The sequence below is a fragment of the Serratia sp. CY52157 genome (genome assembly GCF_052168495.1).
Taxonomy (GTDB): Bacteria; Pseudomonadota; Gammaproteobacteria; order Enterobacterales; family Enterobacteriaceae; genus Serratia; species Serratia ureilytica.
Map to the genome: position 1 here is coordinate 114915 of NZ_JBJNMO010000005.1, position 56688 is coordinate 171602.

49 protein-coding genes, 1 tRNA gene and 1 riboswitch (2 of these 51 running past the window's edge) are annotated in these 56688 nt (G+C 61.0%); of the genes, 19 read left to right on the forward strand and 31 right to left on the reverse strand.

Features of this window, described 5'->3' with window-relative positions; translation table 11 throughout:
- Positions 1-494 carry the 3' portion of a transglycosylase SLT domain-containing protein gene (locus ACJ8IP_RS17165; RefSeq protein WP_033644624.1) on the forward strand. The gene continues 112 nt to the left of window position 1, outside the view, so the window shows 494 of its 606 coding nt (coding positions 113-606); its start codon lies beyond the left edge, outside the window; it ends in the stop codon at positions 492-494.
- A gap of 62 nt (positions 495-556) precedes the next feature.
- On the opposite strand, the gene ACJ8IP_RS17170 is transcribed toward ACJ8IP_RS17165, so the two are convergent.
- Together ACJ8IP_RS17170 and ACJ8IP_RS17175 are read right to left on the reverse strand one after the other, a co-directional pair.
- Positions 557-2725, reverse strand: coding sequence for a YgiQ family radical SAM protein (locus ACJ8IP_RS17170; RefSeq protein ID WP_033651302.1), 2169 nt, complete (start codon positions 2723-2725; stop codon positions 557-559).
- Positions 2726-2805: 80 nt separating this feature from the next.
- A complete protein-coding gene (locus ACJ8IP_RS17175) occupies positions 2806-3540 on the reverse strand; it encodes a GntR family transcriptional regulator (protein ID WP_033644622.1) in 735 nt (244 codons plus the stop codon).
- 659 nt (positions 3541-4199) lie between these two features.
- Here ACJ8IP_RS17175 and ACJ8IP_RS17180 point away from each other — a divergent pair.
- On the forward strand, positions 4200-5597 hold the full coding sequence (locus tag ACJ8IP_RS17180; protein ID WP_042785387.1) for a purine-cytosine permease family protein: 1398 nt from the start codon (positions 4200-4202) through the stop codon (positions 5595-5597).
- Positions 5594-6526, forward strand: a complete 933-nt coding sequence (locus ACJ8IP_RS17185) for a PfkB family carbohydrate kinase (RefSeq protein WP_042785388.1) — start codon at positions 5594-5596, stop codon at positions 6524-6526. The genes ACJ8IP_RS17180 and ACJ8IP_RS17185 overlap by 4 nt, the downstream gene beginning before the upstream one ends.
- A gap of 34 nt (positions 6527-6560) precedes the next feature.
- Here ACJ8IP_RS17185 and ACJ8IP_RS17190 read toward each other — a convergent pair whose 3' ends face one another.
- Together ACJ8IP_RS17190 and xapA are read right to left on the reverse strand one after the other, a co-directional pair.
- Positions 6561-7811 carry a nucleoside permease gene (locus ACJ8IP_RS17190; protein WP_033651349.1) on the reverse strand — a complete coding sequence of 417 codons (1251 nt, stop codon included), beginning with the start codon at positions 7809-7811 and terminating at the stop codon, positions 6561-6563.
- A gap of 81 nt (positions 7812-7892) precedes the next feature.
- On the reverse strand, positions 7893-8714 hold the full coding sequence (gene xapA, locus ACJ8IP_RS17195) for a xanthosine phosphorylase (RefSeq protein WP_033651299.1): 822 nt from the start codon (positions 8712-8714) through the stop codon (positions 7893-7895).
- Between the two features lie 136 nt (positions 8715-8850).
- Between xapA and ACJ8IP_RS17200 the strand changes: the two genes are divergently transcribed.
- Positions 8851-9762 (forward strand): LysR family transcriptional regulator, encoded by a 912-nt coding sequence (locus tag ACJ8IP_RS17200; protein WP_164106448.1) that lies wholly within the window; start codon positions 8851-8853, stop codon positions 9760-9762.
- A 17-nt stretch (positions 9763-9779) separates the two neighbouring features.
- Here the strand turns inward: ACJ8IP_RS17200 and ftsP are convergent, their stop codons facing one another.
- The 3 genes from ftsP to parC all read right to left on the reverse strand — a co-directional run bounded on the left by ftsP (position 9780) and on the right by parC (position 14582).
- Positions 9780-11195, reverse strand: a complete 1416-nt coding sequence (gene ftsP / locus ACJ8IP_RS17205) for a cell division protein FtsP (protein WP_033644615.1) — start codon at positions 11193-11195, stop codon at positions 9780-9782.
- A gap of 132 nt (positions 11196-11327) precedes the next feature.
- A complete protein-coding gene (locus ACJ8IP_RS17210; protein WP_004937266.1) occupies positions 11328-12062 on the reverse strand; it encodes a 1-acylglycerol-3-phosphate O-acyltransferase in 735 nt (244 codons plus the stop codon).
- Positions 12063-12308: 246 nt separating this feature from the next.
- Complete coding sequence (parC, locus tag ACJ8IP_RS17215; RefSeq protein ID WP_004937261.1) at positions 12309-14582, reverse strand: DNA topoisomerase IV subunit A; 2274 nt, start codon at positions 14580-14582, stop codon at positions 12309-12311.
- A gap of 325 nt (positions 14583-14907) precedes the next feature.
- Between parC and ACJ8IP_RS17220 the strand changes: the two genes are divergently transcribed.
- The gene (locus tag ACJ8IP_RS17220; RefSeq protein WP_042785391.1) at positions 14908-15489 is read left to right on the forward strand and encodes an NAD(P)H-dependent oxidoreductase; all 582 of its coding nucleotides are present in this window, start codon (positions 14908-14910) and stop codon (positions 15487-15489) included.
- 33 nt (positions 15490-15522) lie between these two features.
- A complete protein-coding gene (locus ACJ8IP_RS17225; protein WP_033644613.1) occupies positions 15523-15831 on the forward strand; it encodes a putative quinol monooxygenase in 309 nt (102 codons plus the stop codon).
- Between the two features lie 8 nt (positions 15832-15839).
- On the opposite strand, the gene ACJ8IP_RS17230 is transcribed toward ACJ8IP_RS17225, so the two are convergent.
- The 6 genes from ACJ8IP_RS17230 to nudF all read right to left on the reverse strand — a co-directional run bounded on the left by ACJ8IP_RS17230 (position 15840) and on the right by nudF (position 21257).
- Positions 15840-16736, reverse strand: a complete 897-nt coding sequence (locus ACJ8IP_RS17230; protein ID WP_047026465.1) for a LysR substrate-binding domain-containing protein — start codon at positions 16734-16736, stop codon at positions 15840-15842.
- An 82-nt stretch (positions 16737-16818) separates the two neighbouring features.
- On the reverse strand, positions 16819-18714 hold the full coding sequence (gene parE, locus ACJ8IP_RS17235; RefSeq protein WP_025304305.1) for a DNA topoisomerase IV subunit B: 1896 nt from the start codon (positions 18712-18714) through the stop codon (positions 16819-16821).
- Between the two features lie 46 nt (positions 18715-18760).
- The gene (gene yqiA, locus ACJ8IP_RS17240; RefSeq protein ID WP_004937252.1) at positions 18761-19345 is read right to left on the reverse strand and encodes an esterase YqiA; all 585 of its coding nucleotides are present in this window, start codon (positions 19343-19345) and stop codon (positions 18761-18763) included.
- Complete coding sequence (gene cpdA, locus ACJ8IP_RS17245) at positions 19345-20172, reverse strand: 3',5'-cyclic-AMP phosphodiesterase (RefSeq protein ID WP_004937250.1); 828 nt, start codon at positions 20170-20172, stop codon at positions 19345-19347. Before cpdA ends, yqiA begins: the two co-directional genes overlap by 1 nt.
- A 27-nt stretch (positions 20173-20199) precedes the next feature.
- Positions 20200-20625: a DUF1249 family protein gene (locus tag ACJ8IP_RS17250; RefSeq protein WP_004937244.1), complete on the reverse strand. Its 426-nt coding sequence runs from the start codon at positions 20623-20625 to the stop codon at positions 20200-20202.
- On the reverse strand, positions 20625-21257 hold the full coding sequence (gene nudF, locus ACJ8IP_RS17255; RefSeq protein ID WP_004937242.1) for an ADP-ribose diphosphatase: 633 nt from the start codon (positions 21255-21257) through the stop codon (positions 20625-20627). Before nudF ends, ACJ8IP_RS17250 begins: the two co-directional genes overlap by 1 nt.
- A 347-nt stretch (positions 21258-21604) precedes the next feature.
- Here nudF and hasF point away from each other — a divergent pair, with 347 nt between their 5' ends.
- Positions 21605-23122, forward strand: coding sequence for a multidrug efflux transporter outer membrane subunit HasF (hasF, locus tag ACJ8IP_RS17260; RefSeq protein WP_033644608.1), 1518 nt, complete (start codon positions 21605-21607; stop codon positions 23120-23122).
- Between the two features lie 150 nt (positions 23123-23272).
- The gene (gene dhaR / locus ACJ8IP_RS17265) at positions 23273-25222 is read left to right on the forward strand and encodes a dihydroxyacetone kinase operon transcriptional regulator DhaR (protein WP_164106454.1); all 1950 of its coding nucleotides are present in this window, start codon (positions 23273-23275) and stop codon (positions 25220-25222) included.
- Here the strand turns inward: dhaR and dhaM are convergent.
- The 4 genes from dhaM to ACJ8IP_RS17285 are packed head-to-tail and all read right to left on the reverse strand — an operon-like array spanning position 25219 to position 29524.
- Positions 25219-26649, reverse strand: a complete 1431-nt coding sequence (gene dhaM / locus ACJ8IP_RS17270; RefSeq protein ID WP_164106456.1) for a dihydroxyacetone kinase phosphoryl donor subunit DhaM — start codon at positions 26647-26649, stop codon at positions 25219-25221. The two genes, dhaR and dhaM, sit on opposite strands and share 4 nt — an antisense overlap.
- An 11-nt stretch (positions 26650-26660) precedes the next feature.
- A complete protein-coding gene (gene dhaL, locus ACJ8IP_RS17275) occupies positions 26661-27293 on the reverse strand; it encodes a dihydroxyacetone kinase subunit DhaL (RefSeq protein WP_033644604.1) in 633 nt (210 codons plus the stop codon).
- Positions 27294-27302: 9 nt separating this feature from the next.
- Positions 27303-28373 (reverse strand): dihydroxyacetone kinase subunit DhaK, encoded by a 1071-nt coding sequence (gene dhaK / locus ACJ8IP_RS17280; protein WP_042785397.1) that lies wholly within the window; start codon positions 28371-28373, stop codon positions 27303-27305.
- A 50-nt stretch (positions 28374-28423) separates the two neighbouring features.
- On the reverse strand, positions 28424-29524 hold the full coding sequence (locus tag ACJ8IP_RS17285; protein ID WP_147880636.1) for a glycerol dehydrogenase: 1101 nt from the start codon (positions 29522-29524) through the stop codon (positions 28424-28426).
- A gap of 353 nt (positions 29525-29877) precedes the next feature.
- Between ACJ8IP_RS17285 and ACJ8IP_RS17290 the strand changes: the two genes are divergently transcribed.
- Both ACJ8IP_RS17290 and ACJ8IP_RS17295 read left to right on the forward strand, forming a co-directional pair.
- Entirely contained in the window at positions 29878-30540 is a 663-nt protein-coding gene (locus ACJ8IP_RS17290; protein WP_004937226.1) for a DUF1190 family protein, read from the forward strand.
- A gap of 3 nt (positions 30541-30543) precedes the next feature.
- On the forward strand, positions 30544-31704 hold the full coding sequence (locus ACJ8IP_RS17295) for a glutathionylspermidine synthase family protein (RefSeq protein ID WP_164106458.1): 1161 nt from the start codon (positions 30544-30546) through the stop codon (positions 31702-31704).
- A 47-nt stretch (positions 31705-31751) separates the two neighbouring features.
- Here the strand turns inward: ACJ8IP_RS17295 and ygiD are convergent, their stop codons facing one another.
- The gene (gene ygiD / locus ACJ8IP_RS17300; RefSeq protein WP_033644599.1) at positions 31752-32534 is read right to left on the reverse strand and encodes a 4,5-DOPA dioxygenase extradiol; all 783 of its coding nucleotides are present in this window, start codon (positions 32532-32534) and stop codon (positions 31752-31754) included.
- A gap of 325 nt (positions 32535-32859) precedes the next feature.
- On the opposite strand from ygiD, the gene ACJ8IP_RS17305 reads away from it, so the two are divergent.
- A complete protein-coding gene (locus tag ACJ8IP_RS17305; protein ID WP_442524459.1) occupies positions 32860-34392 on the forward strand; it encodes an alkaline phosphatase in 1533 nt (510 codons plus the stop codon).
- 52 nt (positions 34393-34444) lie between these two features.
- On the opposite strand, the gene ribB is transcribed toward ACJ8IP_RS17305, so the two are convergent.
- The gene (gene ribB, locus ACJ8IP_RS17310) at positions 34445-35098 is read right to left on the reverse strand and encodes a 3,4-dihydroxy-2-butanone-4-phosphate synthase (RefSeq protein WP_033636071.1); all 654 of its coding nucleotides are present in this window, start codon (positions 35096-35098) and stop codon (positions 34445-34447) included.
- Positions 35099-35207: 109 nt separating this feature from the next.
- A riboswitch (FMN riboswitch) is annotated at positions 35208-35368 on the reverse strand.
- A 147-nt stretch (positions 35369-35515) separates the two neighbouring features.
- On the opposite strand from ribB, the gene ubiK reads away from it, so the two are divergent.
- Positions 35516-35791 carry a ubiquinone biosynthesis accessory factor UbiK gene (ubiK, locus tag ACJ8IP_RS17315; protein WP_004937216.1) on the forward strand — a complete coding sequence of 92 codons (276 nt, stop codon included), beginning with the start codon at positions 35516-35518 and terminating at the stop codon, positions 35789-35791.
- Positions 35792-35842: 51 nt separating this feature from the next.
- Here the strand turns inward: ubiK and hldE are convergent, their stop codons facing one another.
- From hldE to ACJ8IP_RS17330, 3 genes are all read right to left on the reverse strand, one after another.
- On the reverse strand, positions 35843-37273 hold the full coding sequence (gene hldE, locus ACJ8IP_RS17320; protein ID WP_033644597.1) for a bifunctional D-glycero-beta-D-manno-heptose-7-phosphate kinase/D-glycero-beta-D-manno-heptose 1-phosphate adenylyltransferase HldE: 1431 nt from the start codon (positions 37271-37273) through the stop codon (positions 35843-35845).
- 77 nt (positions 37274-37350) lie between these two features.
- Entirely contained in the window at positions 37351-40188 is a 2838-nt protein-coding gene (gene glnE / locus ACJ8IP_RS17325; RefSeq protein ID WP_164106461.1) for a bifunctional [glutamate--ammonia ligase]-adenylyl-L-tyrosine phosphorylase/[glutamate--ammonia-ligase] adenylyltransferase, read from the reverse strand.
- Positions 40189-40233: 45 nt separating this feature from the next.
- Positions 40234-41541: a CYTH domain-containing protein gene (locus ACJ8IP_RS17330; protein ID WP_072626963.1), complete on the reverse strand. Its 1308-nt coding sequence runs from the start codon at positions 41539-41541 to the stop codon at positions 40234-40236.
- Between the two features lie 277 nt (positions 41542-41818).
- Between ACJ8IP_RS17330 and ACJ8IP_RS17335 the strand changes: the two genes are divergently transcribed.
- On the forward strand, positions 41819-42439 hold the full coding sequence (locus tag ACJ8IP_RS17335; protein ID WP_033644594.1) for a TIGR04211 family SH3 domain-containing protein: 621 nt from the start codon (positions 41819-41821) through the stop codon (positions 42437-42439).
- Between the two features lie 122 nt (positions 42440-42561).
- Positions 42562-43806 carry a multifunctional CCA addition/repair protein gene (locus ACJ8IP_RS17340; RefSeq protein ID WP_033644593.1) on the forward strand — a complete coding sequence of 415 codons (1245 nt, stop codon included), beginning with the start codon at positions 42562-42564 and terminating at the stop codon, positions 43804-43806.
- A 40-nt stretch (positions 43807-43846) separates the two neighbouring features.
- On the opposite strand, the gene bacA is transcribed toward ACJ8IP_RS17340, so the two are convergent.
- Together bacA and folB are read right to left on the reverse strand one after the other, a co-directional pair.
- Entirely contained in the window at positions 43847-44671 is an 825-nt protein-coding gene (gene bacA / locus ACJ8IP_RS17345) for an undecaprenyl-diphosphate phosphatase (RefSeq protein WP_033644592.1), read from the reverse strand.
- Positions 44672-44803: 132 nt separating this feature from the next.
- Positions 44804-45163 (reverse strand): bifunctional dihydroneopterin aldolase/7,8-dihydroneopterin epimerase, encoded by a 360-nt coding sequence (folB, locus tag ACJ8IP_RS17350; RefSeq protein ID WP_015379095.1) that lies wholly within the window; start codon positions 45161-45163, stop codon positions 44804-44806.
- 107 nt (positions 45164-45270) lie between these two features.
- Between folB and plsY the strand changes: the two genes are divergently transcribed.
- Positions 45271-45915, forward strand: coding sequence for a glycerol-3-phosphate 1-O-acyltransferase PlsY (plsY, locus tag ACJ8IP_RS17355; RefSeq protein ID WP_047026476.1), 645 nt, complete (start codon positions 45271-45273; stop codon positions 45913-45915).
- Between the two features lie 30 nt (positions 45916-45945).
- Here plsY and tsaD read toward each other — a convergent pair whose 3' ends face one another.
- Positions 45946-46959, reverse strand: coding sequence for a tRNA (adenosine(37)-N6)-threonylcarbamoyltransferase complex transferase subunit TsaD (tsaD, locus tag ACJ8IP_RS17360; protein ID WP_004937199.1), 1014 nt, complete (start codon positions 46957-46959; stop codon positions 45946-45948).
- Positions 46960-47284: 325 nt separating this feature from the next.
- Between tsaD and rpsU the strand changes: the two genes are divergently transcribed.
- The 3 genes from rpsU to rpoD all read left to right on the forward strand — a co-directional run bounded on the left by rpsU (position 47285) and on the right by rpoD (position 51384).
- Complete coding sequence (gene rpsU, locus ACJ8IP_RS17365; protein ID WP_001144069.1) at positions 47285-47500, forward strand: 30S ribosomal protein S21; 216 nt, start codon at positions 47285-47287, stop codon at positions 47498-47500.
- Between the two features lie 136 nt (positions 47501-47636).
- Positions 47637-49385 (forward strand): DNA primase, encoded by a 1749-nt coding sequence (dnaG, locus tag ACJ8IP_RS17370; protein ID WP_164106463.1) that lies wholly within the window; start codon positions 47637-47639, stop codon positions 49383-49385.
- Positions 49386-49542: 157 nt separating this feature from the next.
- Entirely contained in the window at positions 49543-51384 is a 1842-nt protein-coding gene (rpoD, locus tag ACJ8IP_RS17375) for an RNA polymerase sigma factor RpoD (RefSeq protein ID WP_025304326.1), read from the forward strand.
- Positions 51385-51439: 55 nt separating this feature from the next.
- Here the strand turns inward: rpoD and ACJ8IP_RS17380 are convergent, their stop codons facing one another.
- On the reverse strand, positions 51440-51907 hold the full coding sequence (locus ACJ8IP_RS17380) for a nuclear transport factor 2 family protein (protein WP_042785405.1): 468 nt from the start codon (positions 51905-51907) through the stop codon (positions 51440-51442).
- A gap of 16 nt (positions 51908-51923) precedes the next feature.
- Entirely contained in the window at positions 51924-52412 is a 489-nt protein-coding gene (gene mug / locus ACJ8IP_RS17385; RefSeq protein ID WP_033644588.1) for a G/U mismatch-specific DNA glycosylase, read from the reverse strand.
- 146 nt (positions 52413-52558) lie between these two features.
- Between mug and ACJ8IP_RS17390 the strand changes: the two genes are divergently transcribed.
- A tRNA-Ile gene (locus ACJ8IP_RS17390) sits at positions 52559-52634 on the forward strand.
- Between the two features lie 201 nt (positions 52635-52835).
- Here ACJ8IP_RS17390 and ACJ8IP_RS17395 read toward each other — a convergent pair.
- The 4 genes from ACJ8IP_RS17395 to ACJ8IP_RS17410 form a co-directional block, all read right to left on the reverse strand.
- The gene (locus ACJ8IP_RS17395) at positions 52836-53066 is read right to left on the reverse strand and encodes a DNA-binding transcriptional regulator (protein ID WP_033644586.1); all 231 of its coding nucleotides are present in this window, start codon (positions 53064-53066) and stop codon (positions 52836-52838) included.
- An 83-nt stretch (positions 53067-53149) separates the two neighbouring features.
- A complete protein-coding gene (locus tag ACJ8IP_RS17400) occupies positions 53150-54310 on the reverse strand; it encodes a phage late control D family protein (protein ID WP_442524460.1) in 1161 nt (386 codons plus the stop codon).
- The gene (locus ACJ8IP_RS17405) at positions 54307-54792 is read right to left on the reverse strand and encodes a phage tail protein (RefSeq protein WP_015379102.1); all 486 of its coding nucleotides are present in this window, start codon (positions 54790-54792) and stop codon (positions 54307-54309) included. Before ACJ8IP_RS17405 ends, ACJ8IP_RS17400 begins: the two co-directional genes overlap by 4 nt.
- A gap of 4 nt (positions 54793-54796) precedes the next feature.
- A protein-coding gene (locus ACJ8IP_RS17410; RefSeq protein ID WP_442524461.1) for a phage tail tape measure protein crosses the window boundary here: on the reverse strand, positions 54797-56688 show its 3' portion. The gene runs 955 nt beyond the window's last position; the window shows 1892 of its 2847 coding nt (coding positions 956-2847); its start codon lies beyond the right edge, outside the window; it ends in the stop codon at positions 54797-54799.

Here is a 56688-nt window from a genome sequence, read left to right on the forward strand (position 1 = left end):
ATAGCGCCATTCAAGACGCCGCCAGCGAATACGGCGTGGACGCCAAGCTGATCACCGCCATGATCCAGGTGGAGTCCGGCTTCAACCCTTCCGCAGTGAGCAGATCCAATGCGATCGGTCTGATGCAGCTGAAAGCCGATACCGCCGGCTGCGACGCCTACCGCTACAAAGGCAAACGCGGCTGTCCGGACGACGATGACCTGCGGGATCCCGACACCAATATCGATCTCGGCGCCGCCTATCTGGCCACCTTGCAAAAACAACAGCTTAAAGGGATCGCCAATCCCGTCACGCTGCGCTACGCCACCATCATCGCCTACGTCAACGGCACCGGGGCCCTGCTGCGCACCTTCTCCAGCAACCGCCAGCAGGCGATCGCGATGATTAACAACCTGTCGCCGGAAGCCTTTAACTGGCACGTGCGCAAATACCATCCCGCCCCGCAGGCGCCGCGCCATTTGATGAAAGTGGAAGCCGCTTACGAACGGTTGTAATTAGCCAAAGTAAAAAGGAGAACCCGAGGGTTCTCCTTTTTGTTTGCGCGCGGGCCTCGTCGTTACGGCTTGGCCTTGCGAATCGGTTTGCGCGGTGGCCGGTTGGACGGCGTGCGCTGCCGATTGATGTCGGTATGCTTGGTCAACGCCGGTCGGGTGTGGCGCTGCAGCCGTTTCGCTTCGCGCTGCTCGTCGATGCTCGGCGCCGGCACCAGACACTCGCGGCGGCTGCCGATCAGGTGCTTCAGCCCCATCTCTTCCAGCGCGGTGCGGATCAGCGCCCAGTTGGCCGGATCGTGGTAACGCAGCAGCGCCTTATGCAGGCGACGCTGGCGCTCGCCGCGCGGCACCACCACGTCTTCACTCTTGTACCCCACCTTGCTCAGCGGGTTTTTGCCGCTGTAATACATGGTGGTGGAGTTGGCCATCGGCGAAGGATAGAAGTTCTGCACCTGATCGAGGCGGAAACGGTTCTTCTTCAGCCACAGCGCCAGGTTCACCATGTCTTCATCGCGGGTGCCCGGGTGCGAAGAGATGAAGTACGGGATCAGGTACTGCTCTTTGCCCGCCTGCTTCGAATAGTGATCAAACAGCTGTTTGAAGCGATCGTAGCTGCCCATGCCCGGTTTCATCATTTTCGACAGCGGGCCTTCTTCGGTGTGCTCCGGCGCGATCTTCAGGTAGCCGCCGACGTGGTGGGTCGCCAGTTCCTTGATATAGCGCGGATCTTCCACCGCCAGATCGTAACGTACCCCGGAGGCGATCAGGATCTTCTTGATGCCCTCCAGCGAACGCGCGCGGCGGTAAAGCTTGATGGTCGGCTCGTGGTTGGTATCCATATAAGTGCAGATCTCCGGATACACGCACGAGGCGCGGCGGCAGGTCTGCTCGGCGCGCGGGTTGGTGCAGCGCAGCATGTACATGTTGGCGGTCGGGCCGCCCAGATCGGAGATCACGCCGGTAAAGCCCGGCACTTTGTCGCGGATCTCTTCGATTTCGCGAACGATCGAATCTTCCGAACGGCTCTGGATGATGCGCCCTTCGTGCTCGGTGATCGAACAGAACGAACAGCCGCCGTAGCAACCGCGCATGATGTTCACCGAGAAGCGGATCATGTCGTAGGCAGGAATGCGCTCCTGACCGTAGGACGGGTGCGGCACGCGCTGGTAAGGCAGGGCGAAGACGCTGTCCATCTCCGGCGTGGTCAGCGGGATCGCCGGCGGGTTGATCCACACGTAGCGATCGCCGTGTTTTTGCATCAGCGCGCGGGCGCAGCCGGGGTTGGTTTCATGGTGCAAAATGCGCGAGGTGTGCGCATACAGCACCTTGTCGCCCTTCACTTTCTCGAAGGACGGCAGCAGCACGTAGGTCTTCTCCCACGGCTTCGGTTTGGCGGCGCGCACCGTGACAGGCTTGGCTTCCGGCTCCTTCGGTTTGGCGCCGTCGGCGCACGGCAGATCCTCGCCGTACGGGTTCGGGATAGGTTCGATGCGGCCCGGCTTGTCGAGGCGGGTGGAATCCACGCCGCTCCAGCCCGGCAGCGCTTCTTTACGCATCACCGCGGTATTGCGAATATCGTGGATATCGCCGATCTTCTCGCCGGCGGCCAGACGGTGCGCCACTTCCACCAGCGGGCGTTCGCCGTTGCCGTAGATCAGCATGTCGGCTTTGGAGTCCACCAGCACCGAGCGGCGCACGGTATCCGACCAATAGTCGTAGTGGGCGATGCGACGCAGGCTGGCTTCAATGCCGCCCAGCACGATCGGCACGTCTTTATAGGCTTCTTTGCAGCGCTGGCTGTAGACCAGGGTGGCGCGATCCGGGCGCTTGCCACCGACGTTGCCGGCGGTGTAGGCGTCGTCGTGGCGCAGTTTGCGATCGGCGGTATAGCGGTTGATCATCGAATCCATGTTGCCGGCGGTGATGCCGAAGAACAGATTCGGTTTCCCCAACCGCATGAAGTCTTCTTTGTTGCTCCAATCCGGCTGCGCGATGATGCCGACGCGGAAGCCCTGCGCTTCCAGCATGCGGCCGATGATCGCCATGCCGAAGCTCGGGTGATCGACATAGGCGTCGCCGCTGATGATGATCACGTCGCAGCTGTCCCAACCCAGTTGATCCATCTCTGCTCGCGACATCGGTAAAAACGGCGCGGTGCCATAACATTCCGCCCAATAAGGCTTATAAGAAAACAGTTCACGATCGGGTTGGATCAGGCTGGTGGTGCTCATTCTGCTGCTCTTTTTACAGGTTAATTAATCGCCGGGCGGCGATTATACGCACTAGTGGCAAAAAGAGCATGGTTATTTCGCTAACCATTCACCTCGAATTCATAAACGTCGCTGCGGCACAAGATATCGCTGAACTCCAGCGCCTCGCCCCGGGCGTTGCGGCTGGTTTGGATGATGTGCAACAACGGCGCGCCGCACGGTACGTTGAGCAGCTCGGCGACCTCGCCGCTGCAGGACACCGCCTTCAACAAAAAGTGTTTATCTTCAGGCACGATGCCGCGCGATTGCCATAACGCATACAGCGAATGCTCCAGCTGCGCCGGTTCAGGCAGGAAGCGCAGCGGAATATAGGTGGTTTCCAGCGAGACCGGGCTGCCGTTCAGCAAGCGTAAACGCCGCAGTTTGACCACCTCATCCCCTTCCGCGATCCCCAGCGCCGCCGCGGCCTTGGCCGGCGCGCCGACCCGTGCGCGCAGCAGCCATCGGTTGCTGACGCTGCTGCCGTGACGCAGCGCCTGAGCGGTAAAACCGCTGTCCTTATCGAGGGAATAGCCGATACGCATCGCCACGCGGGTGCCAACGCCCTGCTGCCGCGAAATCAGCCCCTTCTCCTCCAGCAGTTTCATCGCCTTGCTGACGGTGACGCGCGACAGCGCCAAACCTTCCGCCATGTGCCGCTCCGGCGGCAGAAATGCCTCCGCCGCCAGCACCTGCTGCCTGATCGCGGTTTCTATCGCCGTCGCCAGCTGAATATAGCGCGGCGCCGCCGCCCCCTGCGCCAGATGTTCACGCAGCCAGGCCATAAAATCCGTCATTCGCCCGCCCTCTTGTTCCGCCCTATGCCCAAACTTCGCTTTCTCCTATCGCCGATCCGGCGATAAAGCCTCTCACCATAACTAAAATATTGCTAATGTTTTCAGAGGGACATCACAATTTTTATTCAATGGACTTTCATTGGATCTAGATCGCGCGTAATCTGTGCTTATTGATGTTGAAACATCAATGGCACCAACACCAGGGATCCACCTTTAAAACAACTAAAAATCCGCTGCCGACCAGACAGGACGCACCTGATGGTCAGGCAGCGGGCATACGCTGTCCGCATCCCGTTCGCTGAAGCGGATGGGCGACCCTTTGGGATGAATTGCCCGCTTCTCGCCGTACCCGATGGGTCACGTTGCCCAAGACGCCACTACAAATGACAAATAATAAGCAACGGTGCTAATGGATAGCTTGCTCACGGCTCATCATCCCCTCGCGCGATCCCCCTTGCGCCGGGTGAAACGGACTGATGCCTGCAAATAAAAACGTTCTCTCTCTTCCAAACTCCGCTGCAGACCCACTCTTTGTCTACACTCATTGGCGCCGTGCGGTCGGCAAGCCTCATCCGAGGCGGCGGCCGCAGCGCCAACAAAATCGCTTTTCAGTTAACTGCGGCGGCCCTCAAGGCCCTGCGCAACAGGGATCAATTGCTATGACCGATATCAATCGCAATGAAGCATGGAAGGTAGAGAGCACCGGTATCGACCGGGTGCCGGATGCGGAACAGACCGGGCGGCCCATCGAGCTGTTTTGGATCTGGTCTGCAGCCAATATCGGCATTCTCGGCGTGGTGTATGGCGCCATCATCGTCGGCTTCGGCTTATCCTTCCTGCAATCGGTGCTCGCCGCCTTGTTCGGCGTCGCCAGCTTCGTGCTGGTTGGCCTCACCAGCTTCGCCGGCAAGCGCGGGCGCACCTCTACGCTGACGCTGTCGCGAGTGATTTTCGGACTGAAGGGCAACGTGGCGCCTACCCTGTTCAGTTGGATCAATCTGATGGGCTGGGAAGCGGTCAACGTGATCACCGGCACCCTGACGCTGGCGGCGCTGTTCGAGGCCTTCGGGCTGGGGGCCAGCCATCTGCTGACCGCGCTCAGCCTGTTGCTGTTCGCCGGGCTCACTATCGTCGTCAGCCTGCTGGGGCAGAATACCGTAGTCTGGATGCAAAGCTGGTTCAGCCGCATCTTCGGCACCATGACGCTGATCGTGGTGCTCTATATCCTGTTCAACACCGAGTGGAGCCAGGTGCTGGCGCTGCCTTCCGGCAGCTGGCTGACCGGCTTCCTGCCGGCGGTCTCGGTGATCGCCGCCGGTACCGGCATCAGTTGGGCGATCGCCGGCGCCGATTACAGCCGCTATCAAAGCCCGAATTCGTCGAGCAAAAGCATTTTCGCCGCGGTGATGGGCGGCGCCTGTTTGCCGCTGATGCTGCTGATGCTGGCCGGCATTCTGCTTTCCGTGCAGCTGCCCGATCTGGCCAACGCCGCCAATCCCATCGCGCTGATAGGCTCAGTGCTGCCCGCCTGGATGGCGATCCCTTATCTGCTGGCCGCCACCGCCGGCATCGTCACCATCGCGGTGCTCAGCCTGTATTCCGCCAGCCTTAACCTGCTGACCATCGGCGTGCAGGTCAAACAGTGGTTGGCGGTATCGATCGACGCCGTGGTGGTGCTGGGTATCGCCCTGTATGTGCTGTTCATCTCCGGCGATTTTATGGGGCCGTTCATCTCCTTCCTGGTGTTCTGCGGGGTGTTCCTGGCGGCCTGGGAGGCGATTTTCCTGCTCGATTACCTGTGCCTGCGCCGCCGCCACGGGTATGATGGCAACGCTTTGTACGGTCTGCATGGCCAGAACCGCGGCGTGCGCAAAGCCCCGCTGTTCTGCTGGTTCCTCGGCGCCCTGTGCGGCCTGCTGGTCACCAAAACCGGTTTTATCGACGGCCCGCTGGCTAAAGGCTTGTTTGCCGACTCCAGCCTGGGGCTGTTTGTGTCGTTTGCGGTTAGTCTGATCGCTTACGGTCTGTACCTGACCCAACGCAGAGAACATCAATGAATGAGTGGGAAGCTGTAACGCCTGTCCTGGTGATAGGGGGCGCGGTCGGCGATCTGGTGATGACGCTGCCGCGCCTGCCGACCAGCGGCGAAGATATCGAAGCCCAGCCGCAGGCGCGGCAAATCGGCGGTTGCGCGTTCAACGTGGCGCGCGCGCTGACGCGCCTTGAAGTGCCGGTGATCAACGGTATGCCGGTCGGCAACGGCGAATGGGGCGCGGCGATCGAAGCCGCCATGGGCGAACTGGGGCTGGAGGTGCTGTTGCGCCACGGCCAGATGGACAATGGCTGGTGCCTGGCGCTGGTGGAGCCGAACGGCGAACGCACCTTCATCACGGTTTCCGGTTGCGAAAGCCAATGGAATAAAGCGCAGCTGGCCACGCTGCCGCTGACGGAACACACCCTGATCTACGCCAGCGGCTACGAGCTGGCGGGCGAAAACGGCGAAGCGCTGCGTGAGTGGCTGACGCGCATGCCGTTCGACCAACCGCGTCTGATCGATCCCGGCCCGCGCATCGCCCAGCTCAGCGAAGATTTCTTCGCCATGCTCAGCGACAGCCACACCCTGCTGACGCTCAACCGCGACGAAGTGGCCGCGCTGTGCGGCGCCGGCGACGCCGTGGATGCCGCGCAGCGCTATGCCGCCGCCCGTAACCTGACGCTGATCTGCCGCCTGGATCGCGACGGCGCCTGGATCTGCGACGGCCGCACGCCGCCGCTGCACGTTCCCGCCTATCCGGTGGACGTCATCGATACCATCGGCGCGGGCGATGCCCACTGCGCCGGTTTGCTGGCGGGGCTGTCCGCCGGCTGGCCGCTGCCGCGGGCGGTCGATCTGGCCAACCGGGTCGCCGCCTGCGTGGCGGCCAGCCTCGGCGCCGCCAATCCGCCGGACCGGCATCAACTGCAACAACGCTTCCCGCAGGCCTGACGTTTCAGGGCGCCACCATCCAGCGCCCTAAGCCTTACTGCGCCGCCGCCGCACTCTCCTGCGGCGAGTGGCGATAGTTGAAGCTCAACGCGAACACAATCCCCAGCACCAGCGTATACAGCGCAAACACCAGCCAGATGCTCTGCCAGTCTTTCACGCCGTCATGGCTGAAGAAATCCACCACTTCGCCGCTGGCGAGCGCCCCCACATAGGCGCCCAGACCGTTGACCATGGTCATGAATAGCCCCTGCGCGCTGGCGCGGATGCGGTGATCGGCCTCCTTCTCGACGAAAATGGCGCCGGAAATATTAAAGAAGTCGAACGCGCAACCGTAAACGATCATCGACAACAGCAGCAGCACGAAACCAAAACCGACCGGCGTGCCGTAGGCCAAGAACAGGAAACGCAGCGTCCAGGCCGCCATACTGATCAGCATCACCTGCTTGATGCCGTAACGGCGCAGGAAAAAGGGAATGGTGAGGATAAAGAACACTTCAGAGATCTGCGACAGCGACAGCAGCACCGCCGGATACCGGACGCTGAGGCTGTCCTGATATAGCGGATTGAGCGACAGATCGTGCAGGAACGGGTTGCCGAAGGTGTTGGTTATCTGCAGCGCCGCGCCGAGCAACATGGCGAACAGGAAAAACAGCGCCATGCGCCGCTGGCGAAACAGCACCAGCGCATCCAGCCCCAGCACGCTCACCCAGCGCTTCGACTCGGCCGCGCGGTTGGTCGGGCAGCGCGGCAGCGTCAGCGAATAGGCGGACAGCAGCAGCGACGCCGCAGAAGCCAGATACAGCTGCAGATTACTGAGCTCGATTTGGCTGAAACCGACCAGCCACATTGCCAGAATGAATCCCACGGTGCCGTACACCCGCACCGGCGGAAAGTCCTTTACCGTGTCAAAGCCGTGCTTCTCCAGGCAAAAATAGGAAATGGCGTTGGAGAGCGCGATGGTCGGCATATAGACCATGGCGTTGAACAGCATTACCCAGAACATCAGCATCGGTTGCTCAACCTGCGCCGCACAGTACAGCGCCAGCGCCCCGAGCAGGTGGCAAAGCGCATACAGGTAGTTGGCCCTCATCCAACGGTCGGCGATGATGCCCGCCAGGCCCGGCATGATCAGCGCCGCGATCCCCTTGGCGCTGTAAACCATTCCCACCTGCATGCCGCTGAAATGCAGCGTGTTGATCATATAGGAGCCCAGCGTCACCAGCCAGGCGCCCCAGATAAAGAACTGCAGGAAAATCATCACCTTCAATCGTGTTTTTATCGCCATCGCCATCACCTTGTTATTATGCTTTCAACGATGATTGGTGCGGCGGGCCCCCTGCAGCCCGCCGCCGGTTTGCTTACGGTGTCACAGCGTTTTGAACAGCTCGCGGATAAGGCGCATGAAATCGTCCGCCGCCAGCGCCGCGCAGCTGAGCGTTTGTTCGTGAGAAAGAGGCGTATCCGACAGCCCTTCGGCGTAGTTGGTCATCGCGGACACCACCAGCACCTTGAGGCCGCAGTGGCGCGCCGTCAGGACTTCCGGCACGATCGACATGCCCACGACGTCGCAGCCGAGGGTCTGCATCATGCGGATCTCCGCCGGCGTTTCGAAGTTCGGCCCGGTGTAAGCGGCGAACACCCCTTCCGCCAGCGGGATGCCCGCGCTTTCGGCCACCGCCGCCAATTGGGCGCGCAGATCGCGATCGTAGGCGTTCGCCAGGCTGAAGAAGCGCGGCCCGAAGCGCTCGTCGTTGGCGCCGACCAGCGGCGATTCCGGCATGAAATTGATATGATCGGTAATGGCCACCAGGCTGCCCGGCGCTACCGAGCGGCGCAGCGAACCGGCGGCGTTGGTCGCCAACAGAAATTCGCAGCCCAGCAGTTTGAAGGTGCGCACTGCGGTGGTCATCACCTGCATGCCGCGCCCTTCATAGAAGTGGCCGCGCCCTTTCATGCACAAGACCGGCACGCCCTCCAGCTTGCCGGCGACCAGTTGCCCGGCGTGGCCGGCGACGCCGCTCACCGGGAAGCCCGGCAGCGCCGCGTAATCGAGGGTGACGGTTTCGGTCATCACCTCCGCCAGAGCGCCGAGACCGGAGCCGAGAATCAAGGCCGCTTTCGGCTGAAAACCCGGCAGACGTGCGCGGACAACATCGGCGCAGATAAAAGCATCTTCTTGATTAAACATCGTATTCTCTCTTTAAGCGGGGGACAATAAGCCCCATAGTAGAGAGCGAGGCGCAGCCGAGACCAATACATTCTTGGCGGCCGATTTATTCCATTTATCTATAAGTTGAGCTGCGTCACAGGAGGCGATACCCCGGATGAACCCGCCCCATGCCCTGCCCGATCCCGGTCGGATTAACTTCCGCCTGCTGCACTATTTCCGCGTGGTGGCGGAAGAGATGAATTTCACTCAGGCGGCGCGGCGGTTGAATATGTCACAGCCGCCGCTCAGCAAGCACATCAAAGAGCTGGAGAGCCAGCTCGGCGTGGTGCTGTTCAAACGCACCACCCGCTCCATGACGCTGACGCCGGCCGGCCGCACGCTGCTGCGCAACGTCGAGCGGCTGCTGGATCAGGCCGACAGCGCGCTGCATCAGGTGCAACAAATGGGGCGCGGCGAAGGCGGCCACATGGTGGTCGGCATGGTCGGCACCTCGGCCTGGGGCGGCTTGATTGCGGCGCTGCGGCGGTTCAGCGAGCAGAGCGTCGGCGCTACCTGGTCGTTGAATGAGCTGACGCCCAGCCAGCAAATCGCCGCGCTGCAAAAGCGGCATATCGATATCGGGGTATGGCGAGAGGCGCAGCAGCAGACGCTGCCGGGATTGAGCTGCCAACGGCTGGCGCGCGAAAGCATCGCCGTGGTGCTGCCGCTCGATCATCCGCTGGCGCAGCAGGAAAACATTCCGCTGGCGGCGCTGCAAAACGACAGCTTCATCGTGCTGCCGCCGCATGAGGCCAGCCTGGGGCTGTACCTGCACAATCTGTGTCTGCAGCAGGGATTTTTGCCGGACGTCGCTTATCAGGTCAATGAACCGCAAACCCTGCTGGCGCTGGTGGCGGAAGGCTGCGGCATTACCCTGCTGCCGGACAGCTACGGCCGCATCCCGTGGCCCAGCGTGCGGTTTTGCTCGCTGCAGCAGGCGCCCCCGGCGGATCTGTATGCGGTATACCGTACCGACAGCATCACGCCGGTGGTGCAGGCTTTTTTGGCGATGCTGCGGGCGCCCTAAGCGGCCCGCAGAGCGGGTTACATCGTCGGCTGCACCATCAGCTGGCCGGCGGTGCCGCGATCGGCCATCTCCAGCGTCTGGCTGTAATACAGGAACGGGAAGTGTTCGGAGGTGGATTGGTTGAAATACACCAGCAGCTCGACGTCGCCATCGACCCAGACGGTATCCTTCCAGCCGCGATCTTCCGCCATCGGCTGCGCGCCGTTGACGCGTTTAATCAGGAACTGCACGCCCTGAATATGGAACGACTGCGGCGTATCCGCATGAATGTTCCAGCGTTCCCAGGTGCCTTGCTGCGCCTGTACGTCGATGCGGTTCATGTCCCAAATTGCGCCGTTGATGCCGACGCCGCCGTCGCCCAGGCGGAAATCGCGGGTGCGGCTGGCGCTGCCGTCCAACAGCTGATCCGCCAGCAGGCGCATCGGCAGGTTGTCGGTCACCAGCGGCAGCAGGCCGGTCGGGCGCAGCGTCAGCACCTGGGTGGACACCAGAATGCTCGACGGCTCGAACAGGCCGCGCAGGCGATCCATGATGCCCGCCGCTTCACCGGCGGTGATGGTCACCTCGTCGCCCTTCGACATGTCGATCAGCACTTCCCGGCGCTCGCCCGGCGCCAGCGACAGCTGCTGCACCGCAACCGGCGCAGGCAGGAAGCCCTGATCGCTGGCGATCACGTTGAACGGCCGCCCGTCGCTGAGCTGCAGGGTATAACGCCGCGCGTTGGAGGCGTTGAGCAAACGCAAACGCACCCAGCCGCGCGACACGTCGACATACGGGTTTTGCACGCCGTTGACCAACAGCGTATCGCCGACGAAGCCGCCCTGCGACGGCGCATCGTATTGCGGCGTGCCGAAGTTATCGAAGCGTTTGTCCTGAATGATCAGCGGGAAATCGTCGACGCCGTAGTGGTTGGGCAGCGGCAGCGCTTTGCTGACGGCATCCTCCACCAGCCACAGCCCGGCCAGCCCGTTGTACACGTGCGGCGCCATGCGGTTTGGCGTGTTGGCGTGGTACCAGCAGGTAGCCGCCGCCTGACGAATGGGCAGCACCGGCGACCAGTCAACGTTGGGCGACATCATACGCGGCGCGCCGCCCATCAGCGTGCCCGGCACCTGCAGACCGCTGATGGTCATCGCCACCGGCTCCTGCAGGCGGTTGCTGTAGATCAGTTTGACGTCGTCGCCGCTGTAAACCCGCACCGTCGGCCCCAGGTACATGCCGTTGATGCCCCACACCGCCGCTTTGCGGTTATCCATAAACGCCCAGTGGGCGCGCTGCAAGGTCAGGAACAGCGGCTGACCGCGGCGAGACTCCAGCAGCGGGGGAATGGGTAATGGGGTCTGCGTTCCGCTCGCCTCAGCCCTCAGCGGCACGGCGCCCGCGCACAGCGCCAGGCCCGATGCCTGTAAAAACTGACGTCGACTGAGTGACATATTTTCTCCATGAAAAGCAATAACTAAACCGTGTGCAAAACCCAAACGCCCGCCAATCAAGATTAGCAGGCGCTCAGGCGTTAACGGCGCTGAACGCCAATTAAAAAACTCTTCTTTGAAGCCGGTAGACTCTTATTTTTTGGCGGCGTTGCGCTGGGCGACTTCGGCGTCCAATTCGGCGATTTTCGCCTCCATCAGCTCGCGGCAATGGGCCGCCAGCTCGCGCACGTTTTCTTTGCCGTATTTGCTGGTATCCACCGGCGCCAACATCTCGACGATCACATGGCCGTTATTCCAGCGATTAAGATTTATATTACCGCTGGTGGTGGATACGCAGATAGGCACAATCGGCACGCCGGCGGCGATGGCCGCGTGGAACGCGCCGGTTTTAAACGGCATCAGCCCACGGCCGCGGCTGCGGGTCCCTTCCGGGAACATCCAGATCGAAATGTCTTTCTTCTTGAACTGCTCCGCCACCTGGGCGATGGTGCCGTGCGCCTTGGCGCGATTATCACGATCTATCAGCAGATTACCGGTCAGCCAATACAGCGGGCCGAAAAACGGGATCCACACCAGACTTTTTTTACCGACCGTCACGGTGCGCGGCTGCACGATATTAGAGGCCGTCACCATGTCGTAGTTATTTTGGTGGTTGGCGATATAGATGCAGTTGCCGTTGTTGGCCGCATCGGCCGGCACGCGGGTTTCAACCTTGATGCCGAACAGCGTCGACAGACGGCCGAAAAGATGGCCGAAGGTCGCCACATGGCGAGGATTACGCGGACTGAACAAGCAATAAACCGAACCGAAAATACACACCAGAATACAGAAAAGAGTGGCGAGAACGGCACGCAAAATCAATAACATAACAACCTCATTAGCACACTGCCAACGCAGTTTACTTCGCTGCGCAGATTCCTTTACTCATTATTTGCCGACTAGGCGGAAAGCACGCCTATGTCGCCTGCATTTCTCGCTATTTTCCCGCCAGGCGGCAGTACGCACAATAATTTTATGCGCAGAAATGTTAACTATTTGGAAAATAAACGCCAGCAAAAATAAATAAGGCGGCCACAGCATGCTGCGACCGCCCGTTAACGCGGGTGCCAACGCTTACTCTTCGCTGTCGCCACCCGACGCCCGCACCGGCGCATCCACTTCGACGCGATCGATGCGCTGCAGGCCGCGCGGCAGTTGGGTGCCCTTGCGGCCGCGTTCCGCACGGAACTTCTGCAGATCTTCCGGACGCAGCGTCAGCTTGCGTTTGCCGACGTGCAGCGTGACGGACGCCTGCGGCGGCAGCACGAACAGCCAGGCCAGCTTGTCTTCACCGGCGGCGGCCTGCGCCGCCGGAATGGAGACGATCTTGTTGCCCTTGCCCTTCGACAGCTGCGGCAGATCGGCGACCGGGAACATCAGCATGCGCCCGGCGGCGGTGATCGACAGCAGCATATCGTCTGCGCCGTGGATCTCCATCGGCGGCAGCGCTCTGGCGTTGTCCGGCAGCGTGATCATCACCTTGCCGGCGCGGTTGCGCGCCACCAGATCGTTAAAGGTGCAGACGAAACCGTAACCGGCGTCGGACGCCATCAGCAGCTTCTGATCGTCGGCCGCCATCAGCACCTGCTCGATGGTGGCGCCCGGCGGCGGCGTCAGCTTGCCGGTCAGCGGCTCGCCCTGCCCGCGCGCCGAAGGCAGCGTCATCGGATCGAGCGCATAGCTGCGCCCGGTAGAGTCGATAAACACCACCGGCTGATTGCTCTTGCCGCGCGCCGCGCCGCGGAAGCTGTCGCCGGCCTTGTAGCTCAACCCGGTCGGATCGATGTCATGGCCCTTGGCGCTGCGCACCCAGCCCATTTCCGACAGCACGATGGTCACCGGCTCGGACGGCACGAAGTCGTGCTCGCTCATCGCCTTGGCTTCCGCGCGCTCGGTCAGCGGCGAACGGCGATCGTCGCCGTAGGTCTGCGCATCGGCCTGGATCTCTTTCTTAATCAGCGTATTCAGCTTGCGTTCGGACGCCAGCAGCGCCTGCAGCTGATCGCGCTCTTTCGCCAGTTCGTCCTGCTCGCCGCGGATCTTGACCTCTTCCAGCTTGGCCAGGTGACGCAGTTTCAGCTCGAGGATCGCTTCCGCCTGGGTATCGGAGATGCCGAAACGCTGCATCAGCACCGGCTTCGGCTCATCCTCGCTGCGGATGATGTGGATCACCTCGTCGATGTTGAGGAACGCCACCAGCAAACCTTCGAGGATATGCAGGCGCTTGAGCACCTTCTCGAGGCGGTAGTTCAGGCGGCGACGCACCGTATCGCGACGGTAGGCCAGCCATTCGGTGAGGATCTCCACCAGCCCTTTCACCTGCGGGCGGTTGTCCAGACCGATCATGTTCATGTTGATGCGGTAGCTGCGCTCCAGATCGGTGGTGGCGAACAGGTGATTCATCACCTGCTCCAGATCGATGCGGTTGGAACGTGGCACGATCACCAGACGCGTCGGGTTCTCGTGATCGGATTCGTCGCGCAGGTCTTCGACCATCGGCAGCTTCTTGGCGCGCATCTGGCTGGCTATCTGCTCCAGCACCTTGGCGCCGGAAACCTGATGCGGCAAGGCGGTGATCACCGCGCTGCCATCCTCTTTCTTCCACACGGCGCGCATGCGCACCGAGCCGCGGCCGCTCTGGTAAATTTTGCGAATTTCATCGCGCGGGGTGATGATCTCGGCTTCGGTCGGGAAGTCCGGCCCCTGCACGAACTCGAGCAGGTCATCGAGCGAAGCGCCCGGCTTGTCGAGCAGCGCCACCGCGGCGGCGGCGACTTCGCGCACGTTGTGCGGCGGAATGTCGGTCGCCATGCCGACCGCGATGCCGGTGGTGCCGTTCAGCAGGATGTTCGGCAGGCGCGCCGGCAACATCTTCGGCTCTTGCAGCGTGCCGTCAAAGTTCGGGATCCAGTCGACCGTGCCCTGGCCCAGTTCGGCCAGCAAGACCTCGGCGTATTTGGACAGGCGCGATTCGGTATAACGCATCGCCGCGAACGACTTGGGATCGTCCGGCGCACCCCAGTTCCCCTGGCCGTCCACCAGCGGATAGCGATACGAGAACGGCTGCGCCATCAGCACCATGGCTTCATAACACGCGCTGTCGCCGTGCGGGTGATATTTACCCAGCACGTCGCCCACGGTGCGGGCGGACTTCTTGAATTTGGCGCTGTTGGTCAGCCCCAGTTCAGACATGGCGTAGATGATGCGGCGTTGTACCGGCTTCAAACCGTCGCCAATGTACGGCAACGCCCGATCCATGATGACGTACATGGAATAGTTCAGATAGGCGTTTTCAGTGAATGTGTGCAGCGGTAAACGCTCTACACCGTCATGAGTCAGATCACTCATTACTCAATTATCCTCAGACCGTGGCTTGGCAATCCCTTGGACGACAAAAGGCATCGCTTGTCGATTCTGCCCGCGATAGTAACCCATCTGCAGGGTGGCTGTCACAGTTGGCGCAAGGATCGCCGGCGGCGGCCGGTTGCGCGCTGCGGTTTATGCAAAATTTCGCTGTCTGGCGGCCCGTTTATTGACTGGCAGTCAACACTGTTGTGCGCTGGATCGCATTTTTACTTGCCTGCCTAACGATTACACTCGTCGCCAGCGAGCTGGTTTCCGCCTTTTCGGCGGGAAGCATGCCATATCTTAACTCTGACGGGAGCCGCGAAAGATGAGCAATATCCTGATTATCAACGCTAAAAAACAATTCGGCCATTCTAACGGCGAACTCAACCAAACCCTGAGCGACGTGGCGGAAAGCTTCCTGCGCGATCTGCAGCACGATGTGCAGGTCACCGTGGTCGACGACGGTTATGACATCGAAGCAGAGGTAAAGAAATACCTGTGGGCCGACGCGGTCATCTACCAGATGCCGGGCTGGTGGATGGGCGAACCCTGGATCCTGAAAAAATACATCGATGAAGTGTTCACCGCCGGTCACGGCAGCCTGTATGCCAGCGACGGCCGCTCTCGTTCTGACGAAAGCAAAAAATATGGCTCCGGCGGCCTGATCCAGGGCAAAAAATACCTGCTGAGCCTGACCTGGAACGCCCCGCTGGAGGCCTTCACCGATCCCGATCAGTTCTTCCACGGCGTCGGCGTCGACGGCGTTTACCTGCACTTCCACAAGGCCAACCAGTTCCTGGGAATGGAAGCGCTGCCGACCTTTATCTGCAATGACGTGATAAAACAACCGGATATCGAAGCGGACATCGCACGTTATCGCGAGCATCTGGCGAAAATTTTTGCTTAACTGACGCAGAACATACTCATCAACGAGGTAAGCATGATCACCGTAATCGCAGAAATCAAAGTGAAACCCGGCCACCGCGCCACCGTACTGCAAGCCATTGAAAAGCTGGTGCCGCTGGTGCTGGCGGAAGAGGGTTGCGGCGAATACACGCCGATGGTCGACAGCAATACCCAGGCGCCGTGGCAGAAGCGGTCGCCGGATTCGGTGTTCATGCTGGAGAAATGGGAAAGCATGGCGCATCTGGAAAAACATCTGGCCATTGAGCACATGCTCAAACACCGCGACACCCTCAAAGACAGCGTGCTGGACACCGAGATCTACATCCTGGAAAACGCCCTGTAAGCTCCGCCTTATAACGTCTGCGCGTCGATGTGCGCGCTGACGTAGTCAAGAAAACAGGTGATGCGCGCCGCCAATTGCGTATTGCGGTAATACACCGCATTAATCGGCTGGCGCACGTCCAGCGTCTCCTGCTCCAGCAACGTCACCAACTTGCCCGCTTCCCGATCGCGTCGGGTCATAAAGTCTGCCAGCTGTACGATCCCCTCGCCCCGCAGCGCCAATTGCCGCAGCGTTTCACCGCTGGACGCCGAGATCGTCGGCGTGATGGTGAAATGCGGCGCCTGGCGATAGCGCAACGGCCATTGGTTCAGCGATTCCGGTTGGGTAAAACCGAGCAGACAATGCCGGTGCAACGCCTCCACGCTCTGCGGCGTGCCGTGCTTCTGCAGATAAGCCGGGCTGGCGAGGATGCGCAACCGGCTGGCGCCCAGCGCGCGCGCATGAATGGTCGAATCGCGCAACGCGCCGATGCGAATGGCGATATCCGTACGTTTTTCCAGCAGATCGATGATCAGATTGTCGGTGTTCAGCTCGAGCGAAATTTGCGGATAACGTTCCCTGAACCCTGCCACCAGCGGCACGATGACGTGCTCCATAAAAGGCGCAGCCGCATTGATCCGCAGTCGCCCGGCCGGCATCTGCCGGCGCACCGCCATTTGTTCTTCGGCATTTTCCACCGAGTTGATGATCGTACGCGCATGGCTCAGGAAGCTTTGCCCCTCTTCGGTCAGCTCCAGGCGACGCGTAGTGCGGCGCATCAGGGTGGTATCGAGCTTATTCTCCAGGCGGCTGAGCGCGCGGCTGATGCCGGAAGTCGTCTGGCCGAGCTGATCGGCGGCGGCGGTGATGGAACCGCTGTCGACCACCGAAGTGAACGCCAGCAATTCTTCGAGCGTGATCTTCATGCATTCCGGCCCAGGTTATCGGGCGCCGCATGAACGCCCTGCGGGAAAGCCGGCCCGGTGTTTCACCGGGCCAGGGTCAGGCTCAGACCGCCAATTCGGCCATGTCGCCCTTGTCTTGCAGCCAGTTGCGGCGATCTTCCGAACGCTTCTTGGCCAACAGCATGTCCATCACCGCCAGCGTCTGATCGACATCATCTTCCGCGACCGTCAATTGCACCAGACGGCGGGTGTTCGGATCGAGGGTGGTTTCGCGCAGCTGCAGCGGGTTCATCTCGCCCAGCCCTTTAAAGCGCTGGACGTTCGGCTTGCCTTTCTTGCGCTTCAGCTGTTCCAGCACGCCGGCTTTCTCTTCTTCATCCAGCGCGTAGAACACCTCTTTACCGAGATCGATGCGGTACAGCGGCGGCATGGCCACATAAACGTGCCCGCCTTTCACCAGCGAACGGAAGTGGCGCACGAACAGCGCGCACAGCAGCGTAGCGATGTGCAGGCCGTCGGAGTCCGCATCCGCCAGGATGCAGATTTTGCCGTAGCGCAACTGGCTGAGATCTTCGCTGTCCGGATCGATGCCGATCGCCACGGAAATGTCATGCACTTCCTGCGAGGCCAGCACTTCGTCCGAGGAGACTTCCCAGGTATTCAGGATCTTGCCCTTCAGCGGCATGATCGCCTGATATTCGCGATCGCGCGCCTGCTTGGCCGATCCGCCCGCCGAGTCCCCTTCCACCAGGAACAGTTCGGTCATGGCCAGATCCTGCGAGGTGCAGTCCGCCAGCTTGCCCGGCAGCGCCGGCCCGCTGGTCAGCTTCTTGCGCACCACTTTCTTGGCGGCACGCAGACGGCGTTGGGCGCTGGAAATCGCCAGCTCGGCCAGCTGTTCCGCCGCCTGAACGTTCTGGTTCAGCCACAGGCTGAAGGCATCTTTCACCACGCCGGAAACGAAGGCCGCGCACTGACGCGAAGAGAGACGCTCTTTGGTCTGCCCGGCGAACTGCGGATCCTGCATCTTCACCGACAGCACGTAAGCGCAGCGATCCCAAATATCCTCCGCCGACAGCTTCACGCCGCGCGGCAGGATGTTGCGGAATTCGCAGAACTCGCGCATCGCGTCCAGCAGCCCCTGACGCAGGCCGTTGACATGGGTGCCACCCTGCATGGTCGGGATCAGGTTGACGTAGCTTTCGGTCAGCAGCTCGCCGCCTTCTGGCAGCCACAGCAGCGCCCAGTCCACCGCTTCGGTATCACCGGCGAAATTGCCGACGAACGGCGCTTCCGGCAGGGTGATCAGGCCGTTAACCGCTTCCATCAGGTAGTCGGTCAGGCCGTCCTGGTAGCACCAGCGCTGCTCGGTGTTGTTCACCTTGTCGATAAAATAGATCTCAACGCCGGGGCACAGCACCGCTTTGGCTTTCAGCAGGTGAGTGAGGCGCGACACCGAGAAACGCGGGCTGTCGAAGAACTGTTCGTCCGGCCAGAAGTGCACGCTGGTGCCGGTGTTGCGTTTGCCGCAGGTGCCGGTCACCGTCAGATCTTGCACTTTGTCGCCGTTTTCGAAGGCGATGCCGTAAACGTTGCCGTCGCGGCGCACGTTGACTTCCACCCGCTTCGACAGGGCGTTGACCACCGAGATCCCAACGCCGTGCAGGCCGCCGGAGAACTGGTAGTTTTTATTCGAGAATTTACCGCCGGCGTGCAGTCGGCACAGGATCAACTCAACCGCCGGCACGCCCTCTTCCGGGTGGATGTCCACCGGCATGCCGCGGCCGTCGTCGATCACTTCCAGCGACTGATCGGCGTGCAGGATCACGTCGATACGCTTGGCGTGTCCGGCCAACGCTTCGTCGACGCTGTTATCGATCACCTCTTGGCCGAGGTGGTTTGGGCGCGTCGTGTCGGTATACATGCCGGGACGACGGCGCACTGGTTCTAGACCGCTGAGTACTTCAATGGCATCAGCGTTATAGCTGGATTGAGTCATCGTTGATTATTTTTTCGTGGTTAAAGGGAGGTGCCGGAACGGTCCGTCAGACCGCGTTTAGCCCTAAAAAATCCACAATCTGGGGGAAGTAGTGCTCGAAACCGACGAAGGCGTGGTTTCCACCCGACTCCACCGTTTGCCGACACGCGGTGTAATACGCCACTGCCTGGCCGTAATCGAGAATTTCATCGCCCGTTTGCTGCAGCAGCCAGATTAAATCCGGCGACTCCAAAGGATCGATCTGCATCACTTTCAGATCGTAAACGTGACGAGACTCTAACACATATTGCTGGCCGGTGTAGGGGTTCTCGTTGGCGCCGAGATAGTCGACCAGCAGCTCAAACGGCTTGACCGCCGGGTTGACCACCACCGCCGGCAGCGAAAAACACTGCGACAGCCAGGTGGCGTAATAGCCGCCCAGCGAGGACCCCACCAATCCGAGCGTTTGTCCGGCGCGTTCCAGCACCAGATTTTCCAGCATTTCGGCGGCCTCCGCCGGAAAGGCCGGCAACTGCGGCACCAGCATCTCGATAGCGGGATGGTGTTCGGCCAGCCAGGCCTTGAAGGCCACCGCCTTGGCCGACTGCGGCGAGCTGTTGAAACCGTGCAGGTAGAGCAGTGTCGAAGGCATCAGTATCCATCCGAGTCCATATCGGGGCGGAAATCGTCGTTTTCCAGGCGGAACACCTGCGTCTCGACGCGGCCGTCCGGCAGCAGATCGAGGTAACGCCAGCCGGGGGAGACGTCGTCGATGGTAAAGTTAGTGCAGTGCGGCTTGAATTGCACGCAGGTGGACGGCGTCGCCAACAGACGCCGGCCCTGCCATTCCAGATCCAGATCCTGGTGAATATGACCGCACACCACGGTATTCACCTTCGGGTAGCGCAACAGGATCGCGCCCAGCATATGCGGGTTGCGCAGGCTGTGCTGATCGAGCCAGGTGCAGCCGGAAGGCAGCGGATGGTGGTGCAGCAGCAACAGCGTGTAACGCTCGGGGTGCGCCTGCAGGCAGCGCTCCATCCACTCGAGCTGGTATTCGCTCAGCTCGCCGTGCGGTACGCCGAACACCTGGCTGTCCAACATCAGCACCTGCCAGTTATCGCCCAGCAGCACCTGCTTGGAAGGGGCGATGCCGGCGGCGGCCAACGCGTCGACCATCGCCGGTTGGAAATCGTGGTTGCCCGGCAGCCACACGCACGGGGCCGGCAGTTGCGCGATGCCGGCGGCGAAGTGGCGGTACGCCTCCTGCGAATGATCCTGCGCCAAATCTCCCGTGGCGACGATCAAATCGACATCGCGGCGCTGCGCCTGAATGGCGTCCAGCACCGCGTGATAGCTGCGATAGGTATTGATGCCGAGCAACGTCTCGTGTTCGCCGGCAAAAAGGTGGGTATCTGTTATTTGTAGAATCCTGACCGCGGCCCCACTCGCCACGGGCAGTTTAAACAGGCTTTCCAAATGGTGTCCTTTGTTATTTCAGTCTGTCTAACAAACCGGAACCGCCATCGCTCCATGCGCCAAACAGTAGCGCAGCCAATCAGCAAGAAACTGGTTAATTTGATGCTTTTCGTCGCGTTGATGCAACTTTTTATTAGGATAATCATAACGCGCTTTAAAGCGGTAGATCTGCTGACTGGAACACACTTCCGCAACCATGGCGTCATGGTATAACCGCACCGTCATCGCGGGCAGGCTCCAGTAGCTGACCGCCGGAAAGATCTGCTCGATCTCCACCAGCGACGTGTAACGCGTGGACTCAACGATGGTCAAACGATAGCCGGCGCCGTTCACCTGATAAGTCACCGTTTCGCCCGCTTCGTCGTTGCGCGGCAGCAAGCGGCGCAATTGCGCGAAGTTGGTTTCGCACAATCTCATCATTTCGGGGAAATCAGGGGTATAGCGCTGTTTCATTAATTGGCCCACTCTTTTCTCAACGATTCATGGTGCAACGCCAGCCACTGCAATGCAATCACTGATGCGGCGTTATCGATCGCGCCCTCTTCCACCCAGCGGTAAGCCTGCTCGCGGCTGACCACATGGACGCGAATATCTTCATGCTCTTCCGCCAGGCCGTGGATGCCTTCGGCGGTGCCGGCGTCCACCTCGCCGACCATGATCGACAAGCGTTCGCTGGTGCCGCCGGGGCTGGCCAGATAGCTCAGCACCGGCTTGCAGCGCCCGACCACCACGCCGGCTTCTTCCTGCGCTTCGCGGCGGCACACGTCTTCGACGCTTTCGCCGGTTTCGATCATACCCGCCACCATTTCCAGCAGCCAGGGCGAATTACTGGTATCGACCGCGGCGATGCGCAGTTGTTCAATCAGCACCACTTCATCGCGCACCGGGTCGTAGGGCAGCAGCACCGCCGCATGGCCGCGTTCAAAAATTTCACGCGTGATTTCAGGACTCATTTCGCCATTGAACAAGCGATGGCGAAACCGGTATAAATTGAGTGAAAAAAAACCACGGTACAGCGTCTCGCGTGCAATAATTTCTACATCTTTTTTATCGAAGGTGACGGGTGACGGCTGCGAACGGTTCATGCGCGAATTCTCCTGCGTGAGTATGCCGATAAAATAAACGGTTTTGATGACAGAAACAGCGGGTCTCACCGCCGCCGCTTTATGTTAGGCTGTTTTTCGCCGCCGGACGCGGCGCGTTTGTGCGCTCGCGGGTAATAGCGGGAAACAATCCTGATTGTCAGCCATAATATCAGCTGCAGTCGGCCCGGGCAGTACGCCAAGGTAAATGGGCGGTCTGAAAGGTAAAAGTTACGTGAGATGGCACATTCAGCCACCTGATGCGTACCGCAGACTCTGCTAGAATCGGCAACTATTTCGTCTATCGTCAGCGCTAACATAGCAATATTGCTGCACAACAAGGAATGCAAATGAAGAAACTGCTCCCCCTTCTTATCGGACTGAGCCTGGGCGGCTTCAGTGCAATGAGCCAGGCAGAGAACCTGCTGCAGGTCTACAAACAGGCCAGGGAAAGTAACCCGGATCTGCGCAAAAGTGCTGCTGACCGCGACGCCGCATTCGAAAAGATCAATGAAGCGCGCAGCCCGCTGCTGCCGCAGCTCGGTTTAACCGCAGGTTACGATTACACCAACGGTTATCGTGACAGCAATGGCGTTAACAGCAACGTCACCAGCGGTTCGCTGGCATTGACGCAGACCCTCTTCGACATGTCGAAATGGCGCCAGCTGACGCTGCAGGAAAAGAGCGCCGGCATCTCCGACGTCACCTTCCAGACCGCAGAGCAGTCGCTGATTCTCAACACCGCCACCGCCTACTTTAACGTGCTGAAGGCGATCGACACGCTGTCGTACACCCAGGCGCAGAAAGACGCGGTGTACCGCACGCTGGATCAAACCACTCAGCGCTTCAACGTGGGCCTGGTGGCGATCACCGACGTGCAGAACGCCCGCTCGAACTATGACACCGTGCTGGCGGCGGAAGTCTCCGCCCGCAACGATCTGGACAACGCGCTGGAAACGCTGCGTCAGGTCACCGGCAGCTTCTACCCTGAGCTGGCCTCGCTGAACACCGATCGCTTCAGCACCCAGCGCCCGGAAGCGGTGAACAACCTGCTGAAAGAAGCGGAAGCGCGCAACCTGAGCCTGCTGTCCGCCCGCCTGAGCCAGGATCTGGCGCGCGAACAGATCCGCGCAGCCCAAACCGGCTATATGCCGACGATTGACGTCAGCGCGTCAACCGGCATCAGCAATACCAAATACAACGGCTCAAACACCGGCGGCGCGAATGCCGCACGCTACAGCGACTCCGATGCGGGCCAAAATAAAGTGGGCATCAGCTTCAACCTGCCGCTGTACAGCGGCGGCGCGACCAACTCGCAGGTTAAACAAGCGCAGTACGGCTTCGTCGGCGCCAGCGAGCAGCTGGAAAGCGCTCACCGCAGCGTGGTGCAGACCGTGCGTTCATCGTTCAACAACGTTAACGCTTCGATCAGCAGCATCAACGCCTACAAACAGGCGGTGATCTCCGCACAGAGCTCCCTGGACGCGATGGAAGCCGGTTATCAGGTCGGTACCCGCACCATCGTCGATGTGCTGGACGCCACCACCACGCTGTATAACGCCAAACGTCAGCTGTCCGACGCGCGTTATACCTATTTGATCAACCAGCTGAACATCAAGTCGGCGCTCGGCACGCTGAACCAGAACGATCTGCTGCTGCTGAACGGCGCGTTGGGCAAGCCGGTATCGACCGCGCCTGACGCCGTCGCACCGCAAAACCGCGCGCAGGACGCCTATGCGGACGGTTATCAGGACAATGCGCCGATGCAACAGACTGCGGCGCCGGCACCGGCGGCCACTCGCGCATCCGCGCCGGCCGTTACCACCAGCCAACCGGCTCGCCACAGCGGCAACCCATTCCGCAACTGATGTCCGCACGCTGACAAACACGGGGTCCGGCCTGCGCCGCGCCCCGTTTTTTTTGTCCCGATTTTCCCCGCTTCTGCCCGCCGCCTCACAGCCGCCGCTGCGCCAGGTGATATCATCGTCACTCTCGTTTTCGCAGTTGGATGAGGTTCGATGGACAACGATTCACGTTGGCAGCAACTGATTAACGACGGCGAACTGCCGCCGCCGCTGCGCCCGACGCCGGCGGTGTACGCCTCCTGGCTGCGTTGCCGCAGCCTGATGCAGCCCGATGTCTGGCAAGCGCCGCACCGTGCGCAGGGCGCCACCTTCGAATCGATTTGCCGCCGCAAGAACGATCTGCTGACGCTCGGCCAGGCGGCGCTGGAAGACGCCTGTGAATACATGGAGCCGCGGCGTTGCCTGCTGATGATCCTCGACGAGAGCGGCTGCATGCTGTGGCGCTGCGGCGACGCCCAAACCTGGGAACATCTGCAGCAACTGGGGTTCGCCCCCGGCGCTTACTGGGCCGAAGGGCTGATAGGCACCAATGCCCCGGCGCTGGCGGCGGCGGAAGGCCACCCGGTGCGGGTGAGCGGTGAAGAACACGTGCGCCGAGCGCTGCACGGCTGGTCGTTCTGCGCCACGCCGGTCTACGACAACAGCGGCCGCCAGCGCGGCTCGATCGCGCTGGGCTGTCTGCTGGCCGACTGCGCCGCCGGCGATCTGTCGCTGACGCTGGCCATCGCCCGCGAAATCGGCAACTCGCTGAACGCCGACGGCCTGCTGGCGGAATCCAACCGCCATCTGAATCAGCTTTACGGCCTGCTGGACGGCGTGGACGACGGCGTCATGGCCTGGGATCACCGCGGCTACCTGCAATACATCAACCAGCGCGCCGCCGGCCTGCTGAAGCTGGACGAACAGCAGAGCCAGGGCAAACCGTTGGCGCAGCTGTTGACGCTGCCCGCGCTGCTCAAACGCGCCATCGCCGATCGCCAACCGCTGCAACACGTCGAAGTCACCTTCGAAAGCCAGCGGCAGTTTATCGCCGCCTTGCTGACGCTCAAGCCGATTTTCGACGGCGATCGCTGCAGTTTCATCGCCCTGCTGCACCCGCTCGAACGGCTGCGCCAGTATGTCAGCAGCCAGCTGGGGCGCGTCAGCCACAGCTTCGAACAGATGCCTTCCGCCTCGCTGGAAATGCGGCGACTGATCCGTTACGGGCAGCAGGCGGCCAAAGGCCAGCATCCGATCCTGTTGCGCGGAGAAGAAGGCGTTGGCAAAGAGCTGCTCAGCCAGGCTATCCACAACGCCGGCGAACGCGCCGCCGGGCCGTATATCGCCCTCAACTGCCAACTGCTGCCGCAGGCGCAGGGGCTGCGTGAGCTGCTGGGCAGCGACGCCAGCGAAGAAGAGGCGGGCCAGCTCAGTAAATTCGAATTGGCTAACGGCGGCACGCTGTACCTGGAACAGATCGAATACCTGCCGGCGGAGATGCAGTCGGCGCTGCTGCAGGTGCTGAAAACCGGCGTGGTGATCCGCCTCAATTCCAGCCGAGTGATCCCGGTCGATGTGCGGGTGATCGCCGGCAGCGCCGCCGATCTGCCGCTGCTGGTGCAGCAAAACCGCTTCCGCCGCCAGCTGTTTTACAGCCTGCAGGCGTTCGAGATCCAAATCCCGCCGCTGCGTCAGCGGCTGAGCGATATTCCGCTGCTGGTCAAACACCATCTGCGCACGCTGGAGCAACATTTTCAGTGTCGCTTCCGGGTTGATGACGAGGTGATGGCTCAGCTGGCGCTCTATCTGTGGCCGGGCAACGATTTGGAACTGAAAGGGGTGGTGGAGCGCGCGGCGATGATATGCCACGGCCACCACATCCAGCTGGCGGACCTGCCGGCGCACCTGCTCGGCCACCCGTCGCTGCTGGAAAGCGATCCGCAGCCCGGCGCGCCGCTGTTGACGCTGACGGACATGGAGCGCCAGGCGATCCTGCGGGCGGCGACCGTCAGCCGCGGCCAACTGACGGAAATGGCGCAGTTGCTGGGCATCGGCCGCACCACGCTGTGGCGGAAGATCAAACAGCACGGGATCGACATCCGCCAGTTCAAGCTGCGCGCCTAGTGGCTGAGCTGCAACACCCCGCGCGCGGCGTCCAGCATCGCCTTCTGGCCGCTGCGGGTTTTGCTCAGGCAATCCTGCATGCCGACCACCATCGGAATGCCCATCGCCTTCGCCAGAATGGCGCTGTGCGAGAGGGCATTGCCGCCGCTCAGGCAGATGCCGAGCACCAGTCGGCGATCCAGCATCACTACCTCTGAGGGCATCAGCTCATCCATCACCAGTATTGACGGCTCTGCGAGCGCAATGGTCGGCAGCGGCTGCCCCTGCAGGTGGCACAGCGTGCGGCGCAGCATGTCGCGCACGTCCAGTTCGCGCGCCCGCATGTAGTCGTCATCCAACTCGCGGTACTCTTCGGCGATCGCCTCCAGCACCTGCCGCCAGGCCTGCTCGGCGCTGCACAACTGCTGCGCAATGCGGGTGTAAGCCGCCTGCTGCAGATCCGGATCGTCCAGCAGCATGCTATGGGCGCCGAAGATCGCCGCCTGCGGCTTGCCGATCAGCGTGCCGGTGCGCTCCGCCAGCCGGTTGAGATCGCTCAACGTGTGCTGCAGCGCCTCCCGCAGGCGTTGCTGTTCGCCCAACACCTCGTCCGCGCCGATCCGGCGCTCGGCGGCTGACGGCCAGACACTGCGGGCCTGGAACACCGGCCCGCTGGTGACGCTTTCCGCCACCGGAATGCCGTGCAGCGAAGGCTGCTGCCGCTCGGAGACCGTCTCGCCGAAATGCTGCTCCGCCAGCGTTTTGAACGCCGCCAGCGCCTCGTCCGCCTGCGCGCCGTCGGCGATCAAACGGATGGTGTCGCCGTGGCGCACCTGCAGCAGCGCCAGCTGATTGAGGCTGCGCGGATCGACGCACTGCCCCTGTTTTTCCAGCACCAGCTCGGCCTTGAACGGCGCCAGCGCTTCGACCAGCCGCGCCGCCGGGCGCGCGTGCAGTCCGTGCGGGTTCTGCACCGTCCAGGTTGCGCTTTTGCCCTGCACCAGCGGCAAGGCCGCACGCTTCGCGGCCGGTGAAGCCTCGCCCAGCTGCGCTTGCTTGGCCTGCAGCGCCCCCTGCGCCTCCGCCACCACCTGCTCCAGCGAAGCGCCGGAGTTGGCGGCCACCACCGCCGCCAGCGTGCCTTCGATCAGCGGCGCGGCGCACAGCCGCACCTTGGCGGCCAACTCCGGATCCAGCAGATCGAGCGCGGTTTCGGCACTGAGCAGCGCGCTGCCCAGATCCATCAGCACCAGAATGCCATCGCCGTCGGCGACCGCTTCGATCGCCTCCATGACGTTGACCGCGTCGGTACCGATCGGGTGCTCCTCGTCATCCACGCCCGCCGCCAGCGCCAGCTTGCAGCCGTCGCCGCGCATCATCTGCCGCGCCAGTTGCTCAACGCCGCGCGCCAGCAACGCGCTGTGCGACACCACCACGATATTAATCATCTCGCCTCCTGCTAACTGCCGGCGACCTCGGCCAGCGTTTTCATCATCAGCATCACCGAAGTGGCGCCGGGATCCTGGTGGCCGATGCTGCGCTCGCCCAGGTAACTGGCCCGCCCCTTGCGCGCCTGCATGGTGATGGTGCTCTCCACCGCCCGCTCGGCGCTGTCGGCGGCGCGCTGCAGCGCCTCCGCCACGCTCAGGTTCTGCTGCGCGGACTGGCCGAGGCTTTCCACCACCGGCCACCAGGCATCGCACATGGTCTTGTCGCCCGGCTCCGCCTTGCCGCGCATCACCACGCCTTCCACCCCTTCCTGCATCATTTGATGCAGCTCCGCCAGATCCAGGCTTTGCTTGGCGTTCGCCGCCTGCGCCGCGCGGATGAAGAAGGTGCCGAACAGCGGACCGCTGGCGCCGCCTACGCTCGACAGCAGCGTCATGCCGGTGTTTTTCAGGATAAAGCCGATATCCTTGTCCGCCACCGACGGCAGCTTTTCCACCACCTTATTGAAACCGCGATTCATGTTCAGGCCGTGGTCGGCATCGCCGATCTCGGTGTCCAGTTGGGTAAGAAAATCGCGCTCCCGGCTGAACACTTCGCCGCAACGCATCAGCCAATCGACGACCTGTGGTTTGGTCAACGCCATAATTCCTCCTCAGCAACCCCAACGCAGCGCAGGCGTTTTCACCGGCGCATCCCACAAGGACAACAGTTCGTCGTCCACGTTCAACAACGTGATGGACACGCCCTGCATATCGAGCGAAGTGCAATACGCGCCCACCAGGTTGCGTTCGATGATGATGCCCGCTTCGGCGCAGCGCTCCGCCAGCCGATGGTACACGCCGTACAGCTCGGACAGCGGCGTGGCGCCCAGGTTGTTGACCAACGCGATCACCCGATCGCCGCGCGTCAGCGGCTGCTTGGTCTGCATCTCGTCGCGCCACTCGCCCTGTTGGCGATCCCAAACGCGGATCGTGCGCTGATAGTGGCCGTGGTCAATCAGCGTATGGAACATGTCATCCACCGCCGCGTTGAGCGTGGTGAACGGACGGCGCGCAATGCCCGGTTCGCCGTGAATGCCGACGCCGAACTCCATCTCATTCTCCGCCAGGGTGAACGAGGGTTTGCCGGCGGCGGGGACGGTACAGGCGCCCAGCGCGATACCGATCGAATGCCCGTGGTTGTTGATGCGATGCCCCAGCGTCACCACGCTGTCCAGATCGTCGCCGCGCGCCGCGGCGGCGCCCAGCAATTTCTCCATCAGCACGGTGTTGGCCACCCCGCGCCGCCCGGCAGTGAACAGACTGTCCTTGACCGCCACGTCGTCATCCACCAGCACCGTCGCCACCGCGACGCCGCTGTCGTGCAGCAGCTCGGTGGAGGTTTCGAAGTTGAGCACGTCGCCGGTGTAGTTCTTGATCAGCAGCAGCACCCCGGCGCCGCCGTCGATCGCCTGACCGCACTCGTACATTTTATCCGGCGTCGGCGAGGTGAAAATCTCGCCCGGACAGGCGCCGTCGAGCATCCCTTCACCGACGAAACCGCAGTGCATCGGCTCGTGGCCGCTGCCGCCGCCGGACAGGATCGCCACTTTGCCCGCTACCGGCGCGTCGGCGCGGGTGACGAACGCCGGATCCGCATGCACCAGCAACTCGGGATGAGCCTCCGCCAGCCCCTGCAACTGCTCTTCCAACACCGACTCGACCTGATTAATCAGTTTTTTCACGATGGTTTCCTCTGTAAGCCAGGGGCGCGGCGCACCGCGCCCCAACGGTATCAATGACGCAGCAGCCAGGCGGCGCCGAGCCGATCCGCCGTCAGGATCGCCGCCTGCACGCCGGCAGGGGTGACCTTGAACGGCATGTTGTGAATGGTTTCGCCGGCGGCGCAGCTGGCCTCAGCCACCGCCATCGTCTTCGTCGCCGCGTCGCCGGTAACGCCCATCTGCGCCAGCGTGATCGGCAAGCCGATGCCATGACAAAACGCCAGCACGGTTTCAATCTGCGCCATCGGGCTGTTCTGCAGCACCAGCTGCGCCAGGGTGCCGAACGCCACTTTTTCGCCGTGATACAGGTGGTGACACTCCTCCAGCACGGTGAAACCGTTGTGAATGGCGTGCGCCGCCGCCAGCCCGCTGCTCTCGAAGCCGATGCCGCTCAGATACGTATTGGCCTCAATGATGCGTTCCACCGCTTCCGTCACCACGCCGGCCTCGACCGCCAGCTTGGCCTTCACCCCTTCGGCCAGCAGCGTGTCGTAGCACAGCCGCGCCAGACTGAGCGCCGCCAGCGTCGATTTGCCGCCGGCCATGCTGGTGGCCTGAGCGTCGAAGCAGGCCTGCGCTTCGAAATAGGTGGAGAGCGCGTCGCCCATGCCGGCTACCAGCAGGCGCACCGGCGCTTTGGCGATGATGGCGCTGTCCATCACTACCATGTCCGGGTTGCGCGGGTAGATCAGGTATTCGGCGAATTCGCCCTGTTCGGTGTAGATAACCGACAGCGCGCTGGTCGGCGCATCGGTGGAGGCGATGGTGGGAATGAGCACCACCGGCAGCCGTTGGTAGTGGGCGACGGCCTTGGCGGTGTCGAGCGTCTTGCCGCCGCCGACGCCGATCACCCCGCGGCAACCGTGGGTCTGCAGCTCGCGGCCAAGCCGGTCTATCTCTTTACGGCAGCACTCGCCGTTGAAACGGGCCGCATGATGTTTCACGGCGTGCTGCTGCAGGCTGCCCATCAGGGTGTCTCCCGCCAACTGCATCACGAAGTCGTCGGCGATCACGAAATAATGGTCGGCGAGGGATTTGGCGTATTCGCCGACGGCGGCCAGCGCATTGGCGCCCTGAATGTATTTGCCTGGTGACTGGATGATTCTCAACATAACCGGATCCTTGTAGGGAGTTGGCGATGGTAACGTTCAGATATCAGGTGATGACGCGCCGACTTCGCCGCCGGCTTGTTGTTGTGCTTCGACTATGAGCGTCTGCCGCCCGCCTGGCGAGCCACGCGATTTTTGTTCCATTATGGAACATCATCATAGCGATAACGTTTCATGATGAAACGCCAACGCGCGTTTTTTCGCCGCGAAAGCGAACTGGCGCACACCCCAACGTATAACTGCGTAAAGAGTGGATTCTGCGGGCGTTTCAGCTTTAATTTTGACCATGTTTCCCCTATCCTTAGCGCCACTACTGGGAAAGGGCGAAAACAGCCCGCATGATGGGATTGATAACGATGAAACGGACAAAAAACATCAACCAAGAGACGTTCCGCAAATCCTGGCGCAGCTACCGTGTCGCGCCCGTGGCCTTGGCGATCAGCGCCGTCTTTATGCTGGCCGGCTGCGAGAAGAGCGATGAAACGGTCTCCCTGTATCAGAATGCCGATGACTGTTCGCGCGCCAACCCTTCGATGAGCGAGCAGTGCACCACCGCCTACAACAACGCCCTGAAAGAAGCGGCGAAAACCGCGCCGAAATACGCCACCCGCGAAGACTGCGTCGCCGAGTTCGGCGAAGCGCAGTGCACCCAGGCTCCGGCGCAGGCCGGCATGGCGGCGGAATCGCAAAGCAGCGGCAGCTTCTGGATGCCGCTGATGGCGGGCTACATGATGGGCCGCCTGATGGGCGGTTCCGGCTTCGCGCAGCAGCCGCTGTTCACCTCCAAGAACGCCGCCAGCCCGGCGAACGGCAAGTTTGTCGACGCCAGCGGCAAGAGCTACGGCCCGGCCACCGCCGGCGGCCGCACCATGACGGTGCCGAAAACCGCCATGGCGCCGAAGCCTGCGGTCACCAATACCGTGACCCGCGGCGGTTTCGGCGAGACCGTGGCCAAGCAGACCAGCATGCAGCGCAGCAGCGCCACCTCCAACTCCGGCTCTCGCAGCATGGGCGGTTGATGCATGAAACGTATTGCCATTACCGAGCGCCCGGACTGGCGCGAAAAAGCGACCGAGTTCGGCTTCCGTTTCCACACCATGTACGGCGAGCCGTACTGGTGTGAAGACGCCTATTACCAGTTCACGCTGGCGCAGATTGAAGAGATCGAAAACGCCACCGCCGAGCTGCATCAGATGTGCCTGCAGGTGGTGGAGAAAGTGGTCGCCAGCGACGAGCTGATGGCCAAGTTCTGCATCCCGAAACACACCTGGGAATTCGTGCGCAGCTCCTGGCGCACCAACCAGCCGTCGCTGTATTCGCGTCTCGATCTGGCCTACGACGGCGTCAATCCGCCGAAGCTGCTGGAGAACAACGCCGATACGCCCACCTCACTGTATGAAGCGGCCTTCTTCCAATGGCTGTGGCTGGAAGACCAGATCAACGCCGGCAAACTGGATCCGGAATCGGATCAGTACAACAGCCTGCAGGAGAAACTGATCGAGCGTTTCGCCGAGCTGAAAGCGCATCACGGCTTCGGCCTGTTGCACCTGGCCTGCTGCCAGGACAGCGAAGAAGATCGCGGCACGGTGCAATACCTGCAGGACTGCGCGCAGGAAGCCGGTCTGCCGACCGAGTTCCTGTTCATGGAAGAGATCGGCCTCGGCGAGAAAGGCCAGTTCACCGATCTGCAGGATCAGGTGATCGGCAACCTGTTCAAGCTCTATCCGTGGGAATTCATGCTACGCGAGATGTTCTCCACCAAGCTGGAAGACGCCGGCGTGCGCTGGCTGGAGCCGGCCTGGAAAAGCATCATCTCCAACAAGGCGCTGCTGCCGCTGCTGTGGGAAATGTTCCCGAATCACCCTAACCTGCTGCCGGCTTATTTCGCGCAAGACGATCATCCGCCGATGGATCATTACGTCATCAAACCGCTGTTCTCACGCGAAGGCGCCAATATCCAGATCGTCGAAAACGGTCAGGAAGTGGCGCGCGTCGATGGGCCGTACGGTGAAGAAGGCATGATCGTGCAGCAGTTCCATCCGCTGCCGAAGTTCGAAGACAGCTACACGCTGATCGGCAGCTGGCTGGTGAACGATCAACCCTGCGGCATCGGCCTGCGCGAAGATCGCGAACTGATCACGCAGGATCTGTCGCGCTTCTATCCGCACACCATCCTCGGCTGATCGCCCCGCTGAAGGCAAAAACGCCAGTCTCTGACTGGCGTTTTTCTTTAGCCCACCTGCACCGACAGCATGCTCAGCGCCCCCATTTCGATACCGTCGATCGGCACGCTGATGGCCTCTTTTCCATCCCAGCCGCCGAGCACATACAGCAATGGCAGATAGTGTTCCGGCGTCGGGTTCGACAGCGCCGCGCCCTCATGGCGCATGAAATCCACCAGCGGGTGGTTATCGCCCCGATAACGCAGGTTATCCCGGACAAAGTTATTGAAAGACTCCGCCCACGGATAGGCGCTGGTATCGCCCTGCCATTTCACCATGCGCAGGTTGTGCACCACGTTGCCGCTGGCGACGATCATCACACCCTCATCGCGCAGCGCCGCGAGTTTGCGGCCCAGCTCATAGTGGTAAGCCGCCGGCTGAGTGCCGTCGACGCTGAGCTGCACCACCGGGATATCGGCATTGGGATACATCTTGATCAATACGCCCCAGGTGCCGTGATCCAACCCCCACTCGCCGAGATCCGCCGTTACCGGCACCGGCGCCAGAATGTGCTGCAGCTGCGCAGCCAGCGCGGGGGAACCCGGCGCAGGGTAGCGGGTATCAAACAGCGCCTGCGGGAACCCGCCGAAGTCGTGAATGGTTTTGGGTTTTTCCATCGCGGTGACCGCAGTGCCGCGGGTATACCAATGCGCAGAAACCGCCACGATCGCCTTCGGACGCGGCAATGACTCACCCAACGCACGCCATGCCTGGGTGTAGCGGTTGTCCTCCAGCACGTTCATCGGGCTACCGTGGCCAAGAAACAGTGCCGGCATACGAGAGGTGTTCATAGAGGGATCCTTAGTTCAAATTGTGCTATGGCGTTACATTACGCGCTTTGCCGCAGCAACACAGCCGGATAACCGTGATGAAGATATTCAATAAATTTGAATTAAAAATCACAAAAATTCACCGGCAAACAAAAAGTTAAAAAATGCATGATTTTCAAATGATTAATAAAAATCATGAATACCATGGCATTACTGCCACACAGATCTAAATTGTGAACAATTTATGTATTTTTTGTTAACACAATCGATACACTCCTCCTGCCGTCGACAGGGTGTTGGCAGCCCGTCGGCGCTACGGGAATCACGTCTCACCAAGGAGGAATTCATGTTCAGACTCACACTGGCAACCCGCCTGGCGCTTTCCATGTCCTTGTTAGCCACCGGGGCGGCAGCCGCCAAAGCGACGGACAACGCGCCGCTGACGCAGCGCGAAGATCCTTACTTCCTTCAGGCGCAAGCTCAGCTGCAACAGCGACTGAAACAGACCCCAAACACCAACCGCGCTAAAAACGTCATTCTGGTGGTCGGTGACGGCATGGGGTTTTCCACCGTGACCGCCGCCCGTATTTTTGAAGGACAGCAGCGCGGCGTGGACGGCGAATCCAACGTGCTGGCCTGGGAAGCCTTCCCCTATCTGGCGGCAGCCAAAACCTATTCCGCCGACGCCCAAATCACCGACTCCGCGCCCAGCGCGGTGGCGATGACCACCGGCGTCAAAACCATCAACGATCTGATGGGTCTCAACCATACGGCCGCCCTCAACAACTGCGAGGATCAGCAAACCAAGGCCGTCACCACGCTGTGGGAGATGGCCGCAACGCTCGGCATGTCCACCGGCGCCGTGACGACCGCGACCATTACCCACGCCACGCCGGGCGCCACCTATGCCCATATCGCCAACCGCGACTGGGAGTCTGACGCCAAAATGCCGGCGGATACCCTGGCCGCAGGCTGCCGCGACATCGCGCGCCAGCTGGTGGAAATGAAATACGGCAACGGCCTGAACGTGGCGATGGGCGGCGGGCGCGCCAACTTCCTGCCCGACAGCGTGAGCGATCCGGAATATCCCGGCAAGAAAGGCGCCAGAAAGGACGGCCGTGACCTGACGCAGGCCTGGCTGCAACGCTACGGCGAGCGCGGACAATACGTCTGGAATCAGGCCCAGTTCGACAAAATCGAACCGGGCAATGTCGACCATTTGCTGGCCCTGTTCGAGCCGTCGCACATGAACTTCGAGCATGACCGGCGGCAAGACGCGGCGGGAGAGCCTTCGCTGGCGGAAATGACCGGCAAGGCCATCGATATTTTGGCCAGGAATCCCGAAGGCTATCTGCTGCTGGTGGAAGGCGGGCGCGTCGATCACGGCAGCCATAACGGCAACGCCTACCGCACGCTGAGCGACGCGGTCGCCCTGAACGAGGCGGTGAAAACCATTGTCGGCAAGGTCAACCTGGACGAAACGCTGGTGATCGTGACCGGCGATCACAGCCACACGCTGACCATCGCCGGCTATGCCAAGCGCGGCAATCCTATCCTCGGCATTTCCGTCGGCGTCGACGGTAAACCTCGGCTGGGCAGCGACGGCAAGCCCTACACCACCCTCGGTTTCGCCAACGGCCCCGGCGGCGCGATCCCGCTGACCGAGCGCCCGGCATTGACCATGGAGCAAACCACCGCGCCCGACTTTATTCAGCCGGCGCTGGTGCCGCTGAAAAGCGAGACGCACGGCGGGGAAGATCTCGGCATCTACGCCATCGGCCCCTGGGCACATCTGTTCCAGGGTACGGTTGAGGAGAACTACACCTTCCACGTGATGAATTACGCCAGCCGCATCGGCGAACGCCTGTCAGAACGGTAGATACAAAAAAGCCGCATTACGCGGCTTTTTTATCGTTGAAAGCGGCCGGCTATCAGCTGGCTTTTTTCTCGTGCGCCTGGCGGTAGGCCACCAGATCTTCGATGGTCAGCACCACCATGTCGTGCTGTTTGGCGAAGGCGATCACTTCCGGCGCATGCGCCATGCTGCCATCGTCGTTGGTCAGTTCACACAGCACGCCGGCAGGTTTGAAACCGGCCATGGAGACCAGATCGATGGTCGCTTCGGTGTGGCCGCGACGGCTCAGCACGCCGCCCGGCTGCGCGCGCAGCGGGAACACGTGGCCCGGACGGTTCAGGTCGCTCGGCTTGGCGCTGTCTGCCACCGCCGCACGGATGGTGGTCAGGCGATCGGAAGCGGAAACCCCGGTGGTTACGCCCTGCGCCGCTTCGATGGTCACGGTGAAGGCGGTCTGGAACTGGCTGGAGTTGTTGGTCACCATCATCGGCAGCTCAAGCTGCTGACGACGTTCTTCGGTGATGCACAGGCACACGATGCCGCTGCCGTGGCGAATGGTCAGCGCCATCTGCTCAACGGTCATGGTCTCCGCGGCGAAGATCATGTCACCTTCGTTTTCACGGTTTTCATCATCGAGCACCATCACGCCGCGCCCGTTGCGCAGTGCGTCGATCGCGCGTTCAACGCGTTCTGTCGGCGTGCCGAAGTCTGAAAGTAGCGTCTGATTCATGGTAAAAAACCTCATTAAAAATTATGGATTACCAGAACCAGGGCGATCTTGAGGAGTAGCTAGCAATAGCTAAAAAAATAACGCAAGCGGGCGCATGCCCGGCAGATACCGTTACTCTCTCCCATCCGGACTATAACCGTCGGCCCCGGAATTACACCGGATCTGCTGACCTCTAACCGGCCTTTACAGGCTGGCTGAGCGCTCGCGGGCTTTCACCGTAGAAGGTGATTTACCGCCGGTGGGGACTTTCACCCCGCCCTGAGAATAAGCAAGATGACTATAACGCTAATGGATAGACAGGGCAATTGGCAAAAGCACAATTCGGCCACGCGCGGCGAATGCGCTTAATGGTGTTTATCCGGCGGGCAACTCGCATTACACTAAGCGGCAGCTATTAAACTCTGAAAGGGATACGCCATGATTGACCCGAAAAAAATCGAACAAATCGCACGCCAGGTTCATGAGTCCATGCCTAAAGGCGTTCGTGAATTCGGGGAAGACGTTGAGAAAAAAATCCGTCAGGTGCTGCAGTCGCAGTTGACCCGCCTGGATTTGGTTAACCGCGAAGAGTTCGACGTGCAGACTCAGGTGCTGTTGCGCACCCGCGAAAAGCTGGCGCTGTTGGAACAGCGCATGGCCGAGCTGGAAAGCAAGCTGAGCGCGGCGCCGGCCGCCAAACAGGAAGACGAATAATTCCCGCCAAGGGCGCGCACCGCGCGCCCTTGTTCTTTACGTCGCCCGGCGTTAGCCGCGCCCGTCTTTGATCGCTTTGATGATGTTGGTGGTCGACAGGCCGTCTTCAAAGTTCAGCACTTTGACATCGCCGCCGTTGGCCCACACTTCCGCACTGCCGGCAATCTCTTCCGGCTTGTAATCGCCGCCTTTCACCAGCAGATCCGGCAAGATGTCGGCGATCAAGCGCTGCGGCGTGTCCTCCTCGAACGGCACCACCCAATCCACCGCTTCCAGCGCGCCCAGCACAATCATGCGGTTCTCCAGCGCGTTGACCGGGCGTTTTTCCCCTTTCAGGCGTTTGGTCGACGCATCGCTGTTCACCGCCACGATCAGGCGATCGCCCAGCTTGCGAGCATTGGCCAGATAAGAGACGTGGCCGGCATGCAGAATGTCGAAGATGCCGTTGGTCATCACCACTTTTTCGCCGCGCTGACGCGCCTGCGCGACGGCCTGTTTCAGCTGCGCTTCGGTCATCACGCCAAAACCGGTCTCGGCGCGGCCGCGCACCGCGTTCTCCAGTTCGATCGGCGACACGGTGGAGGTACCGAGCTTGCCCACCACCACGCCGGCGGCGGCATTGGCCAGGAAACAGGACTCTTCCAGCGAGTTGCCGGCGGCCAGCGAGGCGGCCAGCACGCCGATCACGGTGTCGCCGGCGCCGGTCACATCGAACACTTCCTGCGCCTGGGTCGGCAAGTGCAGCGGCTCAACGCCCGGCTGCAGCAGCGTCATGCCGTGTTCGGAACGGGTAACCAGCAGCGCCGACAGCTCGAAATCCGCCACCAGCTTCATGCCGCGTTCCACCAGTTCCGCTTCATCCTTACAGTGGCCCACCACCGCTTCGAACTCGGACAGGTTCGGCGTCAGCAGCGTCGCGCCGCGATAGCGCTCGAAATCGGATCCTTTCGGATCGATCAGCACCGGCACCTTGGCGGCGCGCGCCAGTTGGATCATGCCCTGCACCTGGCTGAGCGCGCCCTTGGCGTAATCGGACAGCACCAGCGCGCCGATCTGCGGCAGCGCCTGCTGAATGCGCTCCAGCATCGGCTGCGGATCAACGTTGGAGAAGCCTTCTTCGAAGTCGAGACGGATCAGTTGCTGGTTGCGCGACAGCACGCGCAGCTTGGTAATGGTCGGATGGGTCGGCACCGAGACGAAGTCGCAGCGCACGTTGACTTCATTCAGCTTGGCGCTCAGCGCCCGCGCCGCATCGTCGATGCCGGTCAGGCCCACCAGACGGGAAGTGGCGCCCAGCGAAGCGATGTTCATCGCCACGTTAGCCGCGCCGCCGGGACGCTCTTCGATGGTATCGACCTTGACCACCGGCACCGGGGCTTCCGGTGAAATGCGGCTGGTCGGCCCATACCAATAGCGATCCAACATGACGTCACCGACCACCAGCACACCGGCGCGGCGAAAATCAGGCAGCGTAACTTTCATCCGATAACTCCAAAAAAGAACAAAATTTTAGTGGCGCAGATATTACCACAGACCGCCGGAATACCCGCAAAAAGGTATTAATCCAGCCATTTGGCCCAGCTGGCGCGCACCTGCTCGCGCTCGGCGGCAAACAGCCCGCTGCCGACCTTGCCGGAATGTTCCTGCAGCGCCAGGTGGTGGATCTCGTCGCGCATGGTGACATAGGCCTGGGTCAGCGCGCGCGCCTCTTCATCCGGCATGATGTCGTAATTGGCCATCAGCTCGAAGATGCGCACGTTGTCCGACCAACGCGTCAGGCGCGGTTCACCCGGCGCATAGCGTAAGACCAGATATTGGGCGATAAATTCGATGTCGGTAATGCCGCCCTCATCGGCCTTGATATCAAACAGATCGCGCTGCTTGTTGCCGAGATGGTTGCGCATCTTTTCGCGCATCTCGCGCACTTCGCGCTTCAGGGTCTGCGCATCGCGCGTTTTGCACAGGATCTCGCGCCGGATCGCGTCGAACTGCTGATGCAGCGCCGGATCGCCGTGCACGATGCGCGCGCGCACCAGAGCCTGATGCTCCCAGGTCCAGGCTTCGTTTTGCTGGTAGTCGGCGAACGCCTCGACGGTGCTGACCAGCATCCCCGCGGCGCCGGAAGGCCGCAGGCGCGCGTCCACCTCATACAGAATGCCCGAGGACGTGCGGGTGCTGAACAGATGCATCACCCGCTGCGCCAGCCGCAGGTAGAACTGGCGGCCGTCGATGCAGCGATCGCCGTCGGTCATCACCTCCGGCGGGCAATCCAACAGGAACACCAGATCGAGATCGGAACTGTACCCCAGCTCCCAGCCGCCCAGTTTGCCATAGCCGATCACCGCAAAGCCGCGCCCCTCCCGCTCCTGCAAATGGGTGGGCTGGCCATAGCGCGCCACCATGTCGCTCCAGGCCTGTTGCACCACCGCGTCGATGATCGCCTCCGCCAGATAAGTCAGGTGATCGCTCACTTTCATCACCGGCAGCGCGCCGGCGATATCCGCAGCGGCGATGCGCAGCTGCTGAGCCTGTTTGAACTGACGCAGCGCCTCCAGCTTTTGCTCTTCGTCGTCTTCCGGCACCCGCAGCAGATACTGCCGCAGCTCGCTGCGGTAGGCGTCCAGCGCCACCGGCTGATACAGCGTGGCCGGATCCAGCAGCTCGTCCAGCAGCAGCGGGTAACGCGACAGCTGGTTGGCGACCATCGGCGACGCGGCGCACAGGCGGATCAGATGGCTGAGCGCCGCATGGTACTCCACCAGCAACTCGAGATAGGTAGTGCGGGTGACGATGCTCAGCAGCAGCTGCGCCAGCCGCACCAGCGCGGTCGGTGCGTCCTGGCGCGGGCATACCTCCGCCAGCAGGCGCGGCATCAGCTGATCGAGCACGTCGCGGCCGCGCGGGCCGATGGTGCGCTTGTCGACATCGTGACGAAAATCGGCGATGGTGCGCAGCATCTGTCGACGCGCCTCTTCGTCCAGGTGCGGCGTCAGCGGCGCCAGCTCGTTCTCCTCCAGCGCGTCCTGCCACAGACTGTGATAGTGCTGGTAATCGGGATCTTCGCCGACATCCGGGCTATCGTCGCCGATCAGGTCGTCGAACACCGCGCGCACCGCCTGCATGTGCACGTCCAGCGCCGCCATCAGCGCCGGCCAATCCGCCAACCCCATGCCGTAGGCCAACCGGGCCTGATCGAGCGCCTCCTGCGGCAGCGTCTGGGTTTGCTGATCGCCGATCGCCTGCAGCAGGTTCTCCAGCCGCCGCAGGAACAGGTAGGCGGCGCTCAGCGCCCGCACCTGCTCGCTTTCCAGCAGCCCCAGCTCGCCCACCGCCTGCAGCGTCGGCAGCAGCGAACGCCCCTGCAGCGCCGGTTCACGGCCGCCGCGGATCAGCTGGAATACCTGGGTGATGAATTCGATTTCGCGAATGCCGCCGGCGCCCAGCTTGATGTTGTCCTTCAGGCCGCGCCGCCGCACTTCACGGGCGATCATGCCCTTCATGTTGCGCAGAGACTGAATGACGCTGAAATCAATGTAACGACGGAACACGAACGGCCGCAGCGTTTTACGCAGCTCCTGGCTGTAGGCGTCTTCCGCCCCGCCCATCAGGCGCGCCTTCACCATCGCATAGCGTTCCCAGTCGCGCCCCTGTTCCTGGTAGTAATCCTCCAGCGCCGCAAAGCTCATCACCAACGGGCCGCTGTCGCCGAACGGCCGCAGCCGCATGTCCACGCGATAGACGAAGCCATCGATGGTCTGTTGATCCAGCGCCTTGATCAGCCGCTGGCCGAGACGGGTGAAGAACTGGGCGTTATCCAGCTCGCGCCGCCCGCCCTGGGTTTGACCATTTTCCGGGTAAGCGAAGATCAGATCGATGTCCGACGAGAAGTTCAGTTCGCCGCCGCCCAGCTTGCCCATGCCGAGGACCAGCAGCGGCTGCGGTTCGCCGTCGGCATTGCACGGCGTGCCCCACTCGCGGCAACAGGTTTGGTACAGCCAGTCGCGCGCGCTGACGATCAGCGTCTCCGCCAGCCCGCTCAGCTGCAGCAACGTTTCTTCGGTCGAACACAGCCCCTGCGCCTGCGCCCAGGCGATGCGCACCAGCGTTTCACGGCGAAACAGACGCAGCGTGCGCATCAGTTGCGCTTCGTCGCGCACCTCTTCCAGCTCGTCCTGCAACCAGGCGGCGTAGTGTTGCCACTCGCCGGGCGCCGGCGGCTGTTCGCGCAGCGTCGCCAGCCAGGCCGGCTGGGCGAGCAGCGCGTCGCTGACGAAGTCGCTCGACGCCAGCACCCACTGCTCTTGCTCGCTAAAGGCGCAGTCCGCGCCGTGAACTTCCTGAAAACGCTGCACAACCTGCTGTGCCTGAGCCTGTAACGCGGCTGAAAGTGGCGACATAGTGTATGACCCGTTCTGCGGCCCACGGCTGGCGGGCCGGCTGGATTAACGAAACGCGCCGTTTAACCAGAATGGCGCATGCGATAAGGCCTGTTTGCGGCTGGCTTCATACCAGCCCTGGCGGCGCTCGCTCAGCGCCGCCTGCAGCTCGCGCCAGGCGTCGATATAAGGCCCGGTCTGCTCGTCGGGGTAAGCACCCGACAGCAGGACCAGCGCCGAAATCTGACGCGTCAGGCGCGGCGATTGTTCCTGATATTCATCTTCGTTCAGCGTACGGCTGAAGGCTTCTTTCAGCTCCGCGCCGCTGCGCCCCAGCATGATGTCGCTGAAGCGTTTGAAAGAACCGTCCAGTTTGGCCTGCCCTTTGGCGTCGATAAACGGCCGCCAGGCGCCGCGCACCAGCCATGATGTGAGCGCCAACTTACATTGCAGATAGGCCGCGCTGTAGCACAGGCTCTCCGGTTGCGCGGCTTTGTCCGCCAACAGCGGTTCGAGCTCGGTCAGGCGGGCGCGCAGATCGGCGCTGGCCTTGCGCGGCACCAGGCCGCCGAAGATCACCAGCGCCTGGCGGATGGTGCCGACCGCTTCGAGGACCGCCCCGCGCGCCTGCGCATCGCCGCGCAGCCACAGCTCCTCATGATACTGCCAATGGTTGAGCGCCAGCTCGAAGGCGGCGATCATCCCCTGCTCCACGGTCGCCTTCGCCGCCGGCTTCAGCACCCGCAGCGGACGCACCTCGCGCGGCGGATTGCCCTGCGCCAGGTGGTAGCCGCGCGCCGCCTTGCTCAGGCTGCCCTGACGCAGCCCGCCATGGGCCGCCAGCTCGCCGGCCAATGCCAGCAGATCGGCAGTGTTGCCTTTCAGCAGCTCCAGTTCGATCTCGCTCAGGGCTTCGCTGAGGTCACCGGCACGCACCTCTCCCTGATCCAAGCCAATCTCGATCTCGCTTTGGCCGTAAGTGACCACCCACTTTTCACGCGCAAAGTCGGTACGGAACAGCGGCTGCAACGCCTGCTGCAGCGCCGCGATATCACAATCCTGCGGCCAGATGTCGGCAGGAAACTGCGCCAGCGCCAGCTGCGGCTCGGCGATAGCGACGTTGTATTCCGGACGTTGGTGCAGGCCGGCCACCACTTTACCGGCGGTTTTGATGGTCATCTCATAACGATCGTCGAAACCGCGAATGCGCAGCCCCATGTCGTGATTGCGCAGGAAGTTATCGGCCGTTTCGAAGTAAATGTTGGTCAGTTTTTGCGGCGCGGAATGCTGATGCGGCCAGGCGGCAAGCCATTGCGGCAGAGCGGCCACCGCTTGCGGCGCGGCGATGAATTTCAGTTCAATTTCAACGGTCATAATTCTTTAACACCAATAAGTTATGCATTCACGTCTGTTTCAGCGCGGCGCGTTCGGCCGCCGCATACTGCCCAATGACGCACAGTTGCCGTTATCTTACCGCGATTCCTGGCGCCTTAACCCTGCTAACTGTAGAAAAAACCTGTTACGTTATAAAACGCCGCGCAACTCACAGAATCAGCCACAGTAAGATAGTTCTCATTCCGGTTTTGGCGTTGCGTCGTCAGACTGAACGCTCTACTATCGTTCCATAAATTCACCCAGAAACGATGAACTAATGCAGAAATTACGCCTGATTTGCCTTGCCGCGCTGAGCTTCAGCATCACTTGGGGCGCACATGCCGAAGATAAACGCTATATCTCCGATGAGTTAAGCACTTACGTCCATAGCGGCCCAGGTAATCAGTACCGTATTGTCGGCACTCTGAACGCCGGTGAAGAAGTCACCCTGCTGAGCGTCAACGACAGCACCAACTACGGCCAAATCCGCGATCCGAAAGGCCGCACTACCTGGATCCCACTCGATCAGCTCAGCCAGACGCCGAGCCTGCGCACCCGCGTGCCCGAGCTGGAACAGCAGGTGAAAACCCTGACCGACAAGCTGGCCAACATCGATAACACCTGGAACCAGCGCACGGCGGAAATGCAGGAAAAAGTCGCGGGCAGCGACAGCACCATCAGCAGCCTGCAGAAGGAAAACCAGGATCTGAAAAACCAGCTGGTGGTCGCGCAGAAGAAGGTTAACGCCGTTAACCTGCAGCTCGACGACAAACAGCGCACCATTATTCTGCAGTGGTTCATGTACGGCGGCGGCGTCGCCGGCGTCGGCTTGCTGCTGGGCCTGCTGTTGCCGCACCTGATCCCGCGCCGCAAGAACAACAATCGCTGGATGAACTGATCTCAGTATCGTTCAGTTTGAGTATGGGCGCCTGCGGGCGCCCTTTTCATTGGCGCCGACATCCCGCGGCCAATTCATGTAATCTGATAGACAGAGCCTTACACGATATTCAGGAGTCAACAGTGCAGATTTATCTGGTCGGCGGCGCCGTTCGCGACAGCCTGCTCGACATTCCGGTGGTCGATCATGATTGGGTGGTGGTGGGCGCCACGCCGGCCGAGCTGCTGGCATTGGGCTACCAGCAGGTCGGCAAAGACTTTCCGGTATTCCTCAATCCCGACACCCACGAGGAGTACGCGCTGGCGCGCACCGAGCGCAAATCCGGCCAGGGATACACCGGTTTTACCTGCTATGCCGCGCCGGACGTCACGCTGGAGGAGGATCTGCTGCGGCGCGATCTGACCATCAACGCCATCGCCCGTTCCGCCGAGGGGGAGCTGATTGATCCTTACGGCGGCGTGGCCGATCTGCAGGCGCGCGTGCTGCGCCACGTTTCCGACGCCTTCGGCGAAGATCCGCTGCGCGTACTGCGCGTGGCGCGCTTCACCGCCCGCTTCGCCCACCTGGGTTTTCGCATCGCCGACGAAACGCTCGCCCTGATGCGCCGGATGGCGCATAGCGGTGAACTGGCCGCGCTGACCGCCGAACGCGTCTGGAAAGAAACGGAAAAGGCGCTGCAAAGCCAGAGCCCGCAGGTCTATTTTCAGGTGCTGCGCGACTGCGATGCGCTGGCGGTGCTGTTCCCGGAAATCGACGCGCTGTTCGGCGTGCCGGCTCCCGCCAAGTGGCACCCGGAGATCGACACCGGCGTGCACACGCTGATGGCGTTGGCGATCGCCGCCCGCCTCACGCCGGAGGTGGACGTGCGCTTCGCCACCCTGTGCCATGACCTCGGCAAGGGATTGACGCCAAAAGAGTTCTGGCCGCATCACCACGGCCACGGCCCGGCCGGCGTGCGGCTGGTTGAGGCGCTGTGCCAGCGGCTGCGGGTGCCTAACCCGGTGCGCGATCTGAGCAAGCTGGTGGCCGAGTACCATGATCTGATCCACACCGTGAACAAGCTGCGGCCGGAGACCCTATTGAAGCTATTCGACGCCATCGACGTCTGGCGCAAGCCGCACCGGCTGGAGCAGATGATCCTGACCAGCGAGGCGGACGCGCGCGGCCGTACCGGCTTTGAGGAGAATCCCTATCCACAGGGCGACTATCTGCGCCAGGCGTATCAGGTGGCGAACGCGGTATCTATTAAAGAGGTGGTGGCCAGCGGGCTGCAGGGCACCGCGATCCGCGACGAGCTCAAACGCCGCCGCCAGCAGGCGCTGGCCGAGTGGAAGCTCACCCAAACTATCATCAACGATCAGGCATAAAAAAACCCCGCGGAGCGGGGTTTTTTCTTGGCGTGAAGGCTTACAGGAACACCATGTAAACCACGGCCGCCACGATAAAGCGGTAGATAGCGAACGGCACGAACGAGATGCGTTTGATCAGAGACAGGAAGGTCTTGATCGCAACCAGCGCCACCACGAAGGCGGTGACGAAACCAACGGCGAACATCGGCAGGTCGCCCCAGGTCAGGAAGTGCAGGCTCTTGTACAGATCCAGGCCGCTGGCGCCAATCATCATCGGCACAGCCAGAATGAAGGAGAACTCGGACGCCGCATAGCGGTTCACGCCCACCAGCATGCCGCCGGCGATAGTGGAACCCGAACGGGAGAAGCCCGGCCACAGCGCCAGACACTGGAAGCAGCCGATCATGAACGCCTGACGGTAAGTGATGTCATCCAACCCTTCCGCGCTAGGCTTCTTCGGCTTCAGCCATTCCGCCGCCAGCAGCAGCAGGCCGCCGACCACCAACGCGTACATCACGTTTTTCGGCGCAAACAGCGACTTGATGAAATCATGGAAGGCCAGCCCCAGCACCACCGCCGGGATCATCGCCAGCAGGATGTGCCCCAGCTTCAGCTGGCCGCTGGTTTTGCCTTCGTGCTCCACCGGCTTGCCGCCGAAATGGATGCCGATCAGACCGAACAACCGGCGCCAGAACATCACGACGACGGCCAGGATCGACCCCAGCTGGATAATGACTTCAAAGGTTTTGGCTTTGTCGCCGGTGAAGCCCAGCCACTCGCCGACGATGATCATATGCCCGGTGGAAGAAACCGGCAAAAATTCGGTTAATCCCTCGACAACCCCAAGAACAAACGCAATAAACAGTGAATGCATGTCTGCCATGTGCTTCGCTCACCCCATAAAATAACGGCTATCACATAAAAAAGCGGCAATGCTTAAAGACAATGCCGCTAAAACAATTCTCAGGATTAAGACCAGGTTAACGGTCTTTCGTTGCAAGCAGATGACATAAAATCATGCGGGACGGGTGCCGCGCTCAATGATCACGCCGACCCGATTGGCATGTGCTACAGCGCCCGGTTTGCTGACCTTAATACGGACCCAGGGGGAATTGAAGCGCTGGAGCAAAATTTCAGATATTTCCTCCGCCACGCGCTCCACCAGCGCGAACCGGTTCGACTCCACGTGTTGGATCACGGCATCGCTGACGTCGGCATAGCTCAGACAGTCATTTACGTCGTCGCTGGCGGCGGCCGGCCGGTTATCCCAGCCCATTTCGATATCGAACACCAGCTTCTGACGAATGCCCTGTTCCCACTCATAAACGCCAATGGTGGTAATTACGGTAAGTTCTTCAATAAATACGATATCCATCACGTCATTCTCTGTTTTTGGCCTTGCCGGATACCACTTCCAGCGGAATGTGCGTATTATCCATAGATGTTGCGAGTAAAACGACCATTATTAAACGGAACCGCGTTATGAGTGCTACCGCGCTTGGCATGATTATCTTCGCGTATCTGTGCGGCTCGATTTCGAGCGCGATCCTGGTTTGCCGGATCGCCAGGCTGCCGGACCCGCGTGAGCATGGCTCAGGAAACCCCGGGGCGACCAACGTCCTGCGCATCGGCGGCCGGCTGGCGGCGGCGGCGGTGCTGGTGTTCGATATTCTGAAAGGGATGTTGCCGGTCTGGCTGGCCTACAAACTCAATGTGCCGCCGCTGTATCTGGGCCTGACGGCGATCGCCGCCTGTCTTGGGCACATCTATCCGGTGTTCTTCCACTTCCGCGGCGGTAAAGGCGTGGCGACGGCGTTTGGCGCCATCGCGCCTATCGGCTGGGATCTGACCGGCCTGATGACCGGCACCTGGCTGCTGACAGTGTTGCTCAGCGGCTACTCTTCGCTCGGCGCCATCGTCAGCGCGCTGATCGCCCCGTTCTACGTCTGGTGGTTCAAACCGCAGTTCACCTTCCCGGTGGCGATGCTCTCCTGCCTGATCCTGATGCGGCATCACGACAATATTCAGCGCCTGTGGCGCGGCCAGGAAGGCAAGATTTGGGGCAAGTTCCGCAAGAAGAAAAACGACGCGGGTGAGGATAACGGCGACCAGCCGAAAGACGAATAACGTAAGGGCCGGATAATCCGGCCCTTTGTTTTATACCGCAGGCAGTTCCGCCAGCGGCCAGCGCGGCCGCACCGACACGCTCAGCTCCGGGTTGGCGCCGCTCTTCAGCCGCACCATGCCGGCATAGGCGATCATCGCGCCGTTGTCGGTGCAAAATTCCGGGCGGGCATAGAACACTTCCCCGCCGCGTTTCTGCATCATCTCCGCCAGTTTGGCGCGCAGCGTGCGGTTAGCGCTCACGCCGCCGGCCATCACCAGGCGTTTGAAGCCGGTTTGCTCCAGCGCGCGTTTGCATTTGATCGCCAGCGTATCCACCACCGCATCCTCGAAGGCGCGGGCGATGTCGGCACGCGTCTGATCGTCGTTGCCGTTGGAGCGGATGGTGTTGGCGGCGAAGGTTTTCAGGCCGGAGAAACTGAAGTCCAGCCCCGGACGATCGGTCATCGGCCGCGGGAAGGTGAAACGCCCCGCCGTACCCTGCTGCGCCATCTTCGACAGCATCGGCCCGCCGGGATAATCCAGGCCGAGCAGCTTGGCGGTTTTGTCGAACGCTTCGCCGGCGGCATCGTCGATCGATTCGCCCAGCAGTTCATATTCACCGATGCCGGTGACGCTGATCAGCTGAGTGTGGCCGCCGGAGACCAGCAGCGCGACGAACGGGAACGCCGGCGGGTTATCTTCCAGCATCGGCGCCAGCAGGTGGCCTTCCATATGGTGCACCGGCACCGCCGGCACGTTCCAGGCGAACGCCAGCGCACGCCCGACGGTAGCGCCGACCAGCAACGCACCTACCAGGCCCGGCCCGGCGGTATAAGCCACGCCGTCGATATCGGCCGGGGTCAGGTTGGCCTCTTTCAGCGCCGCCTGAATCAGCGGCACGGTTTTGCGCACGTGATCGCGGGAGGCCAGTTCCGGCACCACGCCGCCGTAGTCGGCGTGCAGCTTCACCTGGCTGTATAATTGGTTGGCCAACAAACCGGTTTGATCGTCATACACTGCAATTCCGGTTTCATCGCAGGACGTTTCTATACCCAGTACTCGCATTACATTTCCCATCATTCACGTGCGGCCGCCAGTCTACCACATTCCGCCGCATTTACCGCCGATGCGGCGCATCTTGTCACCGGCTTGCGCCTATGTCGATGATTCATCCAGAAAATGCCCGAGCGATTAAACACGAGCATTTTTTTCTGATTAGTCTATAATCAGCGCCCGGTGCAAAATTGCGCACGTTGCGGCAGAGCGACGCGGGTTTCAATTTGCGGTGATGCTTTACAAAGCAGCATCCATTGGAGTAAAATTCCGCACCATTTTGAAAAGGCTGGCGCTTGGCCAGCAGCAAACCGAATTTTATTGAGGTGAGAGGCACATGCCGGTAATTAAAGTACGTGAAAACGAGCCATTTGACGTTGCTCTGCGTCGTTTCAAACGCTCTTGCGAAAAAGCGGGTGTTTTAGCTGAAGTTCGTCGTCGTGAGTTTTATGAAAAACCAACTACCGAACGTAAACGCGCTAAAGCTTCTGCTGTGAAACGTCACGCGAAGAAACTGGCTCGCGAAAACGCACGCCGCACTCGTCTGTATTAATTCTTCGGGGGCAACCCCACCGCGTGAATTTCTGATTTTCAAAATCGCGCAGACCGAGTAGTTGCATACGAAGGCCGTGCTTTCCGAAAGGAATGCGCGGCTTGTTCTCGTTTATAGGCTAATGAAGTAAGGGCTTATGGCTGGACGAATTCCGCGCGTATTTATCAATGACTTGCTGGCTCGCACCGACATCGTCGATTTGATCGACGCCCGCGTGAAGCTCAAGAAGCAAGGCAAGAACTACCACGCGTGCTGTCCGTTCCACCACGAAAAGACGCCTTCATTTACCGTTAATGGCGAAAAGCAGTTTTATCACTGTTTTGGGTGTGGTGCGCACGGCAACGCCGTCGACTTTTTGATGAATTACGACCGACTCGAGTTTGTCGAAACCATCGAAGAGCTGGCGACCATGCACGGGTTGGAAGTGCCTTACGAAGCGGGCACCGGGCCGACCCAGATCGAACGCCATCAGCGCCAGAGCCTATACCAACTGATGGAACAGCTCAGCGCGTTCTATCAACAGTCACTGCAGCAGTCCTCCGGGGCGCCGGCGCGCAACTATTTGCAGCAGCGCGGATTAAGTGACGACGTTATTCGCCATTTCGCCATCGGCTTCGCGCCGGCGGGATGGGACAACGCCCTGAAGCGTTTCGGCCGCGACACCGACTCGCGCCGCGCATTGAACGATGCCGGCATGCTGGTGACTAACGATCAGGGGCGTTCGTACGACCGTTTCCGCGAACGGGTGATGTTCCCCATCCGCGACAAGCGCGGGCGCGTCATCGCCTTCGGCGGCCGCGTGCTGGGCGACGGCATGCCCAAGTACCTGAACTCGCCGGAAACCGAAGTTTTCCATAAGGGCCGCCAGCTGTATGGCCTGTATGAAGCACAGCAGAATCACCCAACCCTGCAGCGGCTGCTGGTGGTGGAAGGGTATATGGACGTGGTGGCGTTGGCGCAATTCGGCATCGATTATGCCGTCGCCTCGCTCGGAACCTCGACGACGGCTGAACACATTCAGCTGCTGTTCCGCGCCACCGACAACGTCGTCTGCTGTTACGACGGCGACCGCGCCGGCCGCGAAGCGGCCTGGCGGGCGCTGGAAACCGCGCTGCCGTACCTGAACGACGGGCGCCAGCTGCGGTTCATGTTTTTGCCCGACGGCGAAGACCCGGACACCCTGGTGCGCAAGGAAGGCAAAGAAGCCTTCGAACAGCGAATGGAGCAGGCGCAACCGCTGTCCACTTTCCTGTTCGAAAGCCTGCTGCCGCAGGTGGATTTGAGCAGCCCGGACGGGCGCGCCAAGCTGAGCACGCTGGCGCTGCCGCTGATTACTCAGGTGCCGGGCGAAACGTTGCGCTTGTACCTGCGTCAGGAGCTCGGCAACAAGCTGGGGCTGCTGGACGACAGCCAGCTCGACAAGCTGATGCCCAAGCAGGCTGAAAATGCGAATCCTTATCAGGCGCCCCAGCTAAAACGCACAACCATGCGTATACTGATAGGGTTACTGGTGCAAAATCCGCAGTTGGCTACACTTATCCCTTCCCTGGAAGGGTTGGAGCAGACCAAACAGGCGGGATTGCCGCTGTTCGTCGAACTGGTGCAGACCTGTTTGGCGCAGCCGGGCCTGACAACCGGGCAATTGCTGGAGCTGTATCGCGACAACAAATTCAGCCAGCAGCTTGAAACCTTGGCGACCTGGAACCATATGATCGTTGAGGACATGGTCGAACAGACCTTTTTGGATACGTTGGCCAGCCTGTACGACTCGGTGCTCGAGCAACGGCTGGAAACGCTGATCGCGCAGGCCAGAACGCGCGGCCTGAGCCCGGAGGAACGTGAAGAAGTCCGTTCCCTCAACCAGGTTTTAGCGAAGAAAAACTGAATACCAAACGGCTTAAGTGCCGATAATTGCGAGGGCAGAGCCCTGCACAGTGCCGCCATAGTGGGCCGCGGCGATAACGAAAACGCCCCAAATGCTATTGTTGGCGGTTTCGCCGACCGACACCAACCTAAATACTCTGAAGTGTGGATACCGTCTTATGGAGCAAAACCCGCAGTCACAGCTGAAGCTACTTGTCACCCGTGGTAAGGAGCAAGGCTATCTGACCTATGCTGAGGTCAATGACCATCTGCCGGAAGATATCGTCGACTCCGATCAGATCGAAGACATCATCCAGATGATTAACGACATGGGCATCCAGGTGATGGAAGAAGCACCGGACGCCGATGACCTGCTGCTCGCCGAAAACTCGAACAGCACGGACGAAGATGCGGAAGAAGCCGCCGCACAGGTTCTGTCCAGCGTGGAATCCGAAATCGGCCGCACCACCGACCCGGTGCGCATGTACATGCGCGAAATGGGTACCGTCGAACTGCTGACGCGCGAAGGCGAAATCGACATCGCCAAGCGCATCGAAGACGGCATCAACCAGGTGCAGTGCTCGGTTGCCGAATACCCGGAAGCCATCACCTACCTGCTTGAGCAGTACGATCGCGTCGAAGCGGGCGAAGCGCGCCTGTCCGATCTGATCACCGGCTTCGTCGATCCTAACGCGGAAGAGGACATCGCCCCAACCGCGACCCACATCGGTTCCGAACTGTCGAGCGAAGAGCAAGACGACGACGAAGAAGATGAGGATGCCGAAGACGACGACACCGAAGACGACAACAGCATCGATCCTGAGCTGGCGCGTCAGAAGTTCGCCGAACTGCGCGATCAGTATGAAGCGACGCGTCTGGTGATCAAAAAGAACGGCCGCAGCCATGCCAGCGCCGCGGACGAGATCCTGAAGCTGTCTGAAGTGTTCAAGCAGTTCCGCCTGGTGCCGAAACAGTTCGACTTCCTGGTCAACAGCATGCGCACCATGATGGACCGCGTTCGCACCCAGGAACGCATCATCATGAAGCTGTGCGTTGAACAGTGCAAAATGCCGAAGAAAAACTTCGTCACTCTGTTCGCCGGCAACGAAACCAGCGATTCCTGGTTCGAAGCCGCACTGGCGATGGCCAAGCCATGGTCGGAAAAGCTGAAAGACGTGGCTGAAGACGTGCAGCGCAGCCTGCAGAAACTGCGTCAGATCGAAGAAGAAACCGGCCTGACCATCGAGCAGGTCAAAGACATCAACCGTCGCATGTCGATCGGTGAAGCGAAAGCTCGCCGCGCGAAGAAAGAGATGGTTGAGGCCAACCTGCGTCTGGTTATTTCCATCGCCAAGAAATACACCAACCGCGGCCTGCAGTTCCTGGATCTGATCCAGGAAGGCAACATCGGCCTGATGAAAGCGGTAGACAAGTTCGAATACCGCCGCGGCTACAAGTTCTCGACGTACGCCACCTGGTGGATCCGTCAGGCTATCACCCGCTCCATCGCCGACCAGGCGCGCACCATCCGTATCCCGGTGCATATGATTGAGACCATCAACAAGCTCAACCGTATTTCGCGCCAGATGCTGCAAGAGATGGGCCGCGAGCCGACGCCGGAAGAGCTGGCCGAGCGCATGCTGATGCCGGAAGACAAGATCCGCAAAGTGCTGAAGATCGCCAAAGAGCCAATCTCGATGGAAACGCCGATCGGCGACGACGAAGATTCGCATCTGGGCGACTTCATCGAGGATACCACCCTCGAGCTGCCGCTGGATTCCGCGACTTCGGAAAGCCTGCGTTCCGCCACCCACGACGTGCTGGCCGGCCTGACCGCGCGCGAAGCGAAAGTGCTGCGCATGCGTTTCGGCATCGACATGAACACCGACCACACGCTGGAAGAGGTTGGCAAGCAGTTTGACGTTACCCGTGAGCGTATTCGTCAGATCGAAGCCAAGGCGCTGCGCAAGCTGCGTCACCCAAGCCGCTCCGAAGTGCTGCGCAGCTTCCTGGACGACTAAGTCCGGCGGTTGCACTCAAAACAAAAACCCCGGCCTACCGGGGTTTTTTTATGCCTCAGAACATGCTGTTGCCGCTGGCGGTTTTCTCCGGCACCGGCTGCGTCACGTCCCAGTGCTCAACGATTTTTCCGGCGCTGTCGAGACGGAAGATATCGATGATCGCCGCGGTTTTACCGGCCTCGCGCCCGCTGACTTCCACATGCAAAATCACATAGTCACCGTCGACGAACGCCTGTTTTACCTCACTGTGCGAGTTGGGATAACGCGTTTTCAGCAGCTCGACAAATTGACGAAAACCCGCCACGCCGTCTTTGGCGTTGGGGTTATGCTGCTTGTACTGTTCGCCCAAAAACGGCCGCGCCGCCGCAAAATCCTTGTTGTTCAGCCCCTGCCGATAAAACTCCAGCACGTTCTGCTTGTTGCGCGCTTCCTGTGGCGAATGTTCCTGTGGCGAATGCCCCGCCTGTGCAGCGCCGGTCACCAATAACAGCGCCATCACACAGCCTTTCATTATCGATGTCATCGCATACTCCCTTATGTCATTGCAGCGCCAGGAACAGCTCGCGATAGCTGGCGGTAAGCTGCTCCAACGTGGCGCGGTTCAAGCCGCTGGGGTTGGGCAATACCCACACCTCGGTTTGCCCCAGCATCATCGCCTGCTTGCCCCAGGGCGCGTTTTTCACCCCGAAGGCGGTGGTGAACGCCTGCTTGCCTAAAATCGCCAGCGCGCGCGGCTGGTAGCGCAGGATCTTCTCTTGCAGCGCCTCACCGCCGCTGCGCAACTCGTCGCGCGACAGCTCGCTGGCCGCCACCGTCGGGCGCGCCACCAGCGCGGTAATGCCGCAGCCGTTATCCTTCAGCTGCTGCCACTGCTCCGGTGCCAACTGGCTCTCGGTAAAGCCTGCCTGATGGATCACCTTCCAGAAGCGGTTGCTGCCGTTGGCGAAAGGGTAGCCCTGATGGGCGGAAGAAAGGCCGGGGTTGATGCCGCAAAACACCACCCGCAGGCCAGGCGCCAGAAGTTCCATGAGTATCGTGAGTCCATTGCAGGGATTTACTGCGGTTATCGCAAAATCCGCCAGCAATTACAACAGGCTAGAACTGTGCAGAAAAGCAACATACGGGCGGGTAACAGTAGACCGCCGCTTAAGGATTCCCTATAATCTCGCGGCTTGGCCCCTTAGCTCAGTGGTTAGAGCAGGCGACTCATAATCGCTTGGTCGTTGGTTCAAACCCAACAGGGGCCACCAAATTTTAGCTTTAAAATCATATAATTAAGCCACCTCTCAGGGTGGCTTTTTTCTTACCATCAACATCAGTGTCGCAAAAGTGTCGCTCTGTTTTTTTGAATCTCTCCCCATATCACACACCCCGACATAAGATAGTTGCCAGCCCAATGTACGCATTCCAATAAAAAACCCGCATTAAGCGGGTTTGTCTCTCTCAGTTGATCACATCCACATAACCTGCTGTTGGCCTGCCACACTAGCGCCAACCGGATGCGGGGGAACAGCCCTGACCTGCCCCGGCGTCATAATCGCACTGTCATAGGTCTCCATCGTTTTAAACGTGTGGCCGCAGTTAATATTTTGGCACTGGTGATAACGTTCTTTCGTGTGCTGACTCAGATAGCGGCTGGTACGGGCATGGGCCGCAGTCTGGCATAATGGGCAATGGAACATTATTAATTCCTCATCAATGGCTCTTGCCACGATAATACGCTCTGTGATCTGGATTTGAATTAGCTTTAATCTAATTTACAAATTCATAAAGCGAAGTCATGTACGTCATAAATCACATCCGACAGCAAAACCTCAAACTCCAGCGCCGTCGTAAAACCTCCGTTACTCAAATTGTGCGTGACTTTGCTCACTATCCAGTCTTGCGCATCGATCGCCGCTTTAAACCCGCTGACGCGTACCGGCGTTTCCGGCGTGATGTTAGCCCGCCCCACCGCCAGCGACAGTGAGAACTCAGCCACACCGCGCTGAAGCTTTTCCCACTTGGCCTGTGCGGCGCGCATCGCGGCGGCCTTGGTGGCGTAAATTTTGGTGATCGCAAACACGTTATCGTCAGCCCCCACCAGATAGTCGCCTTTCGCCGCCTCCGCCGGTTTCCCCGGTTTTTTACTGCTGCCCGGCTTCGCCTTCGGGTGTTGCAGCGCGCGCAAATGCTGCTCTTTTGGCTTGCGCTGCAGCTTCACTTTCTTCGGCTTCGGCTGTTTTGTATTGAGCCAGCTCGCCGTTACGCCGGTGTAGGCATCCCGATCGGCAATGCTGAAACTGTGCTGATCGCCATCCTGCCGGGTGATGGTATACACCGACAATGGCTTCCCACCTACCGTGGCGCCGTTCCCCGGTCGCAACAACAGCAGAGCGCCATTTTTCACCGCCGCCACCGCGCCGTTGAGCGTTGCCAGCCGGGTAATAAATGCCGCGTCCGTCTCCTGCGTCTGGTCAATATGGCTGATTTTGATGGTACCCAGACCGGCGGCCAGCGAGGCTTTCAGCTTATTGCGCGCAGCCACCTTCTTCACAATGTCGCCCAGGGTGGTGTCGTGGTAGGACTCATCGCGCCGGGTGTTCAGCGAGCCGCGAAAATCCGCACTACGCGCGCGAATAGTCAACGTGTCCGGCGCGCCCCGGTGTTCGACCTCATCGACCGTAAACTGGCCTTTTGGCGTCAATGGCAAGCCTTGCCAGCCGAGCGCCAGCGACAGCACCGCATTGCGCTGAGGCATCGCCATCAGTCCGTCGCTGTCGTCCAGCTCGATGTCGAGCTGGTCGGCCTCAAAGCCCCGGTTATCCGTCAGCGACAGAGAAATCAGCCGCTTGCGGATGTTCTGCGTGATGTCGTTATCCTGTAGCAACAGCGAGAAATCCGGGGCAACTCGCGCCCCCGCTGGCAGGCTTACGCCGGTGATCATGATAACAATCCTCCCATAGCACCGGCGGCCTTCCCGGCCATCTCTCCGGCTTTATCGTACAGTTCCCCGGCCTGCTGGCGCAGATCGCCAAACATCGCAGACAGGGATTCATCGACCCGCTTCAGGTTGAGCGTGAACTCTGTGCGGCGCGGGCTGCCGTCGGCGAAAAACTCAGAATGCGTTTCAGAAATCGACTCGATCACAAACATGCCGTAAATCGTGCCGGTGCCTTCAATCAGCGGCCACGCCCGGCCCTGCTCGGCCATCAGTTGCAGCGTCAGCAGTGACCAGCGGCCGCCGGTGATCTCCGGCAGCAGCACCCCAGACAGCGTGATTTTTTCCTCATCCATCCCCAGAAATTGCGCCGCCGGGCGCAGGCCAACGCGGGCGTTGCTCGGCCAGCGATATTCCGCGTTGCGGCTCATGGATTGATACGGCAGCGTCTGCAGCATAAAAACAAACAGGCCCAGCGTTAACATCATGGTTTTACCCTTCGTAGTTCATGCGACTGCGCGCGGCGGCCGCTTGTTTGCGTCGTTCGGTCTCAAGCTGGCGCGAAACTTCGCGGGCAATAGATGCCGCGTCTTGGCCGGGGGCGCCGTACACCTGAATCGTGATCGGGGCTGGCACCGTGGCAGGTGCAGCAGCCGGGACCGACGCCATCACCGGCGTTGACAGCGATAACATCGCCGCCGACAGCGCCGCCGTTTTCCGGCGCCCGGTGACATTGGCCGGGCCGTTGACAATCTCCGGGCCACGCTCACCGACGATGCCGAACTGGCCGCGCGGGATAATGCCGCCCTTGTCGAATGCCCCTGCATAGCCCGGCCCCGGCATCAGCTCAGGCACCGGGCGATTGTATGAAATCGCCGGGTTAACCTCCGCCTCATCGTCGCCAAACTTCATCCAGTCCGGCAGCATATCCGTGAGGCCTGAAAACTTGTCTTTCAGCGCCTGCCAGCGCTCGCTAATGCCGTCAATGACCCCGTTAATCATGTTCATCCCGGCTTCTTTGAACTGCCCCGGCAGTGCTTTAGCGCCGTTTACTAGCCCCTTCCATTTGCCATTAAGCCAGCCGGTCAGCCGATCCCATGCCTGAAACGTGGCGGCGCTCAGCGCCAGCCATGCCGCGTTAACACGCTCGCCGATGGTGTCCCAGACGGCGGCGGCACGCTCTGCAATGCCGCTCGCAACGCCCCAGATGCCGGTCAGCAGGCCGGGCAATCCGCCCAACAGCTGCAGCGGCAGGCTCAATCCGGCCGCGACCCATTCACCGAACATGCGCCCATAGCGCGCGGCGTTCTGGAGTTCGGCCTGTGAAGATTTCACCGGCTCGATCAGCTTGCCGAACCACTGCCAGACGTTGCGCACCATGCTCAGCAGCGGCGTAAATGCGCCAGCCAGCGGGACAAGCGCGGCGCGCATCGGCGCAAAAGCGGCGCTGAAGCCTTCGCCAATACCCGTTAAAAAGGCGCTGATAGGTTCCCAATATTTACGGATAGTCAACGCCACACCGGCAATCACCGCCGCCGCCGCGACCACCGGCAGGGTGATCACACTGAATGCGGCCGCAATCCCGGCGCCGACGGTGGTAAAGACCGTTCCCAGCAGCCCGGCCCCGGCGATCAACATATTGACCCCGGCCATCACCGGCCATGCAATAAGGCCCAGCGCAGCGAGGCCACCGATCAGGGCCGTAACGCCCGCCGTGACTTTCACCAGCGTGCCGACCAGCTCAGGATTGGCCTTCACCCATGCCCCCGCCTTGGTGAGCCATTCGGTGGCGGAAACCGTGAGTTTGCGCAGCGCTGAGTTCTGGCCGTCGAACACCTCAATGCGCACGTCCTCCCACGCCGAAAACAGGTTTTTCAGGTCGCCGTCGAGGTTGTCCACCTTCACTCGGGCAATCTGGGCCGTAGCCCCTTTTGACTGGGTGACGGTGCTGTGTTTTTCGCTCAGCTTGCCGTTACCGGCGGCGTCAATCAGCTTGATAGCGCCTTTCATCGCCTCTTCGCCGAACATGACTTTCAGGTATTCGGCCTGCTGCGCGGTGCCGAGCTTGTTGGTTTTAAACGAGCCGTTAATTTTCTTGAGGATGTTCGCGATCGGCAGCATGTTCCCTTTGCCGTCCTTTGTTTTTACGCCCAATTCTGACAACGCATCAGCCGCCTGCCCGACGGGCGCCTGTAACCGCGTAAACATCGCACTGGCCGCCGTACCGGCCATAGACCCCTTGATGCCGTTATCTGCCAACACGCCCAGCAAGGCGGTGGTGTCCTCGATACTGGCCCCGGCCGCCTCGGCGATCGGCGCGACGTACTTCATCGCCTCGCCAAAATCCATCAGGTTGCTGTTCGAGCTGGTGAAACCTTTGGTCA

Bases quoted from the DNA above. Each gene is read 5' to 3' on its own strand.
- ACJ8IP_RS17170 (WP_033651302.1), bottom strand. From the start codon at position 2,725: ATGAGCACCACCAGCCTGATCCAACCCGATCGTGAACTGTTTTCTTAT.
- ACJ8IP_RS17175 (WP_033644622.1), bottom strand. From the start codon at position 3,540: ATGACGGATTTTATGGCCTGGCTGCGTGAACATCTGGCGCAGGGGGCG.
- ACJ8IP_RS17180 (WP_042785387.1), top strand. From the start codon at position 4,200: ATGACCGATATCAATCGCAATGAAGCATGGAAGGTAGAGAGCACCGGT.
- ACJ8IP_RS17185 (WP_042785388.1), top strand. From the start codon at position 5,594: ATGAATGAGTGGGAAGCTGTAACGCCTGTCCTGGTGATAGGGGGCGCG.
- ACJ8IP_RS17190 (WP_033651349.1), bottom strand. From the start codon at position 7,811: ATGGCGATAAAAACACGATTGAAGGTGATGATTTTCCTGCAGTTCTTT.
- xapA (WP_033651299.1), bottom strand. From the start codon at position 8,714: ATGTTTAATCAAGAAGATGCTTTTATCTGCGCCGATGTTGTCCGCGCA.
- ACJ8IP_RS17200 (WP_164106448.1), top strand. From the start codon at position 8,851: ATGAACCCGCCCCATGCCCTGCCCGATCCCGGTCGGATTAACTTCCGC.
- ftsP (WP_033644615.1), bottom strand. From the start codon at position 11,195: ATGTCACTCAGTCGACGTCAGTTTTTACAGGCATCGGGCCTGGCGCTG.
- ACJ8IP_RS17210 (WP_004937266.1), bottom strand. From the start codon at position 12,062: ATGTTATTGATTTTGCGTGCCGTTCTCGCCACTCTTTTCTGTATTCTG.
- parC (WP_004937261.1), bottom strand. From the start codon at position 14,582: ATGAGTGATCTGACTCATGACGGTGTAGAGCGTTTACCGCTGCACACA.
- ACJ8IP_RS17220 (WP_042785391.1), top strand. From the start codon at position 14,908: ATGAGCAATATCCTGATTATCAACGCTAAAAAACAATTCGGCCATTCT.
- ACJ8IP_RS17225 (WP_033644613.1), top strand. From the start codon at position 15,523: ATGATCACCGTAATCGCAGAAATCAAAGTGAAACCCGGCCACCGCGCC.
- ACJ8IP_RS17230 (WP_047026465.1), bottom strand. From the start codon at position 16,736: ATGAAGATCACGCTCGAAGAATTGCTGGCGTTCACTTCGGTGGTCGAC.
- parE (WP_025304305.1), bottom strand. From the start codon at position 18,714: ATGACTCAATCCAGCTATAACGCTGATGCCATTGAAGTACTCAGCGGT.
- yqiA (WP_004937252.1), bottom strand. From the start codon at position 19,345: ATGCCTTCGACACTGCTCTACCTGCACGGTTTCAACAGCTCGCCGCAG.
- ACJ8IP_RS17250 (WP_004937244.1), bottom strand. From the start codon at position 20,625: ATGAAACAGCGCTATACCCCTGATTTCCCCGAAATGATGAGATTGTGC.
- nudF (WP_004937242.1), bottom strand. From the start codon at position 21,257: ATGAACCGTTCGCAGCCGTCACCCGTCACCTTCGATAAAAAAGATGTA.
- hasF (WP_033644608.1), top strand. From the start codon at position 21,605: ATGAAGAAACTGCTCCCCCTTCTTATCGGACTGAGCCTGGGCGGCTTC.
- dhaR (WP_164106454.1), top strand. From the start codon at position 23,273: ATGGACAACGATTCACGTTGGCAGCAACTGATTAACGACGGCGAACTG.
- dhaM (WP_164106456.1), bottom strand. From the start codon at position 26,649: ATGATTAATATCGTGGTGGTGTCGCACAGCGCGTTGCTGGCGCGCGGC.
- dhaL (WP_033644604.1), bottom strand. From the start codon at position 27,293: ATGGCGTTGACCAAACCACAGGTCGTCGATTGGCTGATGCGTTGCGGC.
- ACJ8IP_RS17285 (WP_147880636.1), bottom strand. From the start codon at position 29,524: ATGTTGAGAATCATCCAGTCACCAGGCAAATACATTCAGGGCGCCAAT.
- ACJ8IP_RS17290 (WP_004937226.1), top strand. From the start codon at position 29,878: ATGAAACGGACAAAAAACATCAACCAAGAGACGTTCCGCAAATCCTGG.
- ACJ8IP_RS17295 (WP_164106458.1), top strand. From the start codon at position 30,544: ATGAAACGTATTGCCATTACCGAGCGCCCGGACTGGCGCGAAAAAGCG.
- ygiD (WP_033644599.1), bottom strand. From the start codon at position 32,534: ATGAACACCTCTCGTATGCCGGCACTGTTTCTTGGCCACGGTAGCCCG.
- ACJ8IP_RS17305 (WP_442524459.1), top strand. From the start codon at position 32,860: ATGTTCAGACTCACACTGGCAACCCGCCTGGCGCTTTCCATGTCCTTG.
- ribB (WP_033636071.1), bottom strand. From the start codon at position 35,098: ATGAATCAGACGCTACTTTCAGACTTCGGCACGCCGACAGAACGCGTT.
- ubiK (WP_004937216.1), top strand. From the start codon at position 35,516: ATGATTGACCCGAAAAAAATCGAACAAATCGCACGCCAGGTTCATGAG.
- hldE (WP_033644597.1), bottom strand. From the start codon at position 37,273: ATGAAAGTTACGCTGCCTGATTTTCGCCGCGCCGGTGTGCTGGTGGTC.
- glnE (WP_164106461.1), bottom strand. From the start codon at position 40,188: ATGTCGCCACTTTCAGCCGCGTTACAGGCTCAGGCACAGCAGGTTGTG.
- ACJ8IP_RS17330 (WP_072626963.1), bottom strand. From the start codon at position 41,541: ATGACCGTTGAAATTGAACTGAAATTCATCGCCGCGCCGCAAGCGGTG.
- ACJ8IP_RS17335 (WP_033644594.1), top strand. From the start codon at position 41,819: ATGCAGAAATTACGCCTGATTTGCCTTGCCGCGCTGAGCTTCAGCATC.
- bacA (WP_033644592.1), bottom strand. From the start codon at position 44,671: ATGGCAGACATGCATTCACTGTTTATTGCGTTTGTTCTTGGGGTTGTC.
- folB (WP_015379095.1), bottom strand. From the start codon at position 45,163: ATGGATATCGTATTTATTGAAGAACTTACCGTAATTACCACCATTGGC.
- plsY (WP_047026476.1), top strand. From the start codon at position 45,271: ATGAGTGCTACCGCGCTTGGCATGATTATCTTCGCGTATCTGTGCGGC.
- tsaD (WP_004937199.1), bottom strand. From the start codon at position 46,959: ATGCGAGTACTGGGTATAGAAACGTCCTGCGATGAAACCGGAATTGCA.
- rpsU (WP_001144069.1), top strand. From the start codon at position 47,285: ATGCCGGTAATTAAAGTACGTGAAAACGAGCCATTTGACGTTGCTCTG.
- dnaG (WP_164106463.1), top strand. From the start codon at position 47,637: ATGGCTGGACGAATTCCGCGCGTATTTATCAATGACTTGCTGGCTCGC.
- rpoD (WP_025304326.1), top strand. From the start codon at position 49,543: ATGGAGCAAAACCCGCAGTCACAGCTGAAGCTACTTGTCACCCGTGGT.
- ACJ8IP_RS17380 (WP_042785405.1), bottom strand. From the start codon at position 51,907: ATGACATCGATAATGAAAGGCTGTGTGATGGCGCTGTTATTGGTGACC.
- mug (WP_033644588.1), bottom strand. From the start codon at position 52,412: ATGGAACTTCTGGCGCCTGGCCTGCGGGTGGTGTTTTGCGGCATCAAC.
- ACJ8IP_RS17395 (WP_033644586.1), bottom strand. From the start codon at position 53,066: ATGTTCCATTGCCCATTATGCCAGACTGCGGCCCATGCCCGTACCAGC.
- ACJ8IP_RS17400 (WP_442524460.1), bottom strand. From the start codon at position 54,310: ATGATCACCGGCGTAAGCCTGCCAGCGGGGGCGCGAGTTGCCCCGGAT.
- ACJ8IP_RS17405 (WP_015379102.1), bottom strand. From the start codon at position 54,792: ATGATGTTAACGCTGGGCCTGTTTGTTTTTATGCTGCAGACGCTGCCG.